Source organism: Streptomyces sp. NPDC093261, from assembly GCF_044753645.1.
Classification (GTDB): domain Bacteria; phylum Actinomycetota; class Actinomycetes; order Streptomycetales; family Streptomycetaceae; genus Streptomyces.
Window position 1 is genome coordinate 1 of the sequence record NZ_JBIVNO010000011.1, and the last position, 56,903, is coordinate 56,903.

The window sequence follows — 56,903 nt, forward strand, 5'->3', positions numbered from 1 at the left end:
CACCACGGTGTTGGGTTCAGCGTCCGGATCCTGGACCACGCCGACGACCTCGTGCCGGGCGGGGTCAAAGCTCACCCCGCTCTCGGCATGGCGCGCATAACCCAGGCCCTCCAGAATATTCACGGCCTGGTCACGGACAGCCCGGACGCCCTCCACGATCGCACCGGGATCGGCGCCCGCATGACTCAGAGCCAGTTCGAGGTTGTCGACGACGGGCAGGAAGGCCGCAGCCGTGCGGGCCCGTTCGACCGACCGTTCCCGCTCCAGCTCCCTGACGTGACGCTTGCGCAGGTTGTCCAGATCGGCCAGAGCGCGACGCCAGCGGTCCTCGACGTCCTTCAACGCTTCCGCGTACTCGTCCTCGGCCCCCACCGGACCGGTCGCCGCGTCCGGCCCCGGTTCGGCCTCCGTGGCCGGCGGGCCGGGCTCGGGCAGGTCGCCCTGCGGCGGTTGCGCGGCGCCCTCGGGCGGCAGGTCGGACGATCGGTCCTGGGGAGGGATCGGCATGGCAGGTACCTCAGCCCTTGTCGAACTCGGCATCGATCACGTCTTCGTCGGTGCCGGTCCCGCCCTGCCCGGAGCCGGCCGGACCGGTGGTGTCCGACTGACTCGCCGCCGCCGCTTCGGCCTGGTGGGCGGCGAGCCCGGCATAGACCTGCTGGAGTTCGGAGATCAGCGGCCTGGTCTTGTCGACTCCGGCCTCGTTCTTCACCGCGTCGCGGGCCTCCGCCACCAGCATCTCGGCACGGGCCTTCTCGTGCGCGGGCGCGGCATCGCCCAGCTCGCCCAGTCGCTTTTCGACCTGGTAGGCAATCGCGTCCAGCTCGTTGCGGGCGTCGACGGCCTCCCGCAGGGCCTGGTCCTGGCCCTGGTTGCGCTCGGCCTCCTGCACCATGCGCTCGACCTCGCTCCGGTCGAGGTTGGAGCTCTCACTGATGGTGATGCCCTGCTCCTTGCCGGTGTCCTTGTCGCGCGCGCTGACGTTGAGGATGCCGTTGGCGTCGACGTCGAAAGTGACATCGATCTGAGGCTCGCCGCGGGGCGCCGGGCGGATGTCGGTGAGCTGGAACCGGCCGAGCGCCCGGTTGTCGGCGGCCCGCTCGCGCTCGCCCTGGAGGACCACCACATCGACGGCCGGCTGGTTGTCCTCGGCGGTGGAGAAGGTCTCGCTGCGGCGCACCGGGATGGTGGTGTTCCGCTCGACGATCTTCGTCATCACTCCGCCGCGCGTCTCCAGTCCCAACGACAGCGGGGTGACGTCGAGCAGCAGGACGTCCTTGACCTCGCCCTTGAGGACCCCGGCCTGGATCGCGGCGCCCAACGCCACGACCTCATCGGGGTTGACGCTCATGTTGGGTTCCTTGCCGCCGGTCAGCCGGCGCACCAGCGCCTGGACGGCGGGGATGCGGGTGGAGCCGCCGACGAGGATGACCTCGTCGATGTCGTTCTCGCCGACCTTGGCGTCGGCCATGGCCTGCTTGACCGGGCCGAGGCACCGCTCCACCAGGTCGCCGGTGATCTGCTCGAACGTGGACCGCATGATCGAGTCGGTGAGGTGCTTGGGCCCGGAGGCGTCGGCGGTGATGAACGGCAGGTTGACCTGGGTCTGGGTGACGGAGCTGAGCTCGGTCTTGGCCTTCTCCGCCGCCTCGAAGAGGCGCTGCAGCGCCTGCGGGTCCTTGCGCAGGTCGATGCCGTTCTCCTTCTGGAAGTCGTCCGCGAGGTAGTCGACCAGACGCCTGTCGAAGTCGTCGCCGCCCAGATGGCTGTCACCCGCCGTGGACCGTACCTCGACCACGCCGTCGCCGACGTCGAGGATGCTCACGTCGAAGGTGCCGCCGCCGAGATCGAAGACCAGGACGGTCTCGTGCTGCTTCTTGTCCATGCCGTACGCGAGGGCGGCCGCGGTCGGCTCGTTGATGATCCGCAGCACCTCCAGGCCGGCGATCCGGCCGGCGTCGCGGGTGGCGGTGCGCTGAGCGTCGTTGAAGTAGGCGGGCACCGTGATGACCGCCTCCGTGACCCGCTCCCCCAGCTGCTTGGAGGCGTCGTCGGCGAGCTTGCGCAGCACCAGGGCGCTGATCTCCTCAGGCGCGTAGAGCTTGTCACGCACCTTGAAGCGTGCCTCGCCGTTTTCTCCCGGGACGACGTCGTAGGCGACGGCCTTGGCCTCCTCGGAGACCTCGTCGAAGTGCCGGCCGATGAACCGCTTGGCCGAGTAGATGGTGCCCTTGGGGTTGAGGATGGCCTGGCGGCGGGCCAGCTGGCCCACCAGGCGCTCGCCGGTGTCGGTGAAGGCCACCACGGACGGTGTCGTGCGGCTGCCCTCGCTGTTGGGCACGACGGTCGGCTCGCCGCCCTCCCACACGGCGATCACCGAGTTGGTGGTACCCAGGTCAATGCCCACTGCCTTGGCCATGAGGAACTCCTTCCGCGGTCGACGTCCGTCGGCGACCGGTTCATCCTCCGGGCCCTGTCCGCCCGGCTTCGAGACTCGTTCAGGTGGGCGTGGGGTCGCTGCGCGGGCGGCCGCCCTTCGAGGAGGCGCTCCCCGTGTTCGCGCCGCCCCTGCCGTCCAGCCCGGCGACCAGCCGGACGGCCTCATCGGCGACGTCCTCGTCGACCACGACGTCGTAGTGGCTGGGCTCCATCGAGCGGACCGAGGCGAAGTCCCGGCGGCCGCCCTGGGCCGCGTGCAGCAGGACGCCGAGCAGCGCACCGACGACCGCTCCGAAGATCAGCCCGTAGAGGGCGAGGAGCAGACCTGAGACGACCGGATTCAGCCAGTTCAGCAGCCCGAAGATCCAGCCGACGAGTACGCCGGGCAGCGCTCCGGTGGCTGCGCCGTGGAGAGCGGCCTCGCCATACCCCATTCGACCGATCACCTGTTCGACAAGACGCATGTCCCGACCGATGATCGCCACCTTCTGAACGGGAAAGCCCTGGTCGGCGAGGTGATCGACGGCACGTTCGGCTTCCTGGTACGTCGCGTACGAGGCAACGGTCCTGCGGGCCTGCTCGGTCATGGCCCCTCCTTCCGCCAGCGGACCGCCGAGCGGTCCCGACAGGCCCCAGAGTGGCTGTTCGCCCGGTCACCCCGCCTGCACCCAGCGGGTCGAAAAGCGGCACCGGTGGTCGGTCTGTGAGGACAGGAGGCGGGACGACGATTCGGGTTGGCGACTCGCGGCGGGGTGCTGACCGGCCCGAGGGGTGGAGCGCGGGCCCAGCGGGCCCACCTCCACCGTGCACCGCCTGCTCTCTCCGCCGCGACCAGGCCTTTGGGTTCAGCCGGGCGTGGGGTGGGAGTGCGCCCGGGCGAACTGCTCCACGACGGCGGCGCAGAAGGCGGGCAGGTCGGCCGGGCTGCGGCTGGTGACCAGCTGCCCGTCGACGACCACCTCCTGGTCGACGACCTCCGCGCCGGCGTTGCGCAGATCGGTGCGGATGCTGGGCCAGGACGTCAGGCGGCGGCCGCGCACGGCGTCGGCTTCCGCCAGGGTCCACGGGCCGTGGCAGATCGATGCGACCGGTTTCCCGCTGGCCATGAAGTCCTTGACGAACTGCACCGCGTCGCGGTCCATGCGCAGCTGGTCAGGGTTCATGGTGCCGCCAGGCAGGAGCAGGGCGTGGTAGTCGTCGACGGATGCGTCGGCGACCAGGCGGTCCACGGGGAAGGTTCCTGCCGCGTTGAGGTCGAACTGGCGGGCCTGGATCTCGCCGGGATGGAGCGAGACGATCTCGGTCTTCGCCCCTGCGCCCTGCAGCGCACCGCGCGGCTGGTCGAGTTCCACGCGCTCGACGCCGTCGGCGGCCAGAATCCCCACCCGCATCCCCCGGAGTTCCTGTGTCATGGTACGGCTCCCTTCACGAGTCGCTGGTTGTCCGACGCGAGCGGCAGGGACACCCGGCAGGGCCCGTCCGGATCCCTTTTCCGGATCGGGGACTGCTTTCCGGATCGGGGACTGCAAGGGCCGGCCGAGGGTGCCCCGAGAGCGTATGTGCGCGCGATCAGCCGGAGCTGCCGTCCGGGTGGAGGAGTGCGCGATGGCGAATCCTCGAGCTACCTGCCGCGCGAATCGGACCTCGGTGAAGGCTCCCATTCTCCGCCTTCCGGCCCCCGCCCGACATGCCAGTTCGGTCCGGCGACGTGCACCGGGGCGCGACTGCTACAGCAGCCGGTCGAAGACCGCGGTCACGCCGTCCCAGTGGCTGGTCTGCGGGTTCTTGACATCCGGATACATGATTTTGAACGTCTCGGCGAGGGCGACGCTGAGACCGCCGATGATCTCGGGGTAGCGCTCTTCGGTCTCCTGGGTGGGTGTCCTGTCGAGGGGAGGGTGCGCGGCGAGCTGTTCCAGGATCGGCTTCAGCTCGACCTCCTCGTCGAGCCGCCGGAACCGGTGGATGCTCTCCTGGAGGCCCTTGGTGAGCGGTAGGTCCCACGGTTCGACGGTATCCCGGTCGTTGGCCTTGGCCGACGCCTGGCCGACGACCAGGAGGTCGTAAAGCTTGGCGTCGACGAAGTCGCCGTACCGCTTCAGGTCGCTCTTGTCCACGTCGAGCCCTGCGGCGGCGCGGAAGAACCTCTCGAACTTCGACACACCCATCACGGTCATGCCTCTCGCCTCCTCACCGGGAACCGGACGGCGCCGTTGGCTTCCGTCGGCGCCGCCACCGGCTGTTACCCGGTCGAGATTCGCAGAGCCCCCTGCTGAGCGCCTCCGCACCCCAGGCCGAAAAAGAACACCTTCTCCCACCCTGTCAGAGCAGCATGAAACGCGCAGGCATCCCGGCCAGCCGTACGGCCGTCCCTCCGCAGGAGGCCGCACGGCGTTGCGGCGCCTCGAACGAGAGCCACTGACCAAACGACACGACCAACTCGGTAAAGCGGGGGCGCCCCGACGAGATTGGGACAAGGCCGGGCCCGGCGCAGGGGCCGGGCTGAAGAGCAGGCACCACCCCGCCCCTCTACAAACCAGCACCACACGGATCAGCCGCCCACCCCGACCATCACCCCCGAGCGTCACACGCGGCTTCGAGGGCCCTGGGGGAAGCGGGGTCGGCCAGCCCCGTGCTTGACGAGGACATGCACATCTCTGGGTGCGAGTGAGAGCCGCGCCGGCCGTGCCCCCGTCGATCGAACTGGAAGTGTGGCTGATCGACATCGCCCCACAGCGCGCCGCTGTCGAACGCTCTCGACGCCGAACGGGCCGGCCGGAAACGCGACGGCGGGAGAGTCGACCGCGCCCACAGGCACCGCGCCCTGACGCACGTCCGGCAGACCGGCGCCGGCGTCCCCTTCGCCGTGGCGGAGGCCGTCCGCACTTGTGCTCTGAGGTCTATCGAGCCCGCCGCCCTTCCTCCTGCCGGGAGCAGGCAGAGTGTGGCCCACATCGGGAGCATGGAAATGTCCGATTCCACTCGGCGTCTGCTGATGCGCATCCACCATGACGCGCATCAGCGCACCACCCCTACACGCACGACGCACCCTTCGGTGGCTGTCTCAGGTCCCACGCCAGGCAGTCGCAAAGCTTCAGGAAAAGGACGGCTCATGGACTACAAGACCTTCCTCGACACCATCACCCGGCGCGCCCCTGTCCCCCCGGAGAAGGCGGAGCCCCTCACCCGCGCCACCCTGGAAACCCTGGCCGAGCGGCTCACCAGGGGCGAGGCGGAGGACCTCGCGTCCGAACTGCCCAAGCCGCTGAAGGAACCGCTGGTCTCTCCCACCCCGGAGGCCGAGCCCTTCGGATTCGACGAGTTCATCGATCGGGTGAGCAGGCGAGCAGGGGTGAGCCCGGACGAGGCCCGTGAGGGCGTACGGGCGGAGCTGAGCACCCTGAGGGACGCGGTCAGTAATGGCGAGTTCCGCCACGTAATGTCCCAGCTGCCCCGGGACTTCGAGGCTCTCGTCGGCGCCCCGGGCTAGGAGGAGCCATGACCGACGAGGTCGGCGCCGTCATCGAGGAGACGGAACCGGCCGTACTCGTCGGCGAGGGGATGCGCGAGGACCTCCGGTCGGGCAACCTCAGCACGCGTCTGATGCGCCCGGACTCGGCATGAAATCGCCGGAGAATCGCATGACACAATCGACAGTTCCTTCAGCCGGCGCACCCGTGGACGTCGAAGGCGGAGCGCAGCGGCCGTTCTCCGAGCACGCGGCCATGGCCAGGGCGTATCCCGGCGGCAGGATGACCGTGGGCGCCATCACGCCCCTGGAGGGCTTCGACGGGCCCGTGCCGTCCCTGGCCGGGCACATCGAGCGGATCCAGCAGGCCGAGCGGGCCGGCTTCGCCTCGGTGTGGGTCCGGGACGTGCCACTGCTGGACCCGAGCTTCGGGGACGCCGGGCAGGTCTTCGACCCGTGGGTGTACCTGGGGCAGCTCAGCGCCCGCACCACCTCGATCACACTGGGGACCGCCAGCATCGTCATGCCGCTGCGGCATCCATTGCACACCGCCAAGGCGGCCGCCTCGGTGGACCAGCTGTCAGGCGGACGGCTCCTGCTCGGGGTGGCCACCGGTGACCGGCCCGTGGAGTTCCCGGCCTTCGGTCAGGACCTGGGCGGCCGGGCCGAGAGGTTCCGGCAGTCGCTGGAGTACTTCCGTGTCGTCCTCGAGCACCGTTTCCCGCACGTGGAGTCGCCGCTCGGCCGGATGCACGGCACCGATCTGCTGCCCAAGCCGGTGTACCGGCGGATCCCCGTACTGATGACGGGACGCGGCAGGCAGGACGTCCGGTGGATCGCCGACAACACGGACGGCTGGCTGTACTACACCCCGCCGCTCCAGCAGCAGGCCGAGAACATCCAGCGGTGGCGGGAGCTGACCCGGGGCGATGGCGGTGGGTTCAAGCCGTACGCCCAGGCCACCTATCTGGATCTGGCCGAGGACCCGCTGGCCCTGCCCCGGCGCATCCACCAGGGCTTCACGGTGGGCCGGGTGTCGTTCCTGGCGATGATGCGGGCCTGGCAGGACATCGGCATCGACCAGCTGATGATCAACTTCAAGCACAGTCGCCGTCCGGTCGCCGAAGTGATCGACGAACTGGCCGAACACGTGCTGCCGCACTTCCCACCCGGGCGCTCCGGGGCGCGCGGCGAGCACCCGCGGCCCGTGGGGCGGACCGGGCCCTGAGGAAGCACGACCCCGGCGCCCCCGGCGTGACATGGCCGGGCTCAGCCCCGGACGGCCCCGGACGGCCGCTCCTGCGCGTAGTCGCACGTGCCCTCCGCCCGGAACTGCAGGGCTGCCCTGGTCACCTCCGTGCCGAGGCCGCGCAATTGGTCCGCGACCGCCTGGTCGGTGAGGCGTCCGTCGCCATCGAAGACCCGGGAGGACCGCGGGACCGCGAACACCAGCGGCACGGCCCAGCCGCGCAGCGACCGCACGATGAACTCCATCGCGTTGATCGCCTGCAGGCCCTGCACCCCACCGGCGGTCGTCAGCATCCCCACGGGTTTGTTGCTGAGGTAGGGCGGGTCGTGGTCGGCCAGGAGGGCGAGCCAGTCCACTGCGTTCTTGAACGCGCCGCTGACCGACCCGTGGTAGGTCGGGCTGCTCCACAGCAGGGCGTCGGCTGCCTGAACGGTATCCGCAAGCCGACGGGCGGACGCAGGGATTCCGTGCTCGGACGTGTAGAACGGAAGGTCCAGCCGCTTGAGGTCGATCACCTGAGTGTCGGCGCCTGCATCGGCCGCCCCCTCGACCGCCACACACAGTGCGGTGAGGCTGGTCGACGGGGTGCGCAGCGAACCCCCCATTCCGACGACGAGCAGGGGGCGCGCCATCCTGTCAACTCCTTCACAGCATCTCCAGGGGCGTGGGCCCGCTGGGCGGCGGGAACGCCTCGTCGAGGGCGTCGAGCGCCTCGGTGGGAAGGTGGAGGTCCACTGCGCCGCGGTTCTCCCGAACGTGGTCGGGTGATCCGGAACGCGGGATCGCGGCCACCCCCTGTGCCAGCACCCAGGCGAGTGCCACCTGCGCCGGCGTGGCTCCGAGGGCCCGGGCCACGGCACCCAGAGCCTCGACCTTCAGCAGCCGCCCCTGCTCGATCGGGGAGTAGGCCAAGACCGTCACCCCGGCCTCGCGGCACCAGGGGAGGAGATCCCACTCGATGCCGCGCCGGGAGAGGTTGTACAGCACCTGGTCGACGGCCACGTCGTCGCCACCGGGAAGGGCGGTGAGCTCGGCCATGTCGGCGACGTCCAGATTGCTCACGCCCCAGTAACGGATCTTCTCCGCCTCCATCAGGTCGGTGAATCCCGCAAGGGTCTCCTCCAGTGGCCACCGTCCCCGCCAGTGCAGCAGGTAGAGGTCCAGCCGTTCCGTACGGAGCCGCCGCAGGCTGCCCTCGCAGGCGGCGACGGTGCCCTTCCGGTCGGCGTGGCCGGGCAGCACCTTGCTGACGAGGAAGACCTCCTCCCGGCGCCCCCGCAGGGCCTCCCCGACGAGCTCCTCGGCTGCGCCGTCGCCGTACATCTCCGCCGTGTCGACGACGGTCATGCCCAGGTCCACGCCCAGCCGCAGCGCGGCGATCTCCTGTTCCCGCCGGGCCGGGTCCTCGCCCAGGTACCAGGTGCCCTGCCCGAGCACCGCGATCTCCTCACCGGAGGGGAGCGCGATCGTTCCGGCCGATTCCGCAGACATCTCAGGCCTCCCGTCTGCCGCGGATCCGTGTCACGCGCACCCGCACCGAGTGCCCAGGTCCGCGCCTCCCAGACACCGGTGTCGCATGCGCCGCAGGAGGTCAGAAGGGGCGGGCGGACTGCGCCGAGCGCGCGCCGGGACCGGGTGCGCGATCGCGCAACGCGACGGCGACCGACACAACGGCGCCGCAGGAGAGGACCGCCGCGAAGCCGATCATCGCCGTCTGCACGGCGACGATCCCTTCGAACTCACGGCTCAGTACGGATATCCGCTGCAGTGTGCCGACACGGTCGGCTGCCGGCACCCACGTATCGACTCGCTCGGAAGTACGGGAAAGGCGGCGTTGCCGCATGGATCGCTCATACAGGAGGAGACCTCTTCGCCCTGGGTCCGATTCCCGGGTGCCTCAGCCGTGACGCGGGCGGCCACGCTCGTACTGCTTCGGCCACGGGACGTCGTCACGGAGCACGCGGGCCGCGCGGAGCGGCCAGGTCGGGTTGCGCAGCAGTTCACGCGCGAGCATGATCGCGTCAGCCGAGCGGTCCACGAGGATCTGGTCGGCCTGCTCCGGTGCGGTGATCAGGCCGACCGCGCAGACGGGCAGGGCCGCGCCCTCGCGGACGGCTCGGGCGAAGGGCACCTGGTAGCCGGGCTCCACTTCGATACGGGCGTTGTGGACGAGCCCGCCGCTGGTGACATCCACCAGATCGACGCCGTGGGCCACCAGGTGCCGCGACAGCTCGACCGTCTCCTCCGGGGTCCAGCCGCCCTCGGCCCAGTCCGTGGCCGAGAAGCGTACGAACAGCGGGCGGTCCTCCGGCCACTGCGCCCGTACGGCGTCGGTGACCTGGACCAGGAAACGGCTGCGCCCGTCGAGATCGCCTCCGTACTCGTCGCTGCGGTGGTTGGACAGCGGTGACAGGAACTGGTGCAGCAGATAGCCGTGCGCGGCGTGGATCTCCAGAACCTCGAAGCCGGCGGACAGCGCCCGCGCGGCGGCCTCGCCGAAGGCCCGGACCAGAGCGCGTATGTCGTCCGCGGCGAGCTCCCGCGGGGCCGGCCAGTCGCCGAATGGCAGCGGTGACGGTGCGACCGTCTGCCATCCTCCGGCCTCCGGTTGGACGTACACGTCACCCTCCCAGGGCGGTGCCGTCGACGCCTTGCGGCCGGCATGGGAGATCTGGATGCCGGCAATGGCTCCCTGCCCGTGGACGAAGTCGGTGATCCGCTTGTACGCGGCGGCCTGCCCGTCATCCCAGATGCCGGCGTCGGAAGGGGTGATCCGGCCCTCAGGTTCCACTGCCGTGGCCTCCTGCATGACCAGGCCGGACCCGCCGCGTGCCAGGGAACCGAGATGGACCAGATGCCAGTCCTGCGGATAGCCGTCGACCGAGCTGTACTGGCACATGGGGGCCACCCAGGCCCTGTTCGGAAAGGTCGTGCCGCGGAGGGTGAGCGGCGAGAAGAGACGGCTCATCGGAAGCCTCGCAGGGGGACGTAGGACGCCGGGTGCCGCGCAGCCGTCGAGCCGTGACGGCCTGGGCTCCTGCGGGCGCCCCTCACGGTGGGGTGTACTCGAGTACCCGGCCGCTCGTGGCACAACCACGGCCAGGGGTGCTCACCCAAGCGGATGTCCCGGTACGTGGCGGTCCCGGGCCGTGGCCGGGTCAAGCGGCATACCGCCGACGACGTCGACGCGCGCCGACATCGCCGCGATCGTTGGGGAGGAGGGTCCGTCATCGGTGCGGTCACCGGGTCGCTTGCCACGCCCCGCACTTCCGATGAGCGTGGGCCGGCAGCGCGGCCTGGGACAGCGGGACGCTCAGCTTGGCCCCACAGCCGGCGCACCCGAGAACGAACAAACGTCCTCCGTAAGGAAGCAGGGCATCGTCGCAGCTCAGGGGTCGACCGGCCACCGTGTTCCTCATCCGCCGCACGAGAGCGTGCAACGCGTCGGTGTGTACCCGCACCGTTCGAATTCTCGGTACGCCGGGTGCCTCCCGAAGTGGTGACCCCCTGCTGCCCGTTCTCAAGTTCCGGTCCAATTTCTGCGGAGCAGACCAACAGTCACTGGCAGTAGCGCCCCAACAGAGGTTGGACCAGAACCCGTTCTCGTGGACAAAGCCACGAGCGATGTCCGCCACAAGCTGGAACGAGACTTGGCGCCGCGGGCGACCCTGCGCCCCGAACCCGGCTGACCGGTGCTCAGCCCCTCGCGCTGTCGTCAGGAGCGCGCGAGCCGGGCCGCGAGATAGGGTGCCGTGGCGCTGCGGCGTGCCCTCGCCACCTTGGCCGGCGGGCCCGCCGCGACCACCCGCCCGCCCGCGTCGCCGCCGCCCGGCCCGAGGTCGATGACCCAGTCGGCGGTGGCGATCGTGTCCAGGTCGTGCTCGACGAGGACGACCGTGTTGCCGGCGTCGACGAGCCGGTGCAACTGTCGCAGCAGCAGCGCGATGTCCGAGGGGTGCAGCCCCGCCGTCGGCTCGTCGAGCAGGTAGAGCGCGTGCCCGCGGCGGGCTCGCTGCAGTTCGGTGGCCAGTTTGATGCGTTGCGCCTCACCGCCGCTGAGTTCCGTCGCGGGCTGGCCCAGCCGCAGGTACCCCAGTCCCACCTCGCGCAACGTCTCCAGACTGCGGGAGGCGGCCGGGACGGCGGACAGGAACTTGGCGGCGGCGTCGACGGAGAGCGCCAGCACTTCCGCGATGTTCTTGCCGCGGTAGGTGACTTCCAGCGTTTCGGCGTTGTACCGGGCGCCCTGGCAGGTCGGGCACGGCGCGTAGGTGCCGGGCAGGAACAGCAGTTCCACCGCGACGAATCCTTCGCCCTGGCAGGTCTCGCACCGCCCTTCGGGCACGTTGAAGGAGAACCGCCCGGCCGAGTAACCGCGCGCCCTGGCCTCGTCCGTCGCCGCGTACAGCTTGCGCACCGCGTCGAACATCCCGGTGTACGTGGCCAGGTTGGACCGGGGAGTTCGGCCGATGGGCCGTTGGTCGACCCGGACCAGCCGGTCGAACGACTCAACCCCCGACGCGTCCTGGACGTCGACCTCCAGCTGCGCCTCGTCGGGTTCCTCGGGTACGAGTCCGAGGTGGCCGCGGACGACCTCGGCGAGCACCTGCGTCACCAGCGTCGACTTTCCGGAACCGGACACGCCCGTCACCGCCGTCAGCACGCAGAGCGGTACGTCCACGGACACGTCGTGCAGATTGTGGCGGGAGACGCCGCGCAGGCGCAGCCAGCCGTGGGGTGTGCGCGGGCGGTGATCGAGCGGCTGGGCGCGCCCGAACAGGTACTGGCTCGTGGCCGACTCCGCGACCCGCTCGAGACCGGCGACCGGGCCGCTGTACAGCACGCGTCCGCCGCCCTCGCCCGCACCGGGGCCGATGTCGACCACCCAGTCCGCCCGCCGTACGACGTCCATGTCGTGCTCCACGACGAACAGCGAGTTGCCCGCCGCCTTGAGGCGGTCCAGCACGTCCAGCAGCGGTTCCGCGTCTGCCGGGTGCAGGCCCGCGGAGGGTTCGTCGAGGACGTAGACGACGCCGAACAGCCCCGAGCGCAGCTGGGTGGCGATCCGCAGGCGCTGCGCCTCGCCGGGCGACAGGGTCGTCGAGCGGCGTCCGAGGCTGAGATATCCCAGGCCCAGGTCGAGCAGTACGTCGATCCGCGCGACCAGATCGCCGCAGATCCGGACCGCGACCTCGGTCGTCTCCCCGGATCGGGCGGTCGACGTGGTGGCGTCGGCCTCGGACCGCTCCGCGACGGGCCGCAGCAGCGCCACGACCTCGGTGAGCGGCATCGCGTTGATCTCGGCGATGGAACGTCCGGCGAAGGTCACGGCGAGCGCCTCGGGCCGCAGTCCGCTGCCGTGACAGGCGGGGCAGGGCACACTCCTGACGAACCGGAGCGCCCGTTCGCGCATCTTCTCGCTCTTGGAGTCGGCGAGGACGTGCATGATGTGCTTGCGGGCGCTCCAGAACCTGCCCTGGTAGCCGTAGTCGACGCGGTCCTCCTCCGGCTCGACGTACACGGAGGGCTGCTCGTCCGTGTACAGCAGCCAGTCCCGGTCCTTCTTCCTGAGCCTGCGCCACGGTCGGTCGATGTCGATCCCCAGGCCGCTCACGACACTGCGCAGGTTGGCTCCCTGCCAGGCGCCCGGCCAGGCGGCGATCGCCCCCTCGCGGATGCTCAGCGAGGGATCCGGAACGAGCAGGTCCTCGGCGACGTCGTGCACGACGCCCAGTCCGTGGCACTCCGGGCAGGCGCCGGCCGCGGTGTTGGGTGAGAACGACTCGGCTTCCAGCCGTGCGGCCCCGGGCGGATAGGTCCCGGCGCGGGAGTACAGCATGCGCAGCAGATTGGACAGCGTGGTGAGGGTGCCGACCGTCGAACGCGAGCTGGGCGACCCGCGTCGCTGCTGCAGGGCCACGGCCGGTGGCAGTCCGGTGATCTCCTGCACGTGCGGTGCGCCGACTTGTTGCAACAGCCTTCGGGCGTACGGTGCCACGGACTCGAAGTAGCGCCGCTGGGCTTCCGCGTAGAGCGTGCCGAACGCGAGCGAGGACTTGCCCGAACCGGAGACGCCGGTGAAGGCGACCATCGCGTCCCGCGGAATGTCGACATCGATGTTCCGCAGGTTGTTCTCACCGGCGCCCCGGACATGCACGAAGGGGTCGGTCGCGTCCGTGTTCACCGTTCCTGATTACCTGATCGCGCCGCGAACCGCGCGACAGACGCTGTCACCGGGCCCGCTCACAAGCAGCGTCGCCTGTTGATGCCGCGCCGTCCAGGCCCCCGCGGATGGACTCCGGTGGATGCCGGCATCGTCGGTACGCACCGGCGTACCGGCTGTGCGGCACCGGGTGCATTCAGTGGCCCGTCTCCCGGCCGTGGTGCGGTCCGGGCTGCCGTCGTTGCACCGGTGCCTCGCCGCCCGACGTCGACTTGCACTCGGTCCCCGCGCGAGTAGCGTCGATCAAGGCGTATGGCACCCATGAAGGAGCGAGCGCATGGGCCTGGAACGGTGGATCGGTCAGTGGCCCGTATACCGGCAGCTCACCGGCCCCGACCGGCTTGGCCGGGGCAAGGCGGCCGAGTCCCCGCGCTCGGCGGCTCTCGGACCCCGCACCGACCGCGCGGACCGAGTCGCGGACTCCGTCTGCCCCTATTGCGCCGTGGGCTGCGCGCAGCGTGTCTACGTCAAGGACGACCGGGTCATCCAGATCGAGGGCAACCCGGACAGCCCGATCTCGCGCGGCCGGCTGTGCCCGAAGGGATCCGCCAGCAAGCAGCTCGTCACCGGCCCGCAGCGTGAGCAGAAGGTCCGCTACCGTCCGCCGTACGCCACCGAGTGGCAGGACCTCGATCTGGACACGGCCATGGACATGGTGGCCGACCGGGTGCTGGACGCCCGCCGCAGGGGTTGGCAGGACACCGACGACTCCGGGAAAACACTCCGCCGCACCATGGGCATCGCCAGTCTGGGCGGCGCGACGCTGGACAATGAAGAGAACTATGTGATCAAAAAGCTGTTCACCGCTCTGGGCGCGCTCCAGATCGAGAACCAGGCGCGTATTTGACACTCCGCCACGGTTCCCGGTCTGGGAGCCTCGTTCGGACGCGGCGGCGCCACCGACTACCAGCAGGACCTGATCAACGCCGACTGCATCGTCATCATGGGCTCCAACATGGCCGAGGCCCATCCGGTCGGCTTCCAGTGGGTGATGGAGGCCAAGGCACGCGGCGCCAGGGTCATCCACATCGATCCGCGCTTCACCCGGACCAGCGCACTGGCCGACCAGCACGTCACGCTGCGGGTCGGCACCGACATCGCGTTCCTCGGGGGCGTCATCAACCACATCCTGTCCAACGACCTCCATTTCAAGGAGTACGTACAGGCGTACACCAATGCCCCGTTCCTGCTGAGCGATCGTTACCAGGACACCGAGGACCTGGACGGACTGTTCAGCGGCTACGACCCGCACACCGCCTCCTACGACCCCTCCAGCTGGATGTACGAGGGCATCGAGGCCGAGGAGCGCCCGGGCAGGCGTCACAAGGAGCAGGCCGCGGCCTACCAGCACGGTGCCGGCGGCCCGGTCGTCCAGGGAGGCGCCGGAGACATCGCCGCCGACCCCACGCTGCAGCACCGACGCTGCGTCTTCCAGGTGCTCAAGCGGCACTTCGCCCGCTACACCCCGGAGATGGTCGAGCGGATCTGCGGGGTGCCCCGGGAACGGTTCCTGGACGTGTGCCGGGCCTGGACGGAGAACTCCGGCCGGGAACGCACCGCCGCGCTGGTGTACAGCGTCGGCTGGACCCAGCACTCCGTCGGCGCCCAATACATCCGTACGGGTTCGATCATCCAGCTGCTGCTGGGCAACATCGGCCGCCCCGGCGGAGGCATCTACGCCCTGCGCGGGCACGCCAGCATCCAGGGCTCCACGGACATCCCGACCCTGTTCAACCTGCTGCCCGGCTACCTGCCGATGCCGGACACCACCCACGAGAACCTGACCGCCTACCTGGACGGCATTCGCCGCCCCGACCAGAAGGGGTTCTGGGGCAACGCCGACGCCTACATGATCTCCCTGCTCAAGGAGTACTGGGGTGAGGCGGCGACGGCAAAGAACGACTACTGCTTCGACTACCTGCCCCGCATCAACGGCGATCACGGCACCTACCGCACCGCCATGGACATGGTCGACGGAAAGGTCTTCGGCTACTTCCTGCTCGGTCAGAATCCCGCGGTCGGGTCCGCGCACGGCCGCCTCCAGCGCCTCGGCATGGCCAACCTCGACTGGCTCGTCGTCCGCGACCTGACCATGATCGAGAGCGCCACGTTCTGGAAGGACGCCCCCGAGGTCGAGACCGGCGAGATCGTCACAGAGCGCTGCCGCACGGAGGTGTTCTTCTTCCCCGCCGCCTCGCACGTGGAGAAGGCCGGCACCTTCACGCAGACCCAGCGGATGCTGCAGTGGCGGGACAAGGCCGTCGAACCAAGCGGCGACCAGCGGTCGGAGCTGTGGTTCTTCTACCACCTCGGCAGGCGCGTCAAGGACAAACTGGCCGGCTCGACCGACGACCGCGACCGGCCCGTGCTCGACCTTGCCTGGGACTACCGCACCGAGGGCGACGAACCGTCCGCGGCGGACGTGCTGCGCCATATCAACGGCATCGACCTGCGGACCGGCCGGACCGTCGGCGGCTACCCCGACCTCAAGGCCGACGGCAGCACGGCCTGCGGCTGCTGGATCTACAGCGGCGTGTACGCCGACGAGACCAACCAGGCCCGGCGCCGCAGATCCCGCTTCGAGCAGGGGCCCTACGATCCCGAGTGGGGCTGGACCTGGCCGCTGAACCGGCGGGTGCTCTACAACCGTGCCTCCGCCGATCCGCAGGGCAGGCCCTGGAGCGAGCGCAAGGCCCTCGTCTGGTGGGACGAGGACCGCGGGGAGTGGACCGGACACGACACCCCGGACTTCGAGAAGGACAAGCCGCCCCACTACCGGCCTCCCGAGGGCGCATCGGGGCCGCAGGCCCTGAGCGGCGAGGACGCGTTCATCATGATGTCCGACGGGAAGGCGTGGCTGTTCGCGCCCACCGGCCTGGCGGACGGCCCGCTGCCCACCCACTACGAGCCGCACGAGTCGCCCGTGCGCAACCTCCTGTACGGCCAGCAGGCCAACCCCACGAGGAAGGTCTACGGGCGCCGCGACAACCCCTCCAACCCGGCTCCCCCCGAGGCGCACGGGGATGTGTTCCCCTTCGTGTTCACGGCGTCGCGCCTCACCGAGCACCACACCGCCGGGGGCATGAGCCGCCAACTGCCGTACCTGTCGGAGCTGCAGCCCGAGCTGTTCGTGGAGGTCTCGCCGGAGCTGGCGGCCGAACGCGGCCTGCGCCACCTGGACTGGGCCCACGTGATCACCAGCCGGACAGCGGTGGAGGCCCGCGTCTTCGTCACCGACCGGATGGCGCCGCTGCGCGTCGAGGGCCGGACCGTCCACCAGGTCTGGATGCCCTACCACTGGGGCAGCGTCGGGCTCACCACCGGCGACGTCGTCAACGACCTGATCGGAGTGGTGGCCGACCCGAACGTGCTGATCCAGGAGAGCAAGGTCCTGACGTGCGACATCCGCCCCGGACGACGGCCCAGGGGACCCGCCCTCCTCGCATACGTCCAGGACTACCGCCGCCGGGCCGGGATCACACCGCAATCCGGCACCCGCATCGCGACGACGGGCGACGACCACAGGCCGACCCACACCGAGCCCCACCGGGGGGAGGATTCCCCATGACGGACGAGCACAGTCTGTACGGGCCCCTTGAGGACCCCGCCGCGGACGCCGGCCACCGCGACCACCCGCCCAGGGTCGGCTTCTTCACCGACACCTCCGTGTGCATCGGCTGCAAGGCGTGCGAAGTCGCCTGCAAGGAGTGGAACGACGTCCCGGAGGACGGCCTCGACCTGCTGGGCATGTCCTTCGACAACACCGGCATGCTCGGCGCGAGTTCCTGGCGGCACGTCGCCTTCATCGAGCAGGAACGCCCACTGGGACGACAGGACCCCGGCCTGTCCGACCTGCCCACCGGGCCCTCGGCCGGCGAGCACACCGCCGAGGTCGTCGCGGACGCCCTGCGGGACGCGCCCCGGGGCGGTGGCGAAATGGGCACCGAGCCCGTCGACCTGGGCTTCCCCTCCTTCGACCTGCCCGGCGCCGGTACCGGCGCGGACACCCGTACCGACTTCCGCTGGCTGATGTCCTCCGACGTGTGCAAGCACTGCACCCACGCCGGATGCCTCGACGTCTGCCCCACCGGAGCGCTCTTCCGCACCGAGTTCGGCACCGTGGTGGTGCAGCCCGACATCTGCAACGGCTGCGGCTACTGCGTGTCCGGCTGTCCCTACGGGGTCATCGACCGGCGGCCCGACGACGGCCGGGCCTGGAAGTGCACCCTGTGCCACGACCGCCTGCGCGGCGGCCTCGAACCCGCCTGCGCCAAGGCCTGCCCGACCGACTCCATCCAGTTCGGGCCGCTCGACGAACTGCGGGAGCGGGCCGACCGGCGACTGGAGCAGTTGCACGAGGCGGGCGTGGGCGAGGCACGGCTGTACGGGCGCGATCCCGAGGACGGAGTGGGCGGCGACGGCGCCTTCTTCCTGCTGCTCGACGAACCGGAGGTCTACGGGCTGCCGCCGGACCCCGTCGTGCCCACGCGTGACCTGCCGTCCATGTGGAAGCACGCCGCGGTGGCGGCCTCCGCGCTGCTCGCGGCCACCGCCGCCGTCTTCGTCAGGGAGGGTCGCCGATGACCGACGACGACGGACTCCTACGCGAGCCGCGCAGCGACGCGGGCGCCGCCGACCTGCATGCGCCCACGTTCGGCGCGGGCCGCGACCGACACGACGACCAGGGCGTCGTAGCGGACTCGGAGTTCCGCTCCTACTACGGGCGGCCGGTACTGAAACCGCCGGTGTGGGAGTGGAAGGTGCCGGCCTACCTGTTCACCGGCGGCCTGTCGGCCGGTGCCGCCCTGCTCTCCGCCGGCGCCGACCTGACCGGCCGTCCGGCCCTGTGCCGCGCCATGCGCCTGGGCGGCTTCGGTGCCCTGCTGGCCAGCAGCTACCTGTTGATCGCAGACCTCGGTCGTCCCGAACGCTTCCACCACATGCTGCGGGTGGCCAAACCCAGTTCACCGATGTCCGTCGGCACATGGATCCTTGTCGCCTACGGACCCGGCAGCGGCCTGGCCGCCATGACCGAGCTGCTGCCGAGCTCCCTGCGCGCCATGCTGCCCGGCCGCCTGCCGGCTCGGGTCGGCCGGTTGGGAGGCCTGTCCTCGGCCGCGTTCGCGCCCGCTCTGGCGTCCTACACCGCGGTGCTGCTCTCCCAGACGGCTGTGCCGGCCTGGCACGAGGCACGCCGGGAATTGCCCTTCCTGTTCGCGGGGTCCGCGGCGGCGAGCGGCGCGGGGCTCGGGATGCTGCTGGCCCCCGTGCACGAGGCGGGCCCCGCCCGACAGCTCGCGGCTCTCGGGGCGAGTGCCGAACTCGTCGCCGCCCGGCTGATCGAACGCCGGCCGGGCCTGGAGACCAAGGCCTACACCAGAGGCCGGGCCCATCGGCTGCGCCGGGCATCCGAATACCTCACCCTCGCCGGTGCCCTGGCCGCCGTCACCGTCGCCCGCCGCAGCCGCCCCGCCGCTGCCGCCGCCGGGCTCGCCCTGCTGGCCGGCAGCGCCCTTCAGCGGTTCGGCACCTTCGACGCGGGCGTCGCCTCGACCAAGGACCCGGCCTACGTCGTGGTTCCCCAACGCGCACGTCTGAACGCCCGTGGCGGGCAGCACCGGCAGGGGAACTGACGAACGCCCAGGTCCACCGGCTTATGGCACCCCACTGGGGGATCACGAAATTGGGTAGGGGCCTTCCGGCCTTGTGCAGACCGCGACATCAAGGCTTTACCCTCATTTGCCTGAGCCGGTCAGATGCAGGGTGAGGACGGCCCGGACAGGCAGGTGATCCGGGTGGTCGAGCACCGGAGCTTGCGGAGGAGTCGCCAGGACGAGGGTGGCCATGGCCTGCACTCGACGAGTGCACGGATCTTCGTATAGGACCGGTTCACCACCTGCTGACCGGAGACGGCTCACTCGGCCGAAAAACCATCTACCAGAAGCTTCACCACGTTGTCAGCCCAACTGCCGAGCAACGTCGTCGGATTGGAAAGGGCTCAGTGGCACCCCGGCCGTCTTCGGCTTCCTGAGTCTCTCGCTCTCACGTGATGCGGCGGAGCCAGTCCTCCACCCGCTCGCCCACCTCGCCGACCGTGGTGACGTCGCCATGCCCTGGGCACACCACCGTCTCGGGGGGCAGGGTGACGAGGCGCTCGCGGATCGAGTGGATCATCGCCTGGAAGTCGGAGTCCTCCGGCCCGATGGCTCCAGGGCCGCGCGAGAGCAGCATGTCCCCGGTGAAGACGCTGCGCAGCGCCGGATCGTACAGACTTACGGATCCCGGCGTGTGTCCCGGAGTGTGACGTACCGTCAGAACAGTTCCGGCGACCTCGATCTCCCGGCCGTCGACGAGTTCCTCGTCGGGGACACGGCTGGGAAAGCTGCGGCGCCACAGCTCCAGGTCGTCCGGGTGCAGCATGATCGGAGCCCCGGTGCGGTCGGACAGAGCCACCGCTGCGTCGACGTGTCCGCTGTGTGCGTGGGTGCACGCGATCGCCACCGCGCGGCGGTCGCCGAGCGCCCTGGCGATGACGTCCGGCTCGTGTGCGGCGTCGACCACCAGCGCCTGCTCGTCGTCACCGACGATCCACACGTTGTTCTCCATCGGCGTGGTGTCGGCGTCCGGCCCGGCCACGACGCCGGCCGTCACCACGCACTCGACCCGGGCGGTCACGACATCACCGCCGGGAGTGCTCGGCCGCGGGCAGTCACCCGCGTTCCGGGGTCCTTTGTTTGCCGTTCCATGGAACAGCCCCTTTCCGGATGAGGCCCTCTACCCCCAGTGGACCCCGCCGGGCATGCGGCAGCAACCGGCAGGTCATCCCTCACTGGGCCGTATACGCTGACCTGCAGGAACTCATGGCCACTCCGCCACACGGCGGGATCGACGCCGGCCCTGCCCAGTGGCCGAGGCGACAGGTATGGGTTTGACTGGGTCTGTTGGTGATCACGCCGACGGACGGCCTGACGACGACTGGGGCAGGGTCGCATGGAGTACGACGCATTCCTGACGAAGGCAGCCGAGCGGGCGGGCGTCTCCCTCGACGTTGCGGAGACCCTCACACGCGCCACCTTTGAGGTGCTCGCCGACCGGATCAGCGGCGGAGAGGCCAAGGACCTCGCGGAGCCACTGCCGGAACCGCTCAAGAGCTGGCTGCGCACGGACGAGGAGATCGCGAAGGGCTACGGGGCCGACTCGTTCGTCCGGCGTGTGGCCGACCGCGCGGACGTGCCCCGCGAACTCGCGGAGGCCGGGATCCGCGCGGTCCTGGCCACCCTGAGGGAAGCGGTGGGCGACCAGGAGTTCCGCAACGCGACCGCCCAACTGCCCAGGGAGTACGACGTCCTGCTCTCCAAACCCGCGGGCCCGGCCGACGCCAGGTAGCGACCGTTTCGCGAGCCGCGTCGTTGCCGCGATCGGTTGTCAGCGACTGTCGGCAGCAAGGCTTTTCCCTCATCGGCCTGAGCTGGATGCAGAGTGAGGACGGCCTGGACACGGCAGTGGTGCGGGTGGACGAGCACCGGAACTTGCGGAGGAGTCGCCAGGACTTCAGGGCGACCATGGCCTCCTCGACGAGTGCACGGCTCTTCGCATGGTGCCGTTGGTCCGTGGGAGCGCGTGGCGGCTCACGTGGGTCCGGCAGGCCGTGCCCGCCCCCGCTCCGCCCGTATCGGAGCCGCCCCGTGGGGCTTCGGTCCGGACTCGTCCAGGCAGGTCCACCAGGGCCGCACGGCTCGACCTGTCAGGCCGAGGCAGTCGCTCAGGGCTGCGGCTACCGTCGTGGGGAGAGCAGATTGCCACCGGAGGAGGAACGACGATGGCCGGCACCGAAACGCTCGACCGCAGCACCTGGGAGACCGCCCTCAACCAGGTGACCGAGGAACACCAGGGGGAGTTCGTCACCATCGAGGTACTGGACCCCGAGGTCGGGCACCAGTACGAAGCCAACCGGCTGCCCTTCGCCACCATCGTGTACGACCCGAAGGACGACGTAGTGGCCGTCTCCGTCGGCGGACGGTCGCCGCGCTACCCCGTCGTCCTGCGGCACCTCGTGTGGCACCCCAGGGAGATCGACGTCGCCACCCAGGACATTCCCGAGCCGGCGGTCCGGACAGTCGACAAGGACGGCACCGCCACGCTGATCACCTTCTTCCCCCAGGAGTCCGGCACGGAGTCCTGACCCCTGAGGCGCGCCCTCCCCCGGCAGCCGTCACGGCACCTCGTATGACAAACCCATTGGTGATCACTAGATGGGTGACGGGCCGACTGGGGATCTAGTGATCGTTTCAGGATCCTTGTGGTGTCCACCGAGGACCTGCAAGACCCCGAGGCCTCCAGGAACCGGCAGCTCACCCGTGCTCGAGCCCTAGCCCGCCGGGGGCCAGATCGTCAGTGAGTACTTCGACGTCGGCCACAGCCGTTCCCTGCCCTGGCAGCACCGCCCCCGCGCGAACGAACTCCTCAACCTTCGCCGCGACGGGACAGGGGAGGGGCAAAGATCGCGCTAAGAACTTGAGCGGTTCATTCCCCGTCGTATGACTGGCCTGCCAGGCTCTCGAGCTGCGGGAACAAGCCGTAGTGATGTCGTGGGGCCTGCCGACGAGGGGTACCGATGCTCAGGTTTATGGACTGGTCCGTCGTCGTGATGGGCTGCTTGCTGGTTTTCCTCGGTTTCGGCTGCCGCTGGTGGGAGCAGGCGAAGGTTCGCAAAGGAGCGAGCCCCCGCCAGGGCGTGCGCTTGTACTTGTTCTCCCTGCTCATAGGGCTTGGCATGATCGTCGCCAAGTCACCGCACCTGGTGGGCGCGCCCTTCGCTGTCGTGATGACTGCTGACTCGTTGAGTCTTGTGTTGGGGGTCGCCGCGGCGCTGGTATTGGTCGTACCGGCGAGGCGGCAGGTCGGTTCTGGGCCGTTCGCCGAGTGACGGCAATGCTTGTCAAGACTGCGTGCGGCGACTGACATCAACAGGCGCGAACAGCAGCGATCCGTGCCGCACCTGGACGATCGGCCCAGACGCAGACCCGGTTGGCCGGTGTCGACGGTCCCTCGTGATCGACCTGATAAAGATGAGGCCAGCCTTCAAAGCCTTACCTCGTACGGGCGCCGTCCTCACCGTGGGGCGGCGTCCCTCGCCTTGACTCGACTACCAGAGCATTCGCAGCAGTTGCCGCGCCTTGTTCGTCAGGCTGCCGGGCGAGGAGTAGAGGTCGGCCAGAGCTCGGAACGTACCGGGGATCCACAACCAGGGGTGGTTGTAACTCTGTCCCGCGATGTCGCCGCTGTACGCCGCCGCCGCGCCGGCCACAATCGGGACGCTCGGCAAGGCCAGCAGCACCGGCCCATAGCCGACATCCGTAACCACAGCCACGACTGGCGCTCAAAGGAAGTGGTGCTCAGGATCCACGATGTATGTGAGGATCCCGTGCCAGCGGGAGTCAGGGTTGTCGAGGGCGGCGGGATCCACAGACATCATCGCCTTGCGGACTCGGGCCTGTGCGGCTTCGGGGTCGTAAGGCACCTCGATCTCGCTTTCCCATTGGGCGTCGAAGTGCGGGCGTTCCAGTTGGAGGATGTACAGGAAGTGCACGAAAGAGCGGAGCGAGGTGTTCCACAGGTAGATCTCGGAATCGTCGGGCAGGCAGTAGACGGTGCCGGTGTCCGGATCGAAGGCGAGACCGTCATAGGGGATCATGCCCAAGCTGATCCATTTTTCCGCTCCTGCCGGGACGGTGGAGTAACGGTCGGCAAGTTTTTCATCCCAGTCCTCGACGCGCTCGAACCGCTCTGCCAGCTCGGCTTCCATGTCGAACCAAGGATTGTCCCAGACCGGGATTCCCAGGGTTCTCAGGACTTCCCTGGAGTCAGGGTCACCGACAGCATTCAGATTTTCTTCCGGCGCAACAATCAATTCAGCGGGATCGAACACGGTTTCCAGCATCTCGCGAGTGAGGACGGGAGGGCGGCTCATACTCTTTTCCTGTCAGTTATGGGTGGCGTCCGAAAGTGCAAGGATATCATCGATTGGCCTGCAGTTCGGGGAGGTAAAACTTCGTCTCGTCGTTCCCGGAACCGAAACTGTGCGTGACCGCCGTGTCCGGTAATCTCTCAGCCATCCAGGCACTGCAGTTCACCCCGGTGTCGCACGGCGCTCGTTCTGTATAGAGGTGGGTTATTCTGCCTTCTTCTCCCTGTCTGAGGAACGGGGTTCCGATCATGCGTTCTGAATGCCGGTACCCGTTGCTGCGCGCGACCAGGATGAAGTCGTTCTTGCCGTTCGCGCCGGCGACTCTGGCCGCCGCGTAGTTGTTGCTCTGGAATTCTCCCTTCCTATCCAGCCCGCCGTAGCTCTGGTCTGCGTGGCGGGCGAGCTGTGTTGCTACCGAGAGATCAGTACTCCCCGCCGTCACCTGTTGCGACGACACCTGCGGCCGCGGGACTTCCTTGCCTTCCTTGTCCGTTTTAAGCCGGGCGTTCTGCTCGCCACGCTTTGGGCGCCCAATGTTGGCTTCGTCGAGCCCAAGACGGTCCTTGTCTTCCGCTGCAAGAACGGAATGACTACCATCGGGGTGCAGTCGGCGGATACTTCCATCGTCGGCCATATGGTAGACCGGCGTCTCACCCTTGGCGATCTTCTGGATTTCCGCTGCATGCTTGGCGTCGGCCTCAAGATAGTTGTGCGAGACCTTCTTTAGGCGGGCATGCGTATCGTGGTAGAGGGCTTTGATGGTCTTGCCGGCATCCTCACCGAGCGCCTTGCCGAGCTTCTTGGCACCGTCCTCCAGGGCGGCTGTGATCTTGTTGGTCATTCGAACGACATCCCGGCGGCCCGGACCCTGAACTCTTCCGCGTGCGAGGCGATGGTGCCGGCGTGGGTCTTCATCAGCTCGGCACGGTTCTGGAGTTCCTGCGGATGGACGGAGAAGCCGGTCCCGGCTCCCCCACCATCGGCCGGCACACCGAGCGCGGACTCGGTGGCCTTGAACATCAAGCCGCTCGCTGCCCGTCCCACGACCTCGACCAGCGGGTTGACGGCCGCTTCGATGACCTCGCCGATGATGTACTGCTCCAACTGTTGCTCAAGGTAGTCGACGGTCTTTTCCGCCGCCTCCACGATCAGCGCCTCAGCGGCCTCCGCGAGTCCGAGGGTGGCGACGGCGGCCGCTTGATCCGCTACGAACGATGCAGCCAGGACCACGAGTTCCGCAATGGCGGCCTCCTTCATGCCCACGATGACGTCGGCAGCTATGTCCAGCGCGGTCGCTACGGTGTTGCAGGCGGTCAGCAGCTCGGACATGTGGCTGTTCGACATCTGCCCCCACTTGGCGAGCAGCGCGTCGTAGGAGGGGCCCTGGTACACGTCAGCCATCTTCTTGATGGTGGCTGTGGAGTCCTGGTGGGTCTCGTCCACTTTCCTGGCGAAGTCGCGTATGTGCTCGGCGAACTCCCGCACCTTGTCCTCGTTCACGTTCGGCCAGTTGATGCCGATGAACTGAAGCAACGAGACGACTTCTTCAGGTAGTTCAAGGGCCAAGGTCTCTACTCCCCCGTCAAGTCGGCCATGACTCAACCAGGCTCGCGCGAACGTGTTCGTTCGACACCACGGCAGGGCAAAGATTCGACAATGAAACGCACGCGCTGCCCGTGTAACCAGCGGTGTATCAGGCTGAGGAAGGGCGCCGGCGCTGCGGTGGGTCAGACGTCGCCGTCCGCGTCTGCGAGACGACTTCTGAGTTGTCCACGTTCATCTGCCCCATCTCTTGCCCTCGCCGAACGCACCGCTGAGACGTCGTCAAAGCGCGGCTCGTACACATCACCATGCTGTCCGGCACCCCTGGAGGTGGCGTGGTCTCACTCACCACTCCACAGCCGCGCGGCGTTGAGGCTAAGGGCGTAGGAGCCTTCGCTGCCCCCGATCGTGAGGCAGAGCCAGGAATCAGAGCGGGCCGGATGATCCGGGACAGCCTGCGCAGTGGTGCAGGCGAGAGAGGAACACGGGAGGAGGAGCGGGAGGACACGAACCTTGCCCGAAGGGAGGTGCCACAGGTGCAGTGAGGCGTCGTTCCAGGCGACGGCGAGGAGAAGGCCGACGGAAGTCTGCTGGGTGGCGATGGAAGTGGCCAGGGCGGCCCGCTGCTCGAGAGGACGGGACATGGGGTCTGCGGAGGTTTTCCAGAGTCGGACGGTGCCGTCCATGGCCGTACTCATCACCAGCGTTTGCCCTTCGCCGGGAAGGACCACACACGTGACGGCAGTGATGGGAGCAGCGTGCAGGACACGTGAGAGGGGGGCAGCCTCAGGAGCCTCCAGGTCCCATACGTGGACGCTTCCCTGCTCGTCGCCGATGACGACGACCCTGCCGCAAGGGCTGTGCCCGAGGGCACTGGGCAGCAGATCAGGATGTCCGAGACTTGCCTGACCGTGGTAGGTCGCAATGAGGCCGAGGACGCCTCCAGGCTCTTCCCCCGTGTGGTGGAGTGCGCCGTTGTCACTGAGCAGAAGTGCGCCGTGCTCAGCGCAAGCGGCCATGCCGTCGAGGCGGGGCATACCGGCTGCGGTCTGCGGCATGGGGACGCCGTGCCGTCCGGTGGCAGCCTCCATCTCGAATAGGCTTCCCAAAGGATCAGCGGCCAGCAACGTTCCCGGCTTGCCGGAAACGGCTGTCAGGGCGCTCACGGCCGTGTCCTGCCGGGCCCAGATAGCCACGTAGGCGTGGTCTGCGAGGAGGGTCTGCAGGTAGCGGGCAAGGAGTGGACTGGGTTCCAGAGCGGCTGTGTGGAGTATGGCCGCCCGCTCGGAGGTCTGGTACTCGATGTCCGAGAGGTGAGGCGCGGCTCGCCTCCATGTCTGTCGAAGGCCTCGCGGGGCGGGGATCCGCTCGTCGGCCAGGCATGCGGCGATGGAAACGGTCGACCCGTGGAGCAGGAATCCGGGGTCGCTGACGAGCGCCGCAATGGCGGGCGCAGGGTCGGGTGCGGCAAGCGCCCGGTCCAGGGCATGTTCACGGACGGACTCGGAAGCCTCATCCCAGCGCACGCGACCGTCAGGAGTGCGTGGAAGTGGAGAGTCGTCTTCCGTGGTCGGAGCCTCACCGGCGTCCGTGAAGGGCTTATCGCCGACGTCGACAGTCGTGACGAGCCCGACGCCTGCCAGGCTGTCAAGTAAGTCCGTGTCGCCGACCTCGATGACGGCGCGGGTCTGCGGCAGGTTCAGAAGAGGGGCAAGAAGGTCACGGACGAGGGTCGCTGGGTCGGCCGCCGGGCGGTCGGCCGGTCCGCGGCCGGATCGGTGCAGATCCACCACTAGCAGGAACAGCGGCCTTTGGTCCACGGCCAGCCGCTCCAGCAGCCGCTCGGGCGGGAGAGGCCCGTAGCCGAGTTGGCGGCCGAGTTCCCAGGCGACAGCGTCTGTGAAGAGTCCCTCGGCCAGGACCGTCGCATGGACCGTGGTCGATGGATGGCTGGCGGAGCCGGCGAGGAACCAGGCCAGCAACTGGCTTTTGCCGCTGCCTCGTGCGCCGCGGACCAGGCAGAGCTTGGACTTCTCCGGCGGGGCGCAGGCCGCCCATTCGAGCAGGGTCGGTGCGTGGGTGGCGGTGAGCCCGTCGAGGGGCGGCCATCGCGTGATGTCCGGACCCGCGGGCGCCGCGGAGAGGCTCACTGTTCCACCGCCGTGCCGTCACCTGTAGTGCCGGCGTTCTCGCGCATCAGGCGGATGCCCTCCGCGCGGGAGTCGGCCGACTCCCCGTAGGGGAAGGTGTGCGTCATCTCTGCGTGCGGGAAGACCTCGGCCAGCCACATAGAGCAGTAGTGGCCTGGCATGAAGCAGGGCTGCAGGTCGGTGTGGATGCGCAGGACCTGCTCCGGACGGACGCCGGCGGCGTGCAGCCTGTCCCACAACCGCTCTTCGGGATGGGCGGCGATCGCGCCGGCCTGGGTGACGATCCGCTTGCCGTGCTCGGCGTCGACATACTCGAAGGCTGCGTAATTCTCCGCGCTTGCGGTGTCGCGGATGTCGTCCAGGACCCGGGGCCACCAGTCCTCTCGGTCACCGAAAGCCGACGGGTCGCAGGCGTGCAGGCGTTCCCGAAGGGTCTCGAACGCTGAGGAAGCCACGGCGGGTTGGTCGGTGGTGACGATGAGGCGCAGGGCGTCAGCCAGTTCCACGAGACTGGAGGCGAAGGCCTCCGGGGAGGAGCTCACGAACCGCCGCTCCTCGTCGTAGTCCAACAGCACCGCCCATACGGCGCCACGCGGGTCGGCGCACAGTTCGAAACCGCCGTCGCTGCCCAGCCGCGCCCAGGAGACGCACTCTTCGCGGGCGACACGGCGCCCGGCTGCGGCGGCGTACGCGCCGAGCGTCACCGGGTCGCGGTCGAGAGTGGTGAAATACGGGCCGACCTTGCGCGGTACCGAGATCCCGGCGAGGCGGTGCACGGGGGACTCACCGGACTCGTGGTCGCCAGCCGCACCGAAGGTCCGGAATGTGGGTTCGTCGATCACCAGAGGTGCTCCTTGGGCTCCGTTCCACGCTGCGGTCTTGCGCGCCGCGGACTTGTCGGTGTGACCGTCAGTATTGCTCCAACTCGGTGTCTTCATCGAACCAGAGGGTCAGGAGTAGCTCAACGCGGGCCGGGGCCGAGGGACCTCATGGTCGCCTGCACGCGTTCAACGTCCCTTCCGGGCGATCCTTCGCACGTTCGCCACCTACGCGGCCCAGATCATCCCCTACCCCGCCTATCCCGGCGGTCGGATGGTGATTCCCTGGGACGGCCACCGGGGTCGTGTCCCGCGTCGTGGTGTAGGGGATCAAGGACTACGCGTTCCGGCACGAGGCACCTGGCGATCTCCGCAGAGGCGGCAGTCCGCGAGGCGCCCTGCTGAGGCCGGTTGAAGCCCCGGTCCGGTGGAATCGCAGCCCCCGAACTGCGGATTCCGGCGCCTTGATCGGCTACACCACCCGGCGGACGCCATCGCCACCGGCCACGGCCTGGTCCGGGTTCGAGGTGTCCGGCGCCGGACCTTCGGAGCGCGCCGGCGCTCCACCCGCGTCACAGCGCCGGGTGTGTCGGCCGCAAAGGGGCCGGGTTCGTCACCGGCCCGTCAGGGCGACGGCTTCCGCGGTGCGGCGCGCCGCCGTGCCGACGCCCTGTGAGCTGCCTCACCCACCGTCGGCCGGGCAGCCCGTGAATCGCCTTGCCAGCGCCCTTCTCGCCGGTCCGGCGCCGCTTGTTGGCCGGATGCGTCAATAATCTGTCATTGCAGCCAGTGTGGCCCGCGATACAGGCTGTAACCGTGTTGGAGCGACGTGTTGTTGTGGTGGTGTACGCGGGCGCCATGTCCCTGGACATCACCGGACCGATTGAAGTGTTCGATACCGCGAACCGGCTCCTGGGCCCCTCGGGCATCCCGTACCGGACCGACTTCGTCTCCGCCGACGCACCAGTGGTGCGCATGAGTTCGGGGGTGGTGATGGAGGCCTCGCCACTGGAGGCGGGGGAGGGTCCGATCGACACGCTCCTCGTGCCGGGCGGATGGAGTCTGAACGACGCGCTCGGGGACCAGGTGCTCGTGTCCTGGATCGGGAGGGCGGCCGCCCGGTCGCGCAGAGTCGCCTCCGTGTGCGGCGGGTCCTTTCTGCTGGCCGAGGCGGGCCTCCTCGACGGCAGACGTGCCACCACCCACTGGGCGTACAGCGAGGCGATGGCCTGCCGCTATCCGGACGTGACGGTGGACGCCGAGCCGATCTTCGTCTGGGACGGCCCCTTCGTGACCTCCGCAGGCGTGTCGACGGGCATCGACATGGCGCTGGCTCTGGTGGAGGCCGATCACGGATCGGCGCTCGCGCTGGAGACGGCACGGTTTCTCGTGCTGTTCCTCAAGCGGCACGGAGGACAGTCCCAGTACAGCGCCCTCCTCGACGCCCAGTTGGCCGACCATCCGCCGATCCGTGCGGCGCAGGAGTGGATTCTGGACCACCTGGACGCCCCGCTGCCCGTGGCCGAGATCGCACGGCAGGCCAACATGAGCCAACGCAACTTCGCCCGGGTCTTCCGGCGCCAGGTGGGCACGACACCCGGCCAGTACGTCGAGCGGACGCGTATCGCCCGCGCACGCGAACTGCTGGCGACCACAGACCTGACCATCAGCCAGATAGCCGGCCGTTGCGGATTCGCCGCCACCGAGACGTTCTTCCGCTCCTTCGGACGAACCCTGGGACTCACCCCCCGGGAATACCGGCACCGCTTTCAGGTCATCTCGCCATCCGGCCTCATCGACCGGCACCACGGGAGGGAGAGCAGCCCCGCATGACCACCACCATCTCGGCGTTATGCGAGACAGAAACGGTACGCCTGGTCGACCATCTGGCCGGGGAGCTCGCCAGGAACGGGGTCACCCACATGTTCGGCGTCGGCGGCGCGAACATCGAGGACCTGTACGACGCAGTGCACCGCGGCGGTGCCGTCCGCGGTGTCGTCGCCAAACACGAGTTCTCCGCCGTCACCATGGCCGACGGATACGCACGCACCACCAGGCGCCTCGGCGTCGTCGCGGCCACCTCGGGCGGCGGGGCGATGAATCTCCTGCCGGGTCTGGCGGAGGCGTACGCCTCACGGGTGCCCGTGCTGGCCCTGGTGGGCCAGCCGCCGATGGGCCAGGCAGGCCACGGGGCGTTCCAGGATTCCAGCGGCAGGGCGGGCTCCTTCGACGCCCGGGAGGTTTTCGCACCCGTCTCCCGGTTCTGCGCCCGGGTCGATGACCCGCACTCGCTCCCGGAGTTGCTGCCCCGGGCACTCGCGGCGGCACAGGGCGATCCACGCGGGCCGGCCGTGCTGTTGCTGCCCAAGGACGTACAGCAGGCGCGGATCCAGGTGCCCGCCCGCCGCGCGTCCCCGGCACCCGGCGGCGACCCCGCGAGGGCATCAAAGGCGCGGCTCGACACAGCCGCCGTCCGGGCGGTGTGCGACGCCCTTCGCCAGGCTGGACGCGTCCTCATCATCGCCGGTGAGGAGGTCGCCGCCGCCGACGCGCGCGGGGGCCTGGCCGAACTGGCCCGGTGCCTCGGGGCATGGGTCGCGGTCACCCCGGACGCCAAGGACGTCTTCGACAACCGGGATCCCCGCTTCGCCGGCGTGGCCGGGGTGATGGGTCACGCCAACGTCGAAGACTGCCTGTGGCGGGCCGACCTGTGCCTGCTGGTCGGTACCCGACTGCCGCTCCTGGCCCGCGGCGGCCTCGACCGGGCGCTGGCCGCCACCGACGTCGTCTGCCTCGGCCCCGAACCGCCGTTCGTGGCGGCCACCGCACTGGGTGGGAACCTGCGGGAGGCGCTGCGCGCGGTGACCGCCGGGCTGCCGTCGCACCCACGTCGCTGCCCGCCGCACGCCGGCCCCCTTCCCACCCCCCTCCCAAGCCCGCTGTTTCCGGCCCGGCAGCACACCGTCACCCATGCCGAGGCGGTTGCCGCGGTGGAGGCCGCACTCCCCCAGGACGCACATGTCTTCGTGGACGCCGGCAACGCGGGGGCCAGCGCCGTCCACCTCCTCCCGGCACCGCGCCATGGCCGCTTCGTGGTGGCGGTCGGCATGGGCGGCATGGGCTACACCTTCGGTGCCGGCATCGGCGCCGCGCTCGCCACCGGCCGACGCACCTACGTCCTCGCCGGGGACGGGTCCTTCTTCATGCACGGGATGGAGGTGCACACCGCCGTGGAGTACGACGCGCCCGTGACGTTCGTGATCTTCAACAACCACGCACACGCCATGTGCGCGCTCAGGGAGGAGCTCTTCCAGGGCGGCGTCCGCGAGGACGACCTGTTCACCCGGACCGACCTCGCCGCCGGAGTGGCCGCCGCCTTCCCGTCCCTCAAGGTCACCCAAGCCGCCGACGCGGCACACCTGCGCACGGCGCTGCTGCGCGACAACGCGCGCGGCGGCCCGGCGTTCGTCGAGGTGTCCTGTGACCCACGGGAGGTACCCCCGTTCCTTCCCTTCCAGTCCACCACCGAAGCCACCAAGAGCAAGGAGGGTTCACATGAGCGAGGAGTCGTCCATGTTGGCTGACATCCCCGGTCTGGTCCGGATCGAGAACGCCGGCAAGGAGGAACTGACCGCCCACTGCATGGAACTCACTCACGCGGTCTACCCCCACCATCAGGTCTACGGGCAGTACTGCACGATCCACGAGTACGTCGACTGTCCCCCGGAGCAGGCCTACGACTACCTGCGCCAGGGGCACCATCTGGAGGAGTGGACCTGCAGCCTGCGGGACTTCGCGCCCACCGGCCTGCCGGGGCTGTGGGTCGGTCACGACCGGCTGGAGGACGACACCAGGATCTACTGCAGGGTGCGCGCGAACCCCGAGGCCATGACCGTGGACTACCACTGCTCCTGGGACCAGGGCGAGGAGCTGTGGATGATCTACCTGATGCGGGTCGTCCCGGCCCGGCTGGTGCTCGACAAGCCGGGTTCGGTGATCACCTGGACCAACTGCCGGCACCCCCACTACGACGACAACCCGCACCCCGAGCTGGCTCCCCGCCCGGACCGACCCTGGGTCGGCGACTACTGGGACCTCTTCTACGCGGGGCACACCGTGGAGATGCGCAACCTCAAGGCCATTCTGGAACATCGTCACCGCAACGGCCTGCCCGTCGGTTCGGCTCCGGCGCGGGCGGTGACGCGGTGACCACGGTCAGCCTCACCGACGTCGCGAGCTACCTGCCCGGTGAGCCGGTCCCCGCGGAGTTCTACACGGACTTCCCCGGAGCCGAGGACAAGCTCCGCCACCACCCCATGTTCAAGGTCCCGCCGTCACGGCACCACGTTGCCCGGGACGAGACCAACGCGGACATGGTCGAACGCGCCGTACAGCCCCTGATGGAACGGCACGGTGCGGCCGAGATCCGTGACGTCGACGTGCTGTTGGTGCACAGCCAGCTGCCGGACCTGCCGTTCGTGGGCGCCGGTACGGAAGTGGCCCGTCGGCTGGGCCTGAACCCCGAGTGGCTCGTCGACGTGGCCAACGCGGGCTGCGCGTCCTTCGTGTACATGCTGAAGCTGGCCCGGCAGATCCTCACCACCACCGACGCGAAGACCGCGCTGATCTGCAACGCCCAGAGCGCCGCCGGGCAGTGGTTCACCCAGTCCGAGGTGCGCAAACTCGCCCAGGCGGCGATCCCGGGCGACGGGTGCGGGGTGGGGTACGTGACGACGTCGGCACAGTCGCCGATCCTCGACGTGGAGACCCGGCACATCGGCGAGTACGCCGGTGACATGACCGTGGCGGTCGACGACGGCCGCAAGTACTGGGAGCCGGGCGAGTCCCAACTGCGGATCGGGTTCACCGACGCCAGCGTCGCCAAGGTCCTGGCACGCGGCAACCGTCTCGTCCCCGAGGTGGTCACGGACCTGTGCCGTCGGCTCGGCATGTCGAGCACAGACATCGACGTCCTCATCACCAACCAGCCCAACCGCACCTTCCTGCGGAACTGGCGGGAGGCGCTGCAGCTGCCGGCCGAGCGGCACCTGAACACCTTCGACGAGTACGGGAATCTGTTCGGAGCGGCGATCCCGATCACCTTGGACCGGGCGATCGGCTCCGGGCGGGTGACGGACGGCGACCTGCTGGTGCTCGGGGGATTCGCCCACGCGGGCGACTTCGCCGGTGCCGTCGCCGTCCGCTGGCACGGCGCACGGGACTGAGCCCATGGACATCCCCGTACTGCACCGGCTTGCCCTGAACGAGAGTCCCTATCCCCCGCTGCCCTCGGTACGCGAGGCGATGGAACGGGCCGTGGCACAGGCCCACCGCTATCCGCAGTTCCACCCCGACGACCTCACCGAGCGGATCGCCGCGTGGTGCCGGCTGTCGCCCGATCGCGTCGCGGTCGGCAGCGGATCGGTCGGTGTGGCCCTGCAGTTGTTCCAAGCGGTGGTCCGGCCGGCCGACACGGTGGTCTACGCCTGGCGCACCTTCGACGCCTACCCCCTGCTGGCCGCCATGGCCGGTGCTCGACCGGTCCCCGTCCCCCTGTCGCCGGACGGAAGCCAGGACCTCGGCGCCCTGCTCACGGCCCTCGACCACCACACCCGCGTCGTGGTGTTGTGCAATCCCCACAACCCCACCGGAAGCCTCGTCACCGCCGAGGAGCTGTCGGCGTTCCTGCGTCAGGTCCCCCGGCACATCACCGTGCTCCTCGACGAGGCGTACGTGGAGTTCGCCCGCGGCGCCGACCTGCCGGACACGCCCGCCCTCCTGGACGCGCACCCCAACCTGCTGGCACTGCGCACCTTCTCCAAGGCCTACGGCCTGGCCGCCCTGCGGGTCGGCTACGGAATCGGCTCCCCCGACCTGGTCGAACGGATCCGCCGGCAGCAACTGCCCTTCGGGATCAACGCGGTGGCGACAGCGGCGGTGCGGGCCTCACTGCGGGCCGAAGGCGAGCTGCGACGACGCGTGGACACCGTCGTCGCCGAACGAGAACGGCTCCGCGATGAACTCGTGTCCCTCGGCTGGCGCGTATGCCCCGGTCACGCCAACTCCGTGTGGCTCGCCTCGCCCGATCCGGTCGACGCGGGCGTCGCGGCACTCACCGAAGCCGGTGTCCAGGCGCGCCACTACCCCGGCGAGGGACTCCGGCTCACCGTCGGCGACAGGAACGCCAACGACACGGTGCTGACCGCGCTGGCGGGAGTGCGGGCGCACCGGAGCGCGTCGCGGACGTGAAGCGCGACCCCGACGGCCCGTCAGGCCTGCCGTAGGACGGTACCGCCGGACGGCGTCGGCTCCGGCACCACTGGGGTGGGCCCGGTCGCTCCCAGGGCCCACCCCGAAAAAACGTCCCCGGCGGCGGTCACGCCAGCTCGAGCACGAGCTTGCCGACGTTCTCACCGCGGAAGAGCATCTGCAGGGTCTCGGGGAAGTCGTCCACGGTGCCCCGCACCACATGTTCCTTGACCTTGATGCGGCCGGCCCCGATCCAGGCGGAGATCTCCTGCGCCGCCTCCGCGTAGCGCTTGACGTAGTCGAAGACGACGAAGCCCTCCATCCGGGCGCGGCGCACCAGCAACGAGAGGTAGTTCGAGGGACCCTTGACCGGCGTGGCGTTGTTGTACTGGCTGATCGCACCGCAGACCACGACGCGTGCGTGCATCGCCAGCCGGGTCAGGGCGGTGTCGAGGATGTCCCCTCCGACGTTGTCGAAGTAGACGTCGATGCCGTCGGGGGCGTGCTCGCGCAGCGCCTTCCTGACGTCGTCGGCCCGGTAGTCGATCGCCGCGTCGAAGCCGAGTTCGCCGGTGAGCAGGGCGCACTTCTCCGGCCCTCCGGCGATGCCCACGACCCGGCAGCCCTTGGCCTTCGCGATCTGTCCCGCGATGGTGCCGACCGCGCCCGCCGCTCCCGACACCACGACGGTCTCGCCGTCCTTGAGCGCGCCGACGTCCAGCAGACCGAAGTAGGCGGTCATGCCGGGCATGCCCAGGGCTCCCAGGTACGTGGACGGCGGGGCGAGCGAGGTGTCGACCTTCATGGCGCCCCGGCCGTCGGAGACCACGTATTCCTGGACACCGAAGGTGCCGACCACGTGATCACCGGGCTGGAAGCCGGGGTGGCTGGAAGCGGTGACCTCGATGACCGATCCGGCGCGCATCACCTCACCGATGCCCACCGGCGGCAGGTAGGAAGGGCGGTCGTCCAGCCAGCCCCGCATGGCCGGGTCCAGGGAGATGACGCGCGTCCGGCCGGCGAAGAGGCCGGGGCCCGGCTCTTCGACAGGCCCGGAGCAGTGTTCCCAGTCCTCGGGCTTCACCTCGCCCACGGGGCGGGCTGCCAGACGGATCTGTCGGTTGGTCACGGACATCGCGCCTCCTGTCGTTCAGGGCTTCGCCGTAGGGTACCGACCAGTAGGTATGTCATGCTGCGTGATGTTCGGCACATGCCACACACCCGGTGCCGTCCAGCCCGCCGCAAGGCCGGAGCGGTCAGTTCGTCGAGGCCGTCCGCTCGAGCCGGCCCTTGCCGCCCCGGTCCCGCAGCAGTCGCGCGGTCTGTGCGGACACCGGCGCCGCCAGCAACGCGGTCACCAGGTCGACCAGACGGCTGGTGAACAACCGGTCGTCCCTGCGGGGGCGTCCGGCGGCCCGGGCGGCGAGTTCGGCGTGACAGAACCGCATGGCGGTGAAACGGGTATGGAACACCGCGGTCGACTCGGGAGCCAGCAGCGGTTCCACCAGGCGCCGCCAGGGATAGATGCTCGACCCCTCCGTCACGACGGCCTCGACCAGGGGTTCGGGGCGGTTGAGCAGTTCGGCCACGATCTGCAGGAACTCACGGCCGCCGTCGGGATCGGCGAGTTTCGCGGCCGCAGGCAGCACCAGTGCGACGCCGAGGGAACGGAGATCCGCGGCGCCACTGTCCTCGTACTGCTGCAGCAGCACCTCCCGGCGGGCGTCCACCGCCGGGAGGTGCTTGTCGAGTACGGCGCGCAGCAGACCCGCACGGTCACCGAAGTGGTACTGCAGGGCCATCGCGTTGCGCTGGCCGGCGGCCCGCTTGATCTCGTTGAGCGACGCACCGTCGACGCCCTTCGCCGCGAACAACCTCTCGGCGGCCCGGATGAGGGCGGTGCGCGTCTCCCCCGCCTTGCGACTCCGAGGCGACGTGGCCTGCGTCTCATGTGCTGTCACGGATACCCATGCTAGCGTCGCCCCGCCGAAGTAATACACGTGCATCAATGAGTGATGAAGGCGCCTTGGCGCGCTGCGGGAGTCAATCCAGTGAAGGCACTGACCTACCACGGCCCCCACGACATCCGCTTCGAGGATGTCCCCGACCCGGCCGTCACCAGCCCAACCGACGCGGTCATCCAGGTCACCACGGCCGGCATCTGCGGCAGCGACCTGCACATCTACGGCGGCAACGGGTTCACACCAAAGACCGGTTACACCCCGGGACACGAGTGCGTCGGCGTGGTCGTCGAGACCGGCGAGCGGGTCACCCGCTTCAAGCAGGGCGACCGCGTCCTGGTTCCCGCCTCGGTCGGCTGCACACTGTGCGGAACCTGCGCGAAGGGACTCACCGCCAGGTGCGAGCGAGCGCATGCGCCGACGGACCTCTGTTACGGAGTGAGCCCGGGCCTCCCGGGAAGTCAGGCCCAGTTCCTGGCCGTGCCCCATGCCGATGTCAATCTGGTGCGCGTGCCCGAAGGCATCTCGGACGAGGCGGCCGTCGTCCTGACGGACAATGCCCCCACGGCCTGGTACGGCTGCCGCCGAGCCCGCATCCAGCCCGGCGAGACGGTTCTCGTCATCGGCCTTGGCCCGGTCGGCCTCATGGCCGCGCAGTCCGCCTTCATGATGGGTGCGGCCCGCGTGCTGGGCGTGGACCTGGTCGCGGAACGCCGGGCCTTCGCCGAGACGCTGGGCGTCGAGCCCGTGGAGGGCGAGGACGCGCGGACGGCCGTACGGGAGATGACCGCGGGGCGCGGCCCGGACGCCGTGGTGGAGGCCGTCGGCTCGGACGCCACCATCGGGCTGGCCCTGAAAGCCGTCCGGCAGGCCGGAAGGGTCAGCGTCATCGGCGTCAGCCAGAGCAAGGCCTTCCCCTTTCACATGGGACTGGCCCAGATCAAGGAACTGGAGTTCGCCATCGGGCTCTGCTCGATCCATTACGAGCTGCCCGCCCTGATCCCCCTGGCCCAGGCCGGCCGGATCACGCCGGAGGCCGTGGTCTCCCACCACTTCGCCCTCTCCGACGGCCCCGCGGCGTACGAACTGTTCGACAGCCGCGCCGCCGGTGTCCGCAAGATCCTCCTCGACCCCGCCCGTTGATCCGCCGTCGGCCGGACGCCGCCCGGCGCAACCGCATCGCCCCTGAAACGTGATCCGCGGCGGGACTGACAGTCATCCCAACCAGTCGGTATGGTGCGCGCGTTCCTCCTCCCTCGTTGACCTCCACGGATCCGCGCAGTGACGGAAGGCAGGCCAGGCCATGACATACGCCGACGAGAACCAGTACCCGCCATCAGGACCCGACTGGTACGGACAAGCCACGTGGCACGAGCCGTATGCGCACCACACCCATGCCCACCGTGAGGACCTGACCGCCCTCCGTTCCGCCTACCGGCTGCTCCGCCGGATCTCCACACTGACCGCGCTGGGCTCCTTCGTGGTGTACGTCGTGCTGTCCTGCGGTGCGCCGGGCCTGATGGGGTCCAGGATCGCCGGGGAGCTGAGCCTGGGAATGGCCCTGGGAGTCCTCCAGCTCGTGGTCACCTTCGCGGCGGTCTTCTGGTACGGACGCAGCGCCCGGCGCTCGGTGGATCCGCTGGCCCGCGCCGTCAGGGAGCGGGCGGTCGCCACCGCCCGGAACGCGGGAGCGGCAAGATGAACGACTTCAGTGCCGGAACGCAGGCCATCGTCCTCACGCTGTTCACGGCTCTGGTCACCATCACGCTGCTGATGTGCGTGATGGCGGGACCGGACCGCGACGACCTGACGAACTTCTACACCGGCTACCGCTCGCTCACCCCGCTCAAGAACGGTCTGGCCATAGCAGGTGACTACATCTCCGCGGCCACGGTGCTGAGCACCACCGGCATCGTCGCGCTCGCCGGGTACGACGGCTACGTCCTCGCGGTCAGCACGGCCCTGTCCCTGGTGCTGCTGATGTTCCTGCTGGCCGAACCCCTGCGTAACGCGGGCAGATTCACCATGGGCGACGTCCTGGCCCGCACCATGCCGGGGCGTGCGGTGCGTGTCGCCAGCTCCGTGGTGACGCTTGCGGCGACCCTGCCCTTCCTCGTCGTCCAGCTCTCCGGGGCCGGGTCGCTGCTCACCTTCATCCTGAAGCTGCCGCACGTAACCGGTGCCAGGACGGCGTGCATCGTCATGGTCGGCAGCCTGATGATCATTTACGCGGCGCTCGGCGGCATGAGGGGCACCGCGCTCATTCAGATGATCAAGATCGTGCTCCTGCTCGGTACCAGCGCCGTGGTCGCCGCGCTGGTCCTGAACCGCTTCGGCTGGAGCCCGGGCGACCTGCTCAGGGCCGCCCAGCGCGGCAGCGGCGCGGGACCCGCCTTCCTCCAGCAGGGCCTTCAGCTGGGCACCTCGGCCAGTCAACGGCTGGACTTCATCGGTCTGCAGGTCACCGTGGTCCTCGGCGTGGCCTGCCTGCCCCACATCACGATGCGCCTGTACTCCGCGCAGGATGTGCCGGCCGTCCGTCGCTCCATGTCGTGGGCGGTGAGCACGGTCACCACCTTCTGCCTGCTCGTGATCGTCGTGGGAACGGGCGCGGCGGCGCTGGTGGGATCGCGGTACATCACCGCGGCCGACCCGCAGGGCAGGACGTCGGTGCTCATGCTGTCGCAGGTGCTCGGCGGGGCACCCGACTCGGTGGCCACGACGATGCTCTACTCGGCCGTGGCGGGCGTGGTCTTCATCACCTTGTTGTCGTCGGTCGCCGGGATGACCCTGGCCGCGGCCTCGTCGCTCGCCCACGACCTGTTCGCGCACGTGGGGCGGCGGGGGCAGGCGGAGCCGCGCACGGAGATGACGGTGGCGGTGTGGGCGAGCGTGGCCGTGGGGGCGGTCGCCGTCGGGCTCTCCGTCGTGGTCCAGAACTGGAACGTCCAGGTCCTGACCACACTGGCCATCTGCATAGGGGCTTCGGCGGTGGCACCCGCCCTCACCTACTCCCTGTTCTGGCGCGGATTCACGCGCACCGGCCTGCTCGCCACCCTCTACGGCGGGGCGGCCTGCGCGATGCTGCTGATGGTCTTCTCCAGGGCCGTTTCGGGCACGCCGTCCGCCGTCTTCCCGCACGCCGCCTTCGACCTGTTCCCCATGCAGTCCACCGGACTTGTGTCCGTCCCGTTCGGTTATCTGGCGGGCTGGCTGGGCAGCCGTCTTGATCACCGGCGCCGTGCCGCCGACAGCCGGGAGAACCGGCGGCTGTACGAGGAGAGCGAGGCACGGCTGCTCGCCGCAGCGGAATGACACCGGGGCGGGGCTCCCGCGGCGGCCCGGGACGGTCAGGCGAGTGTGCGGCTGGGCCCTGAGGCTCATTTCCACGAACTGCCCGTCGCGGTGCCGCACGTTCGGCGCCCCGAACCAGCCGCCCGTCCCGGACGGCCGATCACTGCTGCCACCGGACGGCCGAGCAGTTCCCGGGCCCGCCGGTTCCGTCCGACCACGACTCCGAGGTCGTCGAACACCGCCAGGGCGGCGAGACGCGGGGTGAATGGATCCTCGCGGCTTTCACCGGACTGCTTCATGCGCCTCTCCACCGCTGGACACCACCTTGCACTCGCTCGTTCGCCCCCCGTGCGCGCCGGTCCTCTGGTGCCGTGCAAGCGGCCTCATCGAGGTGTCCCCAGCTCGCGGGCCGCCAGGGCCCAGCTGAGCTCCACGGCGGTGTCCGGAGCGTCCAGGCTGGTGCCGGTCAGCTCCTCGAAACGGCGCAGCCGGTAGCGGACGGTGTTGACATGGACGTGCGCGCGGCGGGCGACTTCGCGAACATGCCGTCCCCTCTTCAGGTATTCCCGCACCGACTCCTCGATGAGCGCACCGAACTCCCCCTCCGCCTCCAGCGGGCGCAGATAGCGGTCGAGCAGCAACTCGGCGAGTTCCGGTTCGGCGACGACGGCCACCCGCCAGGACAGGTCACCCAGGTCGTACACGCCGCGCAGACCGTAGGCTCGGGCGGCCTCCAGCATCCTGCCGGCGGTGCGGAAGGAGCGGTGCACCGCGGCCAGGCCCACCGGCGGGCCGAGCCCGGCCGTCAACCGCAGGTCACCGGTCTCCGGCTTCGCCTCCACGACTCCGGCGACCGCGTCGTCCAACACCGTGAGCAGCGCGCCCCGGCCGCTCCTGCGGGCGCGGGACTCCAGGGGACGCTCGAACGCGTCCGGACCGACGTCGCCGTCCGGGAGGGCTCTGATGGCCCGGTACGGCCGCGACGGGTCCAGTCCGTAGATCGCCGCGCCGCTGTGGATCTCCGCGGCGCTCAGCGTTCCGTAGAGCAGTCCGCGCAGGAAGCCGGTGCGGCGGCGGGCGTCGAGCAGGGCGGAGGCGACCTCCGCCTGCCGGTGGACCGCGGCTATCTGCAGGCTCGCGACGTCCGCGAGTTCCCACAGGCACGTGGTGCGGTCGACGATGAGGCCGGGGTCCAGTCCGCGTTCGGTCGCCTCGGCGATGAACAGGTCCCGTATCGCGCTCAGCGCCCTGCGGAAGGCGCGGAGCCCGTCGCCGAGCGGCACGCCACGGGCGACCCGGTCCCGGGCCACATCGGCTTCGCCGAAGTCCTCCGGCGCGGGCACCGTCCCCTCCCGCACCACCGTGAGAGCCCGCTCGAAGTGCCGGTGCCAGATCTGGTCGAGGAGTTCCCGCGGCACCGCGCGGTAGGACGGGATGTGGCTCGTCAGATCCGCGTGCAACCGCCCGCCCACCTCACCCTGCTGCGCGGCCATCGCGGCGATCACCCGCTCGAGGGGCGCCGCCGGTCCCGGTTGTCCTGACATGGACCTCACCTCCCCCTCGGCACCGGCCGTTGTGCACCTGAACAATATGCCGCCCCCCGGCCTTGGCCAGGGAGCCGTCGACATGCCCCCACCCCCCGGAGGACAGTGGCACGGCGGCGGACGAGCGCGTCGGCGTGTACGCGGCAAGGCGCGGCCGGCCCCCGCCCGGACCCGCCCTCGTGCTGTCGACCAGCCTGACGAACCGTACGGAGACCCGCCATGACCGACGAGCACCATCACCGGCCCGGCCGCACCGCCGCCGACACCGGGCCGCGCCTCACGCCACTGCCCGAGGAGGGCTGGGACCCCCTCACCCGGGAGCTGCTCGCCCCGGTCCCCCGGGACGCCGACGGCCGCCTCGCCAACGTTTTCACCACCCTGGTGCGGCACCCCGGCCTCTTCCGGCACTTCCTGTCGTTCGGCACCCATCTCCTGCGCGACGGCCGCCTTGCGGACCGGACCCGGGAACTGCTGATCCTGCGTACCGCGTACAACACCCGGGCGAGTTACGAATGGGGGCGACACGTACCGCTGGCCAGGGCCGCCGGGGTCACCGACGAGGAGATCCGCCGGGTCGGCGCCGGCCCGGACGTCCAGGGGTGGTCGCCGGCCGACGCCCTTGTGTTGCGTGCCGCCGACGAACTGCACCGGGACGCACGCCTGTCCGCGGCCACCTGGTCCGCACTCGCCGCCGCCCACGACGAGACACAGCTCATCGAGATCACCATGCTCGTCGGTCAATACCACATGGTCGCGTTCTTCCTGAACTCCGCCGGTACGCGGCTCGAGCCCGGCTACGAGAAGGAGGCCCTGCCCGGGGCCGGCACGGACGCGGCGGAAGGGACACACACCGATGCCTGAGCCCCGGCACCCCGCGAGCCGCCCGGTCGGCCTGCTGACCGGCCGCAACGTACTGGTGGTCGGCGCGGGCACCCGCCCGAGCGACGATCCGAAGGCCCCGGTGGGCAACGGTCGGGCGGTGGCCGTGCTCGCCGCCCGCGAGGGAGCCCGCGTGGCCTGCGCCGACGTCTCCCCCTCCGCCGCGGCGGCCACCGCCGCCCTGGTCGGTGCGGAGGGCGCCCGCGGCCTGTCCCTGGTCGGCGACGCCACCGATCCCGGCCAGTCCTCGGCCATGGTCGCCGAAGCCGTCCGAGGACTGGGCGCACTGGACGCGCTCGTGGTCAACGTCGGCATCGGGCTCGGTGCGGGCCTGGCGGACACCTCACCGCAGCAGTGGGAGCGGGTGCTCTCGCTCAATCTGGGCGCTCCCTTCCTTGCCGCCAAGTACGCACTGCCCGCCATCGCCGACGGGGGATCGATCGTCTTCGTCGGTTCCGTGGCGGGGTTGCGCGCGGCCACCGACTCGCCCGCCTACGACAGTTCCAAGGCGGGCCTGTTCGGACTCACCCGGCACGTCGCCAAAGAGGGTGCCCCGCGCGGGATCCGGGCCAACCTGGTCGTCCCGGGCCTGATCGACACCCCGATGGGCCGCGAGGCCTCGGCCCGGCGGGCGTCGCGTGCCACCTCGTTCACGCGTATACCGCTCGGACGCCAGGGCACCGCCTGGGAGGTGGCCGAGGCCGTCGCCTTCCTGCTCTCCAACCGCGCCTCCTACATCACCGGGCAGAGCCTGGTGGTCGACGGAGGCCTGAACGCGGTTTGACACGGGGCGCGTGTCGGCCGCACCGGTCGGAGGCGCTCCCCGGCGTCAGGGTGTCCCCGCCGTCGGGGCACCGACCGGGGGCGGTCCCCGCCCAACCCTCTTCAGCGGTGGCCGGCCGAAGAGCGCATGCTCGCCCGCGACGCCAGGCGAGCCGCGCCTGGCCCGAGGAGGAGTGGGCCGGCACCCGGGAGCGCCTGCGCGAGCGCGGCCTTCTCGACGGCGACTCCCTCAGCTCGGAAGGCGCACACCTGCGCCGGCGCATCGAGAAGCGCACCGACCGTCTGGCCCTTCCGGCCTACGCCGCCCTGGGTGACGCCGACTGCGAGCGTCTCGCGGAACTGGCGAGCCCCTTCGGCCGTGCCGTGGTCGAAGCGGGACTTCTCAAGCTCGGCTGACCGGGTTCTCCCGGGAACCGGCCCTGCGCCGGTCGGCCGTCTGCCAGCCGTGGCGAGCCCCTTCGGCCGTGCCGTGGTCGAAGCGGGACTTCTCAAGCTCGGCTGACCGGGTTCTCCCGGGAACCGGCCCTGCGCCGGTCGGCCGTCTGCCAGCCGTTGTGGTGCAGGACCTGTTCCAGCGGCAGCCGCGGGCCCGGCCGGAACGTGCCGCGCACGGGGTACGCCGTCGGCAGCAGCGCGCCCTGGCGGACGCTGGGCGGCAGGCCCAGCAGGTCGGCGATCTCCTGCTCACGGTCGAGATGGACCGCTGTCCAGGCGGTGACCAGACCGCGGCTGCGAGCCGCCAGCGCGTAACTCCAGGCGGCGGGCAGCAACGACGCCCACAGACCGGCCTGGTTGCCCTCAGGCAGCCGCCCGTCGGCCACTTCGAGGCAGGGGAGGACCAGGACGGGCACCAGGTGCAGCCGGTCGGCCAGCGCCCGGGCGGCGGTGAGCACAGAGCGCGTGGCCTCGGGCAGCTGTGCCGGACGCTCGAGCACGGCGGCGTTGCGGTCGTAGAAGGCGGCCCGGTACACCTCGGCGACGTCGGCGCGGATCCGCGGGTCGGTGAGCAGGATCCAGCGCCAGTTCTGCCGGTTGTTGCCGTTGGGTGCCTGCAGGGCGATGCGCAGGCAGTCCTTGACCAGTTCCGTGTCCACCACGCGATCCAGGTCCAGGCCCCGCCGCACGCTCCGCGTGGTGGTCAGCAACTCCGTGCACGTCAGCGCGGGTTCATGCGTCATGGCCGCAGCACCGCCCGGACGACCAGCCCGAGGTACGTGGCCACGACGAACCCCATGGCGGTCGGCATCGGCCAACCGCCGCGGCGTACGGCCAGGAACCGCCAGGCGCCCCATGCGGGCAGAGCCGCCGCCAGGCAGGGCAGCAGCCCCAGCGGACCGGCCGGCGCGAACAGCAGCACCTGGCAGCCGACCGCACCGGCCGCGAAGCCCGCGGTCACCACCGCGCTGCGACGGGGGCCGAGGTCCGCCGAGTACAGGCGGGCACCGGGCGGCGGCTGCCAAGCCGTCTTGCGGGCGAACTCGAAGTGCAGGAAGACACAGGCGGACAGGGCGAGCAGCCCCGCTCCACGCCAGTCTGCGGTGACGGTCCCGGCGGCGACGAGCGACCCGTACACATAGCCGCCGAGCAGCACCTGCACCGGGTAGGTGACCGCCAGTTCGAGCAGCTGCCGGTCGCGTACCGCGGGTGACAGCCGTTCCAGCGCGGCGAGGAGCAGCCCGTACCCGAGCGCCGCGAGCAGCAGCAGGGCGGCCGTGGCCGAGAGAGCGGCATTCAGGGCCGTCGCCACGACGGTGATCGCCGCCATGGCGCCGCGCAGTTCGGCCGCGGTGATCGCGCCGGTCACGAGCGGCCGGTCCGGGTGGTGCACACGGTCGTGGGCGAGGTCCTTCTGCTCGTCCAGCATCCGGAGGAACAGCAGCGCCAGGACGACACTCGCGGCCCGCAGCCACGTGGCGCCGGACGGCCGCCAGGCCGCGCCGGTGGCGGCGACCGCCGAACTCTCCAGGGCCAGCGCCCACAGCAGTCCGTAGGTGACGTAGATGTGCGGCCGGAACATGCGCAGCACGAAGCGGCCCAGTCGGGCGGGTACCTGAGGAACGGCGACGGTGGTCACTCCGGGGGCTCTCCTGTTCGGGTGAGTGCGGCCGGGGTCATGCGGCTCCGCGGGCCGCCGACGTCTCGAGGGCACCCGCCAAGGCGTCCGGGTTCGGGGCGGCGAACCTGATCCGGGCCTCGGCGGCGAGGGCGCCCGGCTGGTGCAGGGTGCACTCGATGTCGGCGCCGGGCGAGGTGGGAGCGGTCCGGCAGCGAAGCGGAAGGTCCATCTCGGCGAAGCAGCGGAACCGTGCCGCCAGTGCGACGGGCAGCGCCGTCGGCGTGCGGACGGTGCCGGCGGCGGCGGCCGCGGTGAGCGCGAGTTGGCGGAAGGCCTCCAGCTCCAGCATGCCGGGGACGTGGTCGACCCAGTGGTCGTACAGGGTCGGATGCGCGGTGTCGACGATCAGCCGTGCCGTGCGCGTGCCGTCGCCGGCGGTGCGCGGTGGGGAGATGACCGTGTTGGCCGGGTCGCGCCGGCCGACGAGGGCGGGATCGACGCGTGGTCCGGGCAGGGCGACGGGCACAGTGGGCAGTCCCAGCGCACCGCGCTGTCCGGCCCGCAGACGCGTCCATTCCCGGGGCGGCAGCCAGGAGTAGGCGATGCGGGCCAGCAGCGCCTCCTGGCCGCCGATGGTCAGCGTGAAGCGCAGCCGCAGGCCCGTCACCGTGGCCCCGGTGCGGAACCGGTGCTCGACCCGGGTGGCGATCAGGGCCTCGGTGGAGCGGCCGTCACAGGTCAGGGCCGTGTGGTCGGGTACCTCGAACTCGACCGTGCGGAGCAGGAACTTGAGACCCGGCGCTACGCCCAGATAGCGATGGGCCACGACGAAGATGCCCTGCCTGCAGGCTTCCAGGAGCAGCAGCGGATCGTGGTGGGTACGGGGGCCGAGGGTGTCGTGGTAGAAGGCGTGGCGGCGGGGCAGCTGCGCGGCAAGCAGCAGCTCGTCCTCGCCGAGGCGCTCCGCGTCGGTCAGGAAGACCTCGGCGACCGCGGCGCGGTGCACCAGCTCCTTGGGGAGTATCCGGCTGAACTGCATGGGCCGCTCCTCAGGTCGGGTTGGCGCGGATGGTGTCCAGGTGGCGGCGCCAGGTGCCGGCGTCGGCCCCGTCGAGCACGGGGGCGCGGCCGGGCACGCGCATGGGGAGCACCTTCGAGCCGACGATGACGGTGTCCCACGGATCGAGGTCGATCCCCTCCTCCCACGCGGTCTCCAGCAGCGTGCGTGGGGTGGCCGCGGGGTCGGTGCCGGTGTGCCGGTGGACGGCGTCGCGCAGCCGTTCGCGGGCGGCTTCGAAGTCCAGGTCCCGTGGCTTGGTGGCCGCGTACAGCCGGCCGGTCAGCTCCAGGGCGTCCGCGGTGCGGTCCTCGTCGGCGAGGGCGGAGCGGAAGAGACGGCCGCGCGCGGTGGCGTCGAAGTGGACGGCCAGCTCCCGCAGGACGTCGGCGGGCTCGTCGGCGGTGTGCACGAGGTTCAGCAGATAGCTGTGGCGGCCGAGGAGATGGCGCAGCTGGCCGGGCCGCCGGGCGTCGGGGTCCGTGGGCCCCTTGAGCCCGGTGAGCTCGACCGATGCGGGGATGCCCGGATCGCGGGCGGGCCGGACGAGCAGCACGAGGGCGTCGGCGTCCTCCAGGAACAGGGCGGCGAGCCTCCTGCGGTAGGGGGTGGCGAGGTTCCACTGGAAGTACCACAGAGAGCGGATCATGGTACGGGTCAGCCGGGTGACCGCCGCTCCGACGATCCTGAACCCCCGCCCGGTCAGCCAGTCCACCGCCGCCTCGAGCCTGCGGGCCACCACGGCGTCCGGCTTGAGCAGCAGCGTTGCGTGCCGGTGTGCGAAGCCGGTGACGTCGTCGGTGAGGACGGCAAGCTGTTCGTGGGCCTCCTGGTAGTAGGTGTCCGCACCGTACAGCCGCCGTTTGGCGGGGTGGCACGTCAGCCGCGGGGAGACGGGTATGCCGTGCGGGGGGCCGGCGGGGTGGTCGGGGGTCATCGGTGCGTGCTCCCGTCGGGTCGGGCGGTGGCCGGCACCTGGCGCGGTGCCGGGCCCAGATAGCCGGTCGTGAGGCAGTGGTCGAGGAGACGGCGCAGGTACGGCCGCGCACGCGTGGTCGCGGGACGGCCGCTGAAGACCGCCGCCCGGGCGTCGTCGAAGTGGACGCGCCGCCGGAAGTAGGTGTCGTACAGGGAGACGACGCGGTCGTAGTAGGGGCGCTCGCGGTCGGGCAGGGCCCGGGCGCGGAACGCGGACGGCGGGACGAACCGCGGAACGTGGAAGCAGGGGTACTCGGCCAGGACGTCGGAGAAGTCCCGCAGGGTCAGCTCGTGGCCGACGGCGTGCAGGGTGCGGCCCCGGGCCTCCTCGAAGCGCAGGACAGCCTCGGTGACCAGGTCCGCGACGCGGTCGACCGGGACCAGGTCGAGGACGCAGTCGTAGTGGCCGGGCACGGTCCGCACCAGGCCCCTGGTGAGGACCCGCAGCACGGGGTAGATGGTCTTGAACTCGCGGACGCGGCCGGTGCGGGTGGCGCCGGTCACGATGCTCGGGCGCACCACGGTCGTCGGCAGGCCGTCCGCCGCGGCCTCGCGGACCATGGTCTCGGCGGTGAGTTTGCTCCTCTCGTAGCCGTTGCCGGGACGTTGGCCGACGTCGAGTTCGTCCTCCCGCGCGGTGCCGTCGCGTTCTCCGCACACATAGGCGGTGCTGACGTGCGCGAGCGGGGTACGCGCGTGCAGAGCGAGGTCCAGGACGTGCCGGGTGCCGGTCACGTTGACGCGGTCGTAGCGTTCGTCCGGCAGTCCGAAGTCGGTGACGGCGGCGCAGTGCACGATCCGGTCGGCCGTTGCGGCGAGCCGCCGGTCCTCCTGGTTCAGCCCGAGGCCCGGACGGGTGATGTCGCCGGTGACCGGGATCAGCGCGCCTGGGCCGGGGACGAGTGCTCTGCCGTTGTTGCGGACGATGCCGGGCGTGCGGTGCAGCAGCGTCAGTACGGTGTGGCCCGCGGCGGTGAGCCGGGCGGTCACCTCCGCGCCCACGAGACCGCCGGCGCCTGTCACGAGCACCGTCATCGGGTCGGGCATCGGTCCTCCGGGTGGTGGGTCGGGGGGAGTGCCTGCATGTGGTGCCGTCACCGGGCCGGGTGGGGCTGGGTGCCGTGGCCGGCCAGCAGGTCGCGGGCTTCTTCGATGGGAAGTTGCGCGTCGAGGTGGGCGCCGAGGCGCAGCCAGTCGTAGCCGAGTTGGAGGGTGGCCCGCCAGGTCTCCGCGGAGTCGAAGGAGAGCGGGAAGGCTCGGGCGCCCACCGCGCCGCGGACCTGGGCGATGAAGCCGCGCACCCCCGCGAGCAGGGCGGCGCCGTTCTCCGGGTCGGCGGTGCGCCGCAGCAGTTCGCCGGCGTGCGCGGCGATCGGCCGGGTGCCGGACGGCAGCAGGTCGAGGCGGCGTACGAGGTCGGAGTCGGCGGGCAGCGGGTGCACCCCGTGGGCGCTGAGCAGTCCGCGCAGTGCGGCGTGCACGGCGCGTCGCGCGGTGAGTTCGGCGACCCGCCACTGGCCTCGTCGCAGGGCGCCGGTCAGATCCTCGACGGCGTTCTCGACGACCACGTTGGACCACACCAGGTCCATGGCGGCGGCGGCGAACCGATCGGCGGGCAACGGCATCAGATCGACGGCGCGGGGGCCGGTGACAGCGGCGCCGCGCACCGAGAGCAGCGGCTGTGCGGCGGAGGGCGGCGGGGTGACGGGACCGGGCGGGGCGGCGAGCGGCAGCGCCGGGGTGACGGTGCCGCCGCCCTTCCAGGCGAGGCGGATCAGCCCGTAGCGCAGGAAGACGGCCAGCAGCGGGCCGGGGTCGGCGACGCCGGTGTCCGCGGCCGCGTCCAGCACCCGGAGCAGCGGCCGGCGCAGGACGAGGGAGCGCCACACGGCACCGGCGTGGTCACCGAGGGCGAACAGCTCCCGCCGGGCGCGGACGACGTGCACCCGTTCACCGGTCTGCCAGGTGGTCACCCCGGCAACGCCTTCGACGGTGAGCCGCTCGGGCCGCCAGGGGACGCCGGTGAGCCCGAGCTCCGCGGTGAAGGCGAGACAGGCGGTCAGGTGGTCGCGGGCGGCGTCGGCGTCGGCGTTCCCGGAGGCGGGGGCGGCGGCCTCCAGCTCCCAGTAGCGGTCGCGTACGTCCGGCCGGCCCGCCCGGTCCAGCTGCAGGGACAGCCACTTGGGTTCGAGGTAGGTCTCGCCCCGGCCGGCCGCCCAGGACTTGACGGTCTGGACGAGTCCGGCCCGGGTCCAGTCGACCGCCTCGTCGCTCTCGCCGAGGCACAGCAGCGCCATCGCGTGCCGCAGGGACTGGCGGGCCCGGTGCGCCCACCAGTCGGCGGTGATCCGGCGCAACCGCTCGACGGGCAGCAACGCCTTCACCTCCGCCACCAGGGTGTGGCCCCGCAGCGGGTGGCTGTGCAGCAGCCGCTGGCAGCGGTTGAGGAGGTCCTCGGAGAGCCTGCCGGGCCGTTCGGCACCCTCTTCCACCGCACGGAGCTGACCGGTGAGCTGGCGCACCGACCGGGTGCGTATCTCCACCCGCCGGCCGTCCAGGAACAGCAGCGACGGCATGGTCGGCAGATCGTCCTCGGCGCGGCCGATGAGCAGGAAGTCGATGTCGGAGGACGGGTTGCCGAACCCTTCCGCGATGGACCCCTCGAGGGTCACGGCCCACTCGGTGCCGTTGGGCAGTTCGGCGAGGGACTTGTCGAGCAGGTCCTGCAGTTGCTCCTCGGTGAGGATCACGGATGCCTCTCCGTTCCGGGGCTGTCCTCAGTGGCGGTCGTACCGTCGTCGGGAGGGTCCGCGAGTACGGTGACCGTCCCGGCGGCCCCGTCGACGCGCAGCGGGGTGCCGGTGCGGATCTCGGTGGTGAGGTTCTCGACCCGTACCACCGTGGGAATGCCCAGTTCCCGTGCCACGACGGCGACATGAGTGAGCGGGCTGCCGCGTTCGATGACGAGGGCGGCGGCCGAGGACAGCGCGGCGACCCAGCCCGGGTCGGTGCGGTAGGTGACGAGGACGCCGCCGCCGATGTCGCGGGGGGTGTCGGTGACCACGGCGGGCCCTTCGGCGACGCCGGGGCAGCAGGGGGTGCCACGCAGTTCCCGGGTGCCGCTGCGGACGGCCGGGCCACCGGTCCAGCCCGCCCGGTCCAGGTTGCCCGACCAGTACGGGGCGCCACGGGTGGTGAAACGGGACGGGGCGTGCAGGCCGGTGTCGACGGCCAGTCGCCTGCGGCGCAGCGCGACCAGCTCCCGCAGCTCGGTGTGGACGATCATTCCCTCGTACGCGCCGCCGATCTCCTCCAGGCGCAGCATGAACACGTCGTCCCAGACCTTGATGGCACCGGCGCGCGCCAGGTCGCGGCCCAGGGCACGCAGCATGCGCTTTGCCGCGCCGAAGGCCCGGGTGCGGCAGAACCTGAGCCGTTCCCGGTCGGCGAGCGCCGTCCGGGCCTTGTGCCGCACCCGCTCGTACAGCAGGCGGCGCGGACCGCGCAGGTGCTCGTCGAGATAGGCGTCGACCTCGCCGCCACGCTCCGGCGCGCCGCCTGCCCCGGTGTCCGACAACGCGTCACGCAGCAACGTGAACAGCCCTGCCGGGTTCTCGTACAGGTCGGGGACCTCCAGCTTGAGTTCGTCGGGGCTGCGGTAGCCGTAGTCGGCGATGTACGCGTCGACGGCGTCCAGGAACCGGGTGTGACCGGCCTCGCGCAGCGCCCGGTAGGAATCGGATTCGGGTGTGTGTTCCAGCAGGCACCGGATGTCTTCGTCGGCGCGTGCGCGGTCGGCCAGCTCGCGCAGTGCCCGCACCGGTTCGGCGGACTCCACGGCGCCGCCGGGGGCTGCCGCGGCCCATGTGAACCACTCGGGTGCCTCCGGCAGCCAGCTGCGGGTGAGCAGCGCCAGCAGGCCCACGGAGAGCAGGATCGTGGCGTCCAGGGCCTGCATCGGGCCCCACTTCTCGATGAGTTCCCGCTGCAGCCGGCGGAAACGGCGATAGGTCTCCTCACCGGGCAGGGCGTCGTAGTCGACATTGTTGAAGATCGTGTACGCCTGGTAGAAATCCCGATGGAAGGTTTCCACGGATTTCCGGATGGTCAGGAATCTCGTGGCGAAGATCGTTGTGCGGGCCAGGCGCGAGAACCGGCCTGACAGTCCCGATCGCGGTGTGAACGGCTGGAGCGCGTCGGCGATCTCGTCCGGAATGCTCTCCGCGACGCCGAGCGATTTCTCCAACATCCGCCGATTGATTGGATACAGCGGGGCCAGGCGCACCATTCGGTACCAGTGGAACAGGTTGTAGTAGACCCGTCCGTGAACATAGCCGAGCAGGTGCGGGGTCCATTCCCGCACCTCGCGCAGTTGCTCGCCGCGGACGCCCAGGGCGCGGGCGTAGCCGTCGTACACCTTGGCGTAGGTGTCGGCGGCGAAGCTGAAGGTGAGCGGGGAGACGACGCCGCTGAAGCTCTCGATGATGTTGGAGTTGTCCCAGATCCGCAGCTCGCCCTCGGGCGCGGGTGCGGGCGCGGGTGTGGTGACCGGGCGGCTCTGCAGAATCCACAAGGTCCCCTCGGCCATGGCCCACTCGATGTCCTGAGGGGCGCCGTAGCAGGCGGTGATGCGGACTCCGGCCTCGTGCAGCCGGGCCAGACCGGCGGCGGTCAGCACCGGCGCCGACCGGTGCTCGTGGGCGACGGGCCGCACCCGGCAGCCGGGGCCGGGTCCGGCCTCGTAGCGTTCCCGCTTGTCGCCGATCACCGTGGTGAGCGGCTCCCCGGTGGCGGCGTCCAGGACGACGGTGTCCGCGTCGACCGCGCCCGAGACCAGCCCCTCCCCCAGCCCGTACACCGCGCTGACCAGATGGCGGTCGGTCCGCCCGGTCGTCGGGTCGGCGCTGAACAACACGCCGCTGCTCTCGGCCGCCACCATGCGCTGAACGATCACGGCCACACCACCGGCATCCGGCGGCAGCCGGCGCTGGGCGCGGTAGCGCAGTGACCGTTCGGAGAAGCCGGAGGCCCAGCAGCGGCGGACGTGGGCGGTGACTTCCTTGAGGCCCCGGATGTTGAGGAAAGTGTCGAACTGGCCGGCGAAGGAGTGCTTGGCGCCGTCCTCCTGCGCGCCGGAGGAACGGACGGCCACCGCGCCGGCGCCGGCGTGCCGATAGGCCAGGGCGATGGCCTCGGCGACGCGCTCGGGGAGCGGCGCGGCCTCGATCAGGCGCGCGATCTCCTCGGCGACCTGCCCGGCCTTCGGCTGCCGGCCGCCGGTGAGCAGCCGTACCAGCTGCTCGTCCAGTCCACTGGCGCGGCAGAATTCCGCGAAGACGTCCAAGCCGATGACGGACCAGCTCGGCACGCGAAAACCGGACACGGTCAGGGCGTGGAGGTTCTTCCCCTTTCCGCCGGCCCATGCGGCGATCAGGGAATTGTCACTGGACGGTGTCAGAACGTGCGGGGGTCGCTGTCCGGACGTCGAGGTGCGCGACAAGTGGTCTCCCTTTCAAGGGTGTTACTCATCGGTATGAGGGGCCTCGCACGACTGTTTCACAGCACGACCGCTCAAAACATCACGTGCGCCGACTGTGAGCGCTTTTCGGTCGTCGTAGAGTCTTCAATATCTCGGCGCTCCCCGCTGTGCGGTGGCCGCGCCGGCAAGGCCCGGCCACCGGTGATGCGTGGACGCGCCTAGGGAGCCCTCTCGTACGCCCCGGACAGTGCCTCGACCCGCTGCGCGACCCGCTCCGTGCGCACTTCGTCGACGACCGGCCGCCGGACCGAACCCAGCGCCCAAACACAGCGTCGACGCGCCGGCAGAACCGGCCCGCCCGTTTGGCCGACGCCACCCACGAGCGCAACCGACCACCCTCGTCCACGTTCGGCCCGAGGACCGGGACCGAGCCGACCGAGGCCATTCGTCCGTGGTGCGCCGTCCGGCACCGCACACCGGAATCACACCTGTTCAACGACTATTCCTTACGCCACGTCAGGTGCAACCGCAATTCCCCTCCTCCTCGCAACCGGCTATACACCCGTTTGCCACACAAGGGGATCAGAGTGTCATGTCCATGCACGCGCTTATTTGGAGGGTTCCTTGCTGACTCTGCGACGTCCCCAGCTGCCCTGGGCCAAGCGGTTCGCGGTGCTGATCGCCGCCCTCGCGTCCGTGCTCAGTGTGTCCGCCGTCAACAGCCCCGCCGCGACTGCGGCGGTCTACGGCTCCTGCAGCATCGATGGATGCTCCGAAGCGGCCTCGGCGAACTCGACCTGGTCCGACCTCGGCTACCCGACCGCTCGGGGCTGGTACGACTGGCCGGACGGCGAGTGCAGCTACGCGGGTGGTGAGTTCTACAACAACGACGGGCAGTTGCCGTCCGGTGACACCTTCTACGAGTACGACGTCTACCCGCGCACCTGCGGCGCCCATCGGGACGCCTACCGGATCGTCGTCGACTCCAACACAGGCGTGGTCTGGTACTCGCCCGACCACTACACCGACTTCTACCAGCTCTGACACTCCGGCAGGACTTGAATCACCGGTCTGCACAGGCGTCCGGGCGACTGTCGTGGGCTGAGATGCCATCAGGGGCGGTCCTCCGGGGCCGCCCCTCGCTCATGAGAGGCTGGCCCCTACGCCGTAGCGTGCAACGCCTCAGCCCGCTCCCGATCTCGGACACCTCGGTCTCACCGGCCGGTGACATCCACCGAATTCAGCGGGTGCCCCAACCGCCTCGCGAATCTCCTCAACGTTCCCCGGGTCGCGCATGACCGGCCACCGCAAGCCCACCGTGGTGGGTGTCGGCCCCGGCGTTCGTCAGGCTACGGCCGTCACCGTTGCGGTCGCCGTTCACGGCGAGGGACGTGCCGGTTTCCGGGTGAAGGCCAGCGTCATCACAGTGACGGATGCGCAGGTGTTGAGCGACTCACTGACCTGCGGCGCCCCTTCACGGTCCCGGCTGCGCCATCGCGCTCGCCGGGGCAACACCTCGGCGTGGACACGGCCGCGGGCTGCTCAGTACGACTGCGCCCAGGACTCGGGAAACTCGTCAGGACCGACGAGATAGGCGGCGCGATCTCGAATTTCGTGCATTGGGGCGCGCCCAGGCAGGCCCAGCGTACGGTCGGACAGCGGAAAGCGAGTGCTTTCCTGCACCATCGGCCACCGCTGTGTCATGGCAATCCCGGCTACGAGGCCGTCCGCCGACAGACGCCTCTTCCATCTGGCGACCGGCACGGTCAGCGGCCGGTCCGCTGAGCACGGGCGGTCCGCCGCGGAGTGGAACAAGACGCCGTCGTCAACGACGATGAGACACCTTCACGTGCATCGGCCCGAGTCGCCCGTCGTGATCCGGGCCGCAGTCGTACAGCGCCTCCGTGCGGTCGCCGGAGCCGTAGGCCGCCGGGGGCACGACCGCGCAGTGGCCGACGGTCCAACGCGTGATCACGGCAGTCGGCGTGGCCGCGCGGCGCAGGCTCCTGATCGCCTCGGCGCGCCTGAGGACGACGTAGCGCAGCCGGCCGGTGTCGATCAGTTGGCGGAAACCACCGGACGTCGGATACGGGGCCCGGCCGGTGAAGCCGCCCACGGGCAGCACGTGCGCGTTGGCGGAGATGATGTAGGGCGCGGCCTCCCACCAGCCGGGTACCGCGGCCAGGTACTCGGCGCCGCCTTGGTGCGCGGTCAGGTAGGCCAGCAGGCGTTCCCGGGTCGGACCGAGCTTCGCGAGCAGGTTGCCCACCCGGTGGTTGGTGGGGCCCACGCGGGCCAGCGAGCCGGGCTGGTTGTAGCGCAGGGACAGCGCCGACGCCGACCAGGCGGCCGGTATGAGCAGGACCGCGGCGAGGCCGGCGGCCAGGCCGGCCGTGACGAGGCGCGGCCGTCGGCGGATGCAGGACAGCACCAGGGCGACCAGGCCGAGGGCGGCGGCGGCGGGGACGCACCAGGGGAAGAAGTGCGGGTACCACAGCGTCAGGGTCACACACCAGGCGAGGTTCACTGCAATCACGCCGGGCAGCGCCCAGGCCCGTCGGCCGCCCTTGAGGTACACCTGCCAGGCCCGCACGGCCCCGGCGCCGCCCATCGCGGCCAGCGCCACGGCGACGACACCCATGTAGTAGGTGTGTCCGGTCACACTGCCGAAGCTGAACACCAGGAAGAACGTGGCAAGCCATGCCCCCCACAGCACATGGCCCGCCAGCACCCGGTCCGTGCGGGCCGCACGCCGCCGCCACAGCGCCCATGCGCCGCCCACGACCCCGAGCGCGGCCAGCGGATACAGCCATCCGGTCTGTGTGGCGATCCCGGGGCTGAACATCTTCCAGACGCTGTCGCCCATGCCGGGCCCGGCGCCGGCCGTCCGAAGGCTCTCGTTGGGGGCAACGCTGCCGGCGGCGGCCGCGTCCAGGCCGTGGAAGCGGGTCAGGAAGTTGTAGCCGACGACCAGACCGTACGCCGAGTTGTCCGTGGTGCCGTCGAGGTAGGGGCGGTCGGACGCCGGGGTCAGCGTGGCCACCACCATCCATGACACCGACACGGCGAACGCCACCGCGCCGGCCAGCGCGACGTCCAGGAGCCGACGACGTAGGGCTGTGGGCGCGGCGACGAGGTAGGTGACGGCGAGCGCGGGCAGCACCGCCCAGGCCTCCAGCATCTTGCACTGGAAGGCCATGCCCACCCACACGCCCGCGAGCAACAGCCAGCGCCCCCGGCCGCGTTCGGTCGCGCGCTGGGTGGCCCCGGCGGCCAGAAGCAGCAACAGGGTGAACGACGAGTCCTCCGTGACGGACCGCCCAAGGCCGACGAACACGGGAGTGAGGGTCAAAAAGCCCGCCGCCAGCAGACCGGCCGGCACGCCCGCCCAGCGGCGTACCAGACCATGGAGCAGGACCACGCAGGCCATGCCTTCGATCGCCTGCGGCAGCACCAGCGCCCATGGATGGAAGCCGAGGACCAGTGCCGACAGGGCCTGCGGCCACAGGTAGCCGGGCAGCTTGTCGATCGTGATCGTGTTGCCGGGGTCGAAGGATCCGTAGAAGAAGGCGACCGGACTGTCGGTCATGCTGCGCACGCCGGCCGCGTAGAACCCGTGGAACGAGCTGTCGTCTACGCCCCACAGGGTGAGCACGGCGGCTACCGCGACGATGCCCAGCAGCACCGGGAGCTCGTACGCCGGCCGCGGCGGACCCGTGCGGGGTGCGGGCGACGCCGACCCGCCGCCGCGAGGACGGGGCAGCACGGCGGATATGGACCGCGCCGACGCGGACTCGGTGGCGCGCTCTCGAGTCGGCTCGCTGTGGGGGGTGAGCATGAACGGCCTTTCAGGGCTCCGAAAACTCCATCCGGACGCGGGGGGCAATCCGGATCTCGGGGAGTATCCGTAGGTCGACATGCACGGAATACGAACGGAGACTTAACGGCATATAGCTCTCACCCCTCTCTCACCCGAATGGGATGTAGTGGGAAGTTCTGGTAAGAGACGGATCCGCGTGCCGGCCCGCGGGTCGCTCCGCGTCAGCCGTCCATCGGATTGAGGCGCGCTTGCGCCCGGCCAGAGCGACGCGACACGTCCAGTAGGAACGGGTTGAGTAACGGTCCGGTCCCCTCGGCGTACGGCTGGTCGGTCTCGGGAGCGAGATAGCGGCGGGCCGCGCCTCGATCAGAGCGGCAACGAGCGCCGAACCGCCGATGGAGCGGAAGCAGGTGGCGTCGCTGCAGAAGGCGCCGCTGTGGCGCGGCCCATCGCGCTGAGTGGCTTACGGGACAGGGGCAACCGGTCGAGGCCGAGCACGGTCCCCTCGTCGGCGTCGGCCTCGCGGGAGGCCGACGCCAGGGTCTCGCCGAGGGCGCCACATGCTGCGCACCTGGTCAGCTCCCTCGCTGCCCCAGGGCGAAGGCCCGGACGCCGGCATCGCGGCCGAGCTTGTCGAGCTGCACGGCGAACAGGACGTTGGCGGTCTTGGCCTGACCGTAGGCCTCCCACTTGTCGTAGCCCTGTCGCCAGTGGATGTCGTCCCAGCGGATGTCGGAGAAGTGGTGCCCGCGAGAGGGGCATCACCGCACGACTTTCCTCCCCTGCACCCGGCAGAGCAGTCACGACGGCTCCCCGGCACGATGCCCCCTTCGCGGTCCGCCCCGAGCCGATCCGGCTGACCTCTCTTCAGCGTGCGCCGACCAGGGATTCAGCCTCCCGCTCGTTCAAGGTTCGGCAATGACTGGCGCGGCCGTTGAACCGACCG

The 56,903-nt window shown here is 70.4% G+C and carries 49 protein-coding genes and 3 pseudogenes; 21 read left to right on the top strand and 31 right to left on the bottom strand.

All coding sequences use genetic code 11. From position 1 onward, the window contains the following. From ACIP94_RS22790 to ACIP94_RS22810, 5 genes are all read right to left on the bottom strand, one after another. Positions 1 to 507: nucleotide exchange factor GrpE (locus tag ACIP94_RS22790; RefSeq protein ID WP_402428483.1), on the bottom strand; the 507-nt coding region annotated here is incomplete at its 3' end. Between the two features lie 10 nt (positions 508 to 517). After that, a complete protein-coding gene (gene dnaK / locus ACIP94_RS22795; RefSeq protein WP_402428486.1) occupies positions 518 to 2,419 on the bottom strand; it encodes a molecular chaperone DnaK in 1,902 nt (633 codons plus the stop codon). A 79-nt stretch (positions 2,420 to 2,498) separates the two neighbouring features. Continuing rightward, positions 2,499 to 3,026, bottom strand: coding sequence for a general stress protein (locus tag ACIP94_RS22800; protein ID WP_402428489.1), 528 nt, complete (start codon positions 3,024 to 3,026; stop codon positions 2,499 to 2,501). 258 nt (positions 3,027 to 3,284) lie between these two features. Next, positions 3,285 to 3,851: a type 1 glutamine amidotransferase domain-containing protein gene (locus tag ACIP94_RS22805; protein ID WP_402428491.1), complete on the bottom strand. Its 567-nt coding sequence runs from the start codon at positions 3,849 to 3,851 to the stop codon at positions 3,285 to 3,287. Positions 3,852 to 4,166: 315 nt separating this feature from the next. Then, complete coding sequence (locus tag ACIP94_RS22810; protein WP_402428495.1) at positions 4,167 to 4,616, bottom strand: DUF1931 family protein; 450 nt, start codon at positions 4,614 to 4,616, stop codon at positions 4,167 to 4,169. Positions 4,617 to 5,551: 935 nt separating this feature from the next. Here ACIP94_RS22810 and ACIP94_RS22815 point away from each other — a divergent pair. Genes ACIP94_RS22815 through ACIP94_RS22825 form a run of 3 tightly spaced genes read left to right on the top strand, consistent with a single transcriptional unit; the run spans position 5,552 to position 7,136 of the window. Continuing rightward, positions 5,552 to 5,929, top strand: a complete 378-nt coding sequence (locus ACIP94_RS22815) for a DUF2267 domain-containing protein (protein ID WP_402428498.1) — start codon at positions 5,552 to 5,554, stop codon at positions 5,927 to 5,929. Positions 5,930 to 5,937: 8 nt separating this feature from the next. Beyond that, a complete protein-coding gene (locus ACIP94_RS22820) occupies positions 5,938 to 6,063 on the top strand; it encodes a hypothetical protein (RefSeq protein WP_402428502.1) in 126 nt (41 codons plus the stop codon). Positions 6,064 to 6,080: 17 nt separating this feature from the next. Next, positions 6,081 to 7,136, top strand: a complete 1,056-nt coding sequence (locus ACIP94_RS22825; protein WP_402428505.1) for an LLM class oxidoreductase — start codon at positions 6,081 to 6,083, stop codon at positions 7,134 to 7,136. Positions 7,137 to 7,177: 41 nt separating this feature from the next. Here the strand turns inward: ACIP94_RS22825 and ACIP94_RS22830 are convergent, their stop codons facing one another. From ACIP94_RS22830 to uvrA, 5 genes are all read right to left on the bottom strand, one after another. Further along, on the bottom strand, positions 7,178 to 7,789 hold the full coding sequence (locus tag ACIP94_RS22830; RefSeq protein ID WP_402428508.1) for an NADPH-dependent FMN reductase: 612 nt from the start codon (positions 7,787 to 7,789) through the stop codon (positions 7,178 to 7,180). Positions 7,790 to 7,802: 13 nt separating this feature from the next. Beyond that, a complete protein-coding gene (locus ACIP94_RS22835; RefSeq protein WP_402428511.1) occupies positions 7,803 to 8,648 on the bottom strand; it encodes an aldo/keto reductase in 846 nt (281 codons plus the stop codon). Positions 8,649 to 8,748: 100 nt separating this feature from the next. Beyond that, positions 8,749 to 8,952, bottom strand: coding sequence for a hypothetical protein (locus tag ACIP94_RS22840; RefSeq protein WP_402428514.1), 204 nt, complete (start codon positions 8,950 to 8,952; stop codon positions 8,749 to 8,751). A gap of 102 nt (positions 8,953 to 9,054) precedes the next feature. Next, on the bottom strand, positions 9,055 to 10,125 hold the full coding sequence (locus ACIP94_RS22845; protein WP_402428518.1) for an NADH:flavin oxidoreductase/NADH oxidase: 1,071 nt from the start codon (positions 10,123 to 10,125) through the stop codon (positions 9,055 to 9,057). 747 nt (positions 10,126 to 10,872) lie between these two features. Next, entirely contained in the window at positions 10,873 to 13,341 is a 2,469-nt protein-coding gene (gene uvrA / locus ACIP94_RS22850) for an excinuclease ABC subunit UvrA (protein ID WP_402428521.1), read from the bottom strand. 316 nt (positions 13,342 to 13,657) lie between these two features. Here uvrA and fdh point away from each other — a divergent pair, with 316 nt between their 5' ends. The 3 genes from fdh to nrfD are packed head-to-tail and all read left to right on the top strand — an operon-like array spanning position 13,658 to position 19,013. Beyond that, positions 13,658 to 16,948, top strand: a complete 3,291-nt coding sequence (fdh, locus tag ACIP94_RS22855; RefSeq protein WP_402428523.1) for a formate dehydrogenase — start codon at positions 13,658 to 13,660, stop codon at positions 16,946 to 16,948. After that, positions 16,945 to 17,964, top strand: coding sequence for a 4Fe-4S dicluster domain-containing protein (locus ACIP94_RS22860; protein ID WP_402428526.1), 1,020 nt, complete (start codon positions 16,945 to 16,947; stop codon positions 17,962 to 17,964). The genes fdh and ACIP94_RS22860 overlap by 4 nt, the downstream gene beginning before the upstream one ends. Then, complete coding sequence (gene nrfD, locus ACIP94_RS22865) at positions 17,961 to 19,013, top strand: NrfD/PsrC family molybdoenzyme membrane anchor subunit (protein WP_402428529.1); 1,053 nt, start codon at positions 17,961 to 17,963, stop codon at positions 19,011 to 19,013. Before ACIP94_RS22860 ends, nrfD begins: the two co-directional genes overlap by 4 nt. A 102-nt stretch (positions 19,014 to 19,115) precedes the next feature. Here nrfD and ACIP94_RS22870 read toward each other — a convergent pair. Together ACIP94_RS22870 and ACIP94_RS22875 are read right to left on the bottom strand one after the other, a co-directional pair. Beyond that, a pseudogene (locus ACIP94_RS22870) lies at positions 19,116 to 19,288 on the bottom strand (IS5/IS1182 family transposase); the annotation flags it as partial. 134 nt (positions 19,289 to 19,422) lie between these two features. Next, on the bottom strand, positions 19,423 to 20,055 hold the full coding sequence (locus tag ACIP94_RS22875; protein WP_402428532.1) for an MBL fold metallo-hydrolase: 633 nt from the start codon (positions 20,053 to 20,055) through the stop codon (positions 19,423 to 19,425). 315 nt (positions 20,056 to 20,370) lie between these two features. Between ACIP94_RS22875 and ACIP94_RS22880 the strand changes: the two genes are divergently transcribed. Further along, positions 20,371 to 20,766, top strand: a complete 396-nt coding sequence (locus ACIP94_RS22880; protein WP_402428535.1) for a DUF2267 domain-containing protein — start codon at positions 20,371 to 20,373, stop codon at positions 20,764 to 20,766. A gap of 71 nt (positions 20,767 to 20,837) precedes the next feature. Here ACIP94_RS22880 and ACIP94_RS22885 read toward each other — a convergent pair. Further along, positions 20,838 to 20,983, bottom strand: a pseudogene (locus tag ACIP94_RS22885) (IS5/IS1182 family transposase); the annotation flags it as partial. 216 nt (positions 20,984 to 21,199) lie between these two features. Between ACIP94_RS22885 and ACIP94_RS22890 the strand changes: the two are divergent. Further along, positions 21,200 to 21,562, top strand: coding sequence for a DUF5335 family protein (locus ACIP94_RS22890; RefSeq protein WP_359184595.1), 363 nt, complete (start codon positions 21,200 to 21,202; stop codon positions 21,560 to 21,562). A 444-nt stretch (positions 21,563 to 22,006) separates the two neighbouring features. Further along, entirely contained in the window at positions 22,007 to 22,306 is a 300-nt protein-coding gene (locus ACIP94_RS22895) for a hypothetical protein (protein WP_402428539.1), read from the top strand. A gap of 219 nt (positions 22,307 to 22,525) precedes the next feature. Here the strand turns inward: ACIP94_RS22895 and ACIP94_RS22900 are convergent, their stop codons facing one another. The 6 genes from ACIP94_RS22900 to ACIP94_RS22925 all read right to left on the bottom strand — a co-directional run bounded on the left by ACIP94_RS22900 (position 22,526) and on the right by ACIP94_RS22925 (position 27,881). Beyond that, on the bottom strand, positions 22,526 to 22,750 hold the full coding sequence (locus ACIP94_RS22900) for a hypothetical protein (RefSeq protein WP_402428542.1): 225 nt from the start codon (positions 22,748 to 22,750) through the stop codon (positions 22,526 to 22,528). A gap of 9 nt (positions 22,751 to 22,759) precedes the next feature. After that, positions 22,760 to 23,320: an SUKH-4 family immunity protein gene (locus ACIP94_RS22905; protein ID WP_402428544.1), complete on the bottom strand. Its 561-nt coding sequence runs from the start codon at positions 23,318 to 23,320 to the stop codon at positions 22,760 to 22,762. 76 nt (positions 23,321 to 23,396) lie between these two features. After that, positions 23,397 to 24,188: a nucleic acid/nucleotide deaminase domain-containing protein gene (locus tag ACIP94_RS22910; RefSeq protein ID WP_402428547.1), complete on the bottom strand. Its 792-nt coding sequence runs from the start codon at positions 24,186 to 24,188 to the stop codon at positions 23,397 to 23,399. Continuing rightward, positions 24,185 to 24,880, bottom strand: a complete 696-nt coding sequence (locus tag ACIP94_RS22915) for a hypothetical protein (protein ID WP_402428550.1) — start codon at positions 24,878 to 24,880, stop codon at positions 24,185 to 24,187. Before ACIP94_RS22915 ends, ACIP94_RS22910 begins: the two co-directional genes overlap by 4 nt. Before the next feature lie 350 nt (positions 24,881 to 25,230). Then, positions 25,231 to 27,039 carry a hypothetical protein gene (locus tag ACIP94_RS22920; protein ID WP_402428553.1) on the bottom strand — a complete coding sequence of 603 codons (1,809 nt, stop codon included), beginning with the start codon at positions 27,037 to 27,039 and terminating at the stop codon, positions 25,231 to 25,233. After that, a complete protein-coding gene (locus ACIP94_RS22925; protein WP_402428556.1) occupies positions 27,036 to 27,881 on the bottom strand; it encodes a nucleic acid/nucleotide deaminase domain-containing protein in 846 nt (281 codons plus the stop codon). Before ACIP94_RS22925 ends, ACIP94_RS22920 begins: the two co-directional genes overlap by 4 nt. A 792-nt stretch (positions 27,882 to 28,673) precedes the next feature. Here ACIP94_RS22925 and ACIP94_RS22930 point away from each other — a divergent pair. From ACIP94_RS22930 to ACIP94_RS22950, 5 genes are read left to right on the top strand one after another with little or no spacing between them, the layout of a single operon-like run. Beyond that, entirely contained in the window at positions 28,674 to 29,690 is a 1,017-nt protein-coding gene (locus tag ACIP94_RS22930; RefSeq protein WP_402428559.1) for a GlxA family transcriptional regulator, read from the top strand. Next, positions 29,687 to 31,441, top strand: coding sequence for a thiamine pyrophosphate-binding protein (locus ACIP94_RS22935; protein WP_402428562.1), 1,755 nt, complete (start codon positions 29,687 to 29,689; stop codon positions 31,439 to 31,441). The genes ACIP94_RS22930 and ACIP94_RS22935 overlap by 4 nt, the downstream gene beginning before the upstream one ends. Continuing rightward, complete coding sequence (locus ACIP94_RS22940; RefSeq protein ID WP_402428565.1) at positions 31,413 to 32,066, top strand: SRPBCC family protein; 654 nt, start codon at positions 31,413 to 31,415, stop codon at positions 32,064 to 32,066. Before ACIP94_RS22935 ends, ACIP94_RS22940 begins: the two co-directional genes overlap by 29 nt. Next, complete coding sequence (locus ACIP94_RS22945; RefSeq protein WP_402428568.1) at positions 32,063 to 33,082, top strand: 3-oxoacyl-ACP synthase III family protein; 1,020 nt, start codon at positions 32,063 to 32,065, stop codon at positions 33,080 to 33,082. Before ACIP94_RS22940 ends, ACIP94_RS22945 begins: the two co-directional genes overlap by 4 nt. A 4-nt stretch (positions 33,083 to 33,086) precedes the next feature. Next, complete coding sequence (locus ACIP94_RS22950) at positions 33,087 to 34,106, top strand: histidinol-phosphate transaminase (protein ID WP_402428571.1); 1,020 nt, start codon at positions 33,087 to 33,089, stop codon at positions 34,104 to 34,106. Positions 34,107 to 34,233: 127 nt separating this feature from the next. Here the strand turns inward: ACIP94_RS22950 and ACIP94_RS22955 are convergent, their stop codons facing one another. Together ACIP94_RS22955 and ACIP94_RS22960 are read right to left on the bottom strand one after the other, a co-directional pair. Continuing rightward, a complete protein-coding gene (locus tag ACIP94_RS22955) occupies positions 34,234 to 35,241 on the bottom strand; it encodes an NADP-dependent oxidoreductase (RefSeq protein WP_402428574.1) in 1,008 nt (335 codons plus the stop codon). Between the two features lie 121 nt (positions 35,242 to 35,362). Next, the gene (locus ACIP94_RS22960; protein ID WP_402428576.1) at positions 35,363 to 36,067 is read right to left on the bottom strand and encodes a TetR/AcrR family transcriptional regulator; all 705 of its coding nucleotides are present in this window, start codon (positions 36,065 to 36,067) and stop codon (positions 35,363 to 35,365) included. 90 nt (positions 36,068 to 36,157) lie between these two features. Between ACIP94_RS22960 and ACIP94_RS22965 the strand changes: the two genes are divergently transcribed. The 3 genes from ACIP94_RS22965 to ACIP94_RS22975 all read left to right on the top strand — a co-directional run bounded on the left by ACIP94_RS22965 (position 36,158) and on the right by ACIP94_RS22975 (position 39,382). Next, positions 36,158 to 37,210 (top strand): alcohol dehydrogenase catalytic domain-containing protein, encoded by a 1,053-nt coding sequence (locus tag ACIP94_RS22965; RefSeq protein WP_402428579.1) that lies wholly within the window; start codon positions 36,158 to 36,160, stop codon positions 37,208 to 37,210. A 160-nt stretch (positions 37,211 to 37,370) separates the two neighbouring features. After that, the gene (locus ACIP94_RS22970; RefSeq protein ID WP_402428582.1) at positions 37,371 to 37,769 is read left to right on the top strand and encodes a DUF485 domain-containing protein; all 399 of its coding nucleotides are present in this window, start codon (positions 37,371 to 37,373) and stop codon (positions 37,767 to 37,769) included. Next, positions 37,766 to 39,382, top strand: a complete 1,617-nt coding sequence (locus ACIP94_RS22975) for a cation acetate symporter (RefSeq protein ID WP_402428585.1) — start codon at positions 37,766 to 37,768, stop codon at positions 39,380 to 39,382. The genes ACIP94_RS22970 and ACIP94_RS22975 overlap by 4 nt, the downstream gene beginning before the upstream one ends. A 362-nt stretch (positions 39,383 to 39,744) precedes the next feature. On the opposite strand, the gene ACIP94_RS22980 is transcribed toward ACIP94_RS22975, so the two are convergent. Continuing rightward, complete coding sequence (locus ACIP94_RS22980) at positions 39,745 to 40,905, bottom strand: PucR family transcriptional regulator (RefSeq protein ID WP_402428588.1); 1,161 nt, start codon at positions 40,903 to 40,905, stop codon at positions 39,745 to 39,747. Between the two features lie 219 nt (positions 40,906 to 41,124). On the opposite strand from ACIP94_RS22980, the gene ACIP94_RS22985 reads away from it, so the two are divergent. The 3 genes from ACIP94_RS22985 to ACIP94_RS22995 all read left to right on the top strand — a co-directional run bounded on the left by ACIP94_RS22985 (position 41,125) and on the right by ACIP94_RS22995 (position 42,963). Next, positions 41,125 to 41,766 carry a carboxymuconolactone decarboxylase family protein gene (locus tag ACIP94_RS22985; RefSeq protein ID WP_402428592.1) on the top strand — a complete coding sequence of 214 codons (642 nt, stop codon included), beginning with the start codon at positions 41,125 to 41,127 and terminating at the stop codon, positions 41,764 to 41,766. Further along, positions 41,759 to 42,568 carry an SDR family NAD(P)-dependent oxidoreductase gene (locus tag ACIP94_RS22990; RefSeq protein ID WP_402428595.1) on the top strand — a complete coding sequence of 270 codons (810 nt, stop codon included), beginning with the start codon at positions 41,759 to 41,761 and terminating at the stop codon, positions 42,566 to 42,568. The genes ACIP94_RS22985 and ACIP94_RS22990 overlap by 8 nt, the downstream gene beginning before the upstream one ends. A 107-nt stretch (positions 42,569 to 42,675) precedes the next feature. Beyond that, positions 42,676 to 42,963, top strand: coding sequence for a hypothetical protein (locus ACIP94_RS22995; RefSeq protein WP_402428598.1), 288 nt, complete (start codon positions 42,676 to 42,678; stop codon positions 42,961 to 42,963). A 92-nt stretch (positions 42,964 to 43,055) separates the two neighbouring features. Here the strand turns inward: ACIP94_RS22995 and ACIP94_RS23000 are convergent, their stop codons facing one another. The 7 genes from ACIP94_RS23000 to ACIP94_RS23030 are packed head-to-tail and all read right to left on the bottom strand — an operon-like array spanning position 43,056 to position 52,158. After that, complete coding sequence (locus ACIP94_RS23000; RefSeq protein ID WP_402428601.1) at positions 43,056 to 43,745, bottom strand: nitroreductase family protein; 690 nt, start codon at positions 43,743 to 43,745, stop codon at positions 43,056 to 43,058. Beyond that, complete coding sequence (locus ACIP94_RS23005; RefSeq protein ID WP_402428604.1) at positions 43,742 to 44,641, bottom strand: hypothetical protein; 900 nt, start codon at positions 44,639 to 44,641, stop codon at positions 43,742 to 43,744. Before ACIP94_RS23005 ends, ACIP94_RS23000 begins: the two co-directional genes overlap by 4 nt. Positions 44,642 to 44,678: 37 nt before the next feature. Beyond that, complete coding sequence (locus ACIP94_RS23010; protein WP_402428607.1) at positions 44,679 to 45,662, bottom strand: ScbA/BarX family gamma-butyrolactone biosynthesis protein; 984 nt, start codon at positions 45,660 to 45,662, stop codon at positions 44,679 to 44,681. A gap of 10 nt (positions 45,663 to 45,672) precedes the next feature. Beyond that, complete coding sequence (locus tag ACIP94_RS23015; RefSeq protein WP_402428610.1) at positions 45,673 to 46,617, bottom strand: nucleoside-diphosphate kinase; 945 nt, start codon at positions 46,615 to 46,617, stop codon at positions 45,673 to 45,675. After that, on the bottom strand, positions 46,614 to 47,705 hold the full coding sequence (locus tag ACIP94_RS23020; RefSeq protein ID WP_402428613.1) for an SDR family oxidoreductase: 1,092 nt from the start codon (positions 47,703 to 47,705) through the stop codon (positions 46,614 to 46,616). Before ACIP94_RS23020 ends, ACIP94_RS23015 begins: the two co-directional genes overlap by 4 nt. Positions 47,706 to 47,752: 47 nt before the next feature. Beyond that, on the bottom strand, positions 47,753 to 49,408 hold the full coding sequence (locus ACIP94_RS23025) for a hypothetical protein (protein WP_402428617.1): 1,656 nt from the start codon (positions 49,406 to 49,408) through the stop codon (positions 47,753 to 47,755). After that, complete coding sequence (locus ACIP94_RS23030) at positions 49,405 to 52,158, bottom strand: phosphoenolpyruvate synthase (RefSeq protein WP_402428620.1); 2,754 nt, start codon at positions 52,156 to 52,158, stop codon at positions 49,405 to 49,407. Before ACIP94_RS23030 ends, ACIP94_RS23025 begins: the two co-directional genes overlap by 4 nt. Before the next feature lie 603 nt (positions 52,159 to 52,761). On the opposite strand from ACIP94_RS23030, the gene ACIP94_RS23035 reads away from it, so the two are divergent. Then, positions 52,762 to 53,181 carry a ribonuclease domain-containing protein gene (locus ACIP94_RS23035; protein ID WP_402428623.1) on the top strand — a complete coding sequence of 140 codons (420 nt, stop codon included), beginning with the start codon at positions 52,762 to 52,764 and terminating at the stop codon, positions 53,179 to 53,181. Between the two features lie 781 nt (positions 53,182 to 53,962). On the opposite strand, the gene ACIP94_RS23040 is transcribed toward ACIP94_RS23035, so the two are convergent. Both ACIP94_RS23040 and ACIP94_RS23045 read right to left on the bottom strand, forming a co-directional pair. Then, a complete protein-coding gene (locus tag ACIP94_RS23040) occupies positions 53,963 to 55,975 on the bottom strand; it encodes an ArnT family glycosyltransferase (RefSeq protein ID WP_402428626.1) in 2,013 nt (670 codons plus the stop codon). A 563-nt stretch (positions 55,976 to 56,538) separates the two neighbouring features. Then, a pseudogene (locus tag ACIP94_RS23045) lies at positions 56,539 to 56,712 on the bottom strand (oxidoreductase); the annotation flags it as partial. Positions 56,713 to 56,903 lie beyond the last annotated feature (191 nt).

What these genes read in the sequence shown, in the direction of transcription:
- dnaK (WP_402428486.1), bottom strand. Translation starts at nt 2,419, where the DNA reads ATGGCCAAGGCAGTGGGCATTGACCTGGGTACCACCAACTCGGTGATC.
- ACIP94_RS22800 (WP_402428489.1), bottom strand. Translation starts at nt 3,026, where the DNA reads ATGACCGAGCAGGCCCGCAGGACCGTTGCCTCGTACGCGACGTACCAG.
- ACIP94_RS22805 (WP_402428491.1), bottom strand. Translation starts at nt 3,851, where the DNA reads ATGACACAGGAACTCCGGGGGATGCGGGTGGGGATTCTGGCCGCCGAC.
- ACIP94_RS22810 (WP_402428495.1), bottom strand. Translation starts at nt 4,616, where the DNA reads ATGACCGTGATGGGTGTGTCGAAGTTCGAGAGGTTCTTCCGCGCCGCC.
- ACIP94_RS22815 (WP_402428498.1), top strand. Translation starts at nt 5,552, where the DNA reads ATGGACTACAAGACCTTCCTCGACACCATCACCCGGCGCGCCCCTGTC.
- ACIP94_RS22820 (WP_402428502.1), top strand. Translation starts at nt 5,938, where the DNA reads ATGACCGACGAGGTCGGCGCCGTCATCGAGGAGACGGAACCGGCCGTA.
- ACIP94_RS22825 (WP_402428505.1), top strand. Translation starts at nt 6,081, where the DNA reads ATGACACAATCGACAGTTCCTTCAGCCGGCGCACCCGTGGACGTCGAA.
- ACIP94_RS22830 (WP_402428508.1), bottom strand. Translation starts at nt 7,789, where the DNA reads ATGGCGCGCCCCCTGCTCGTCGTCGGAATGGGGGGTTCGCTGCGCACC.
- ACIP94_RS22835 (WP_402428511.1), bottom strand. Translation starts at nt 8,648, where the DNA reads ATGTCTGCGGAATCGGCCGGAACGATCGCGCTCCCCTCCGGTGAGGAG.
- ACIP94_RS22845 (WP_402428518.1), bottom strand. Translation starts at nt 10,125, where the DNA reads ATGAGCCGTCTCTTCTCGCCGCTCACCCTCCGCGGCACGACCTTTCCG.
- ACIP94_RS22860 (WP_402428526.1), top strand. Translation starts at nt 16,945, where the DNA reads ATGACGGACGAGCACAGTCTGTACGGGCCCCTTGAGGACCCCGCCGCG.
- nrfD (WP_402428529.1), top strand. Translation starts at nt 17,961, where the DNA reads ATGACCGACGACGACGGACTCCTACGCGAGCCGCGCAGCGACGCGGGC.
- ACIP94_RS22880 (WP_402428535.1), top strand. Translation starts at nt 20,371, where the DNA reads ATGGAGTACGACGCATTCCTGACGAAGGCAGCCGAGCGGGCGGGCGTC.
- ACIP94_RS22890 (WP_359184595.1), top strand. Translation starts at nt 21,200, where the DNA reads ATGGCCGGCACCGAAACGCTCGACCGCAGCACCTGGGAGACCGCCCTC.
- ACIP94_RS22895 (WP_402428539.1), top strand. Translation starts at nt 22,007, where the DNA reads ATGGACTGGTCCGTCGTCGTGATGGGCTGCTTGCTGGTTTTCCTCGGT.
- ACIP94_RS22905 (WP_402428544.1), bottom strand. Translation starts at nt 23,320, where the DNA reads ATGCTGGAAACCGTGTTCGATCCCGCTGAATTGATTGTTGCGCCGGAA.
- ACIP94_RS22910 (WP_402428547.1), bottom strand. Translation starts at nt 24,188, where the DNA reads ATGACCAACAAGATCACAGCCGCCCTGGAGGACGGTGCCAAGAAGCTC.
- ACIP94_RS22935 (WP_402428562.1), top strand. Translation starts at nt 29,687, where the DNA reads ATGACCACCACCATCTCGGCGTTATGCGAGACAGAAACGGTACGCCTG.
- ACIP94_RS22940 (WP_402428565.1), top strand. Translation starts at nt 31,413, where the DNA reads ATGAGCGAGGAGTCGTCCATGTTGGCTGACATCCCCGGTCTGGTCCGG.
- ACIP94_RS22950 (WP_402428571.1), top strand. Translation starts at nt 33,087, where the DNA reads ATGGACATCCCCGTACTGCACCGGCTTGCCCTGAACGAGAGTCCCTAT.
- ACIP94_RS22955 (WP_402428574.1), bottom strand. Translation starts at nt 35,241, where the DNA reads ATGTCCGTGACCAACCGACAGATCCGTCTGGCAGCCCGCCCCGTGGGC.
- ACIP94_RS22970 (WP_402428582.1), top strand. Translation starts at nt 37,371, where the DNA reads ATGACATACGCCGACGAGAACCAGTACCCGCCATCAGGACCCGACTGG.
- ACIP94_RS22975 (WP_402428585.1), top strand. Translation starts at nt 37,766, where the DNA reads ATGAACGACTTCAGTGCCGGAACGCAGGCCATCGTCCTCACGCTGTTC.
- ACIP94_RS22980 (WP_402428588.1), bottom strand. Translation starts at nt 40,905, where the DNA reads ATGTCAGGACAACCGGGACCGGCGGCGCCCCTCGAGCGGGTGATCGCC.
- ACIP94_RS22985 (WP_402428592.1), top strand. Translation starts at nt 41,125, where the DNA reads ATGACCGACGAGCACCATCACCGGCCCGGCCGCACCGCCGCCGACACC.
- ACIP94_RS22990 (WP_402428595.1), top strand. Translation starts at nt 41,759, where the DNA reads ATGCCTGAGCCCCGGCACCCCGCGAGCCGCCCGGTCGGCCTGCTGACC.
- ACIP94_RS23000 (WP_402428601.1), bottom strand. Translation starts at nt 43,745, where the DNA reads ATGACGCATGAACCCGCGCTGACGTGCACGGAGTTGCTGACCACCACG.
- ACIP94_RS23010 (WP_402428607.1), bottom strand. Translation starts at nt 45,662, where the DNA reads ATGCAGTTCAGCCGGATACTCCCCAAGGAGCTGGTGCACCGCGCCGCG.
- ACIP94_RS23015 (WP_402428610.1), bottom strand. Translation starts at nt 46,617, where the DNA reads ATGACCCCCGACCACCCCGCCGGCCCCCCGCACGGCATACCCGTCTCC.
- ACIP94_RS23020 (WP_402428613.1), bottom strand. Translation starts at nt 47,705, where the DNA reads ATGCCCGACCCGATGACGGTGCTCGTGACAGGCGCCGGCGGTCTCGTG.
- ACIP94_RS23040 (WP_402428626.1), bottom strand. Translation starts at nt 55,975, where the DNA reads ATGCTCACCCCCCACAGCGAGCCGACTCGAGAGCGCGCCACCGAGTCC.